This window comes from Pseudomonas sp. Irchel s3f7 (assembly GCF_900187615.1).
Classification (GTDB): Bacteria; Pseudomonadota; Gammaproteobacteria; order Pseudomonadales; family Pseudomonadaceae; genus Aquipseudomonas.
In genome coordinates this window covers 1-56,319 of sequence record NZ_FYDO01000021.1, presented here as the reverse complement: position 1 = coordinate 56,319, position 56,319 = coordinate 1, and the positions used below count along the sequence as shown (strand labels likewise).

General features: G+C 59.7%; 51 protein-coding genes and 5 pseudogenes (1 of these 56 only partly in view). 31 read left to right on the top strand and 25 right to left on the bottom strand.

Annotation, left to right across the window (positions count from 1 at the left end; all coding sequences use genetic code 11):
* The 10 genes and pseudogenes from CKW19_RS18685 to CKW19_RS29145 form a co-directional block, all read left to right on the top strand.
* Window positions 1–417, top strand: the final stretch of a protein-coding gene (locus CKW19_RS18685) for a phage tail sheath family protein (RefSeq protein ID WP_095059219.1). 747 nt of this gene lie to the left of the window's left edge; only the last 417 of its 1,164 coding nucleotides appear in the window; its start codon lies beyond the left edge, outside the window; it ends in the stop codon at window positions 415–417.
* 12 nt (window positions 418–429) lie between these two features.
* On the top strand, window positions 430–798 hold the full coding sequence (locus CKW19_RS18680) for a phage tail sheath C-terminal domain-containing protein (RefSeq protein ID WP_095059218.1): 369 nt from the start codon (window positions 430–432) through the stop codon (window positions 796–798).
* On the top strand, window positions 795–1,298 hold the full coding sequence (locus CKW19_RS18675) for a phage major tail tube protein (protein ID WP_095059216.1): 504 nt from the start codon (window positions 795–797) through the stop codon (window positions 1,296–1,298). Before CKW19_RS18680 ends, CKW19_RS18675 begins: the two co-directional genes overlap by 4 nt.
* An 11-nt stretch (window positions 1,299–1,309) precedes the next feature.
* On the top strand, window positions 1,310–1,618 hold the full coding sequence (locus CKW19_RS18670; protein ID WP_095059215.1) for a phage tail assembly protein: 309 nt from the start codon (window positions 1,310–1,312) through the stop codon (window positions 1,616–1,618).
* Window positions 1,619–1,760: 142 nt separating this feature from the next.
* A complete protein-coding gene (locus tag CKW19_RS18665) occupies window positions 1,761–4,109 on the top strand; it encodes a phage tail tape measure protein (protein WP_095059213.1) in 2,349 nt (782 codons plus the stop codon).
* 9 nt (window positions 4,110–4,118) lie between these two features.
* Window positions 4,119–4,976, top strand: a complete 858-nt coding sequence (locus CKW19_RS18660) for a phage tail protein (RefSeq protein WP_095059211.1) — start codon at window positions 4,119–4,121, stop codon at window positions 4,974–4,976.
* A complete protein-coding gene (locus tag CKW19_RS18655; protein WP_095059210.1) occupies window positions 4,951–5,157 on the top strand; it encodes a tail protein X in 207 nt (68 codons plus the stop codon). The genes CKW19_RS18660 and CKW19_RS18655 overlap by 26 nt, the downstream gene beginning before the upstream one ends.
* 52 nt (window positions 5,158–5,209) lie before the next feature.
* Complete coding sequence (locus CKW19_RS18650; protein WP_095059208.1) at window positions 5,210–6,244, top strand: phage late control D family protein; 1,035 nt, start codon at window positions 5,210–5,212, stop codon at window positions 6,242–6,244.
* Window positions 6,245–6,446: 202 nt separating this feature from the next.
* A complete protein-coding gene (locus CKW19_RS18645) occupies window positions 6,447–7,241 on the top strand; it encodes a DNA adenine methylase (RefSeq protein ID WP_095059206.1) in 795 nt (264 codons plus the stop codon).
* 57 nt (window positions 7,242–7,298) lie between these two features.
* Window positions 7,299–7,406, top strand: a pseudogene (locus tag CKW19_RS29145) (lysis protein); the annotation flags it as partial.
* 1 nt (window position 7,407) lies between these two features.
* On the opposite strand, the gene CKW19_RS18635 reads toward CKW19_RS29145, so the two are convergent.
* The 3 genes from CKW19_RS18635 to CKW19_RS18625 all read right to left on the bottom strand — a co-directional run bounded on the left by CKW19_RS18635 (window position 7,408) and on the right by CKW19_RS18625 (window position 8,917).
* Window positions 7,408–7,641, bottom strand: a complete 234-nt coding sequence (locus tag CKW19_RS18635) for a hypothetical protein (protein ID WP_095059204.1) — start codon at window positions 7,639–7,641, stop codon at window positions 7,408–7,410.
* A 423-nt stretch (window positions 7,642–8,064) separates the two neighbouring features.
* The gene (locus tag CKW19_RS18630) at window positions 8,065–8,553 is read right to left on the bottom strand and encodes an ImmA/IrrE family metallo-endopeptidase (protein WP_177408831.1); all 489 of its coding nucleotides are present in this window, start codon (window positions 8,551–8,553) and stop codon (window positions 8,065–8,067) included.
* Window positions 8,531–8,917, bottom strand: coding sequence for a helix-turn-helix domain-containing protein (locus tag CKW19_RS18625; protein WP_095059201.1), 387 nt, complete (start codon window positions 8,915–8,917; stop codon window positions 8,531–8,533). The genes CKW19_RS18630 and CKW19_RS18625 overlap by 23 nt, the downstream gene beginning before the upstream one ends.
* Before the next feature lie 324 nt (window positions 8,918–9,241).
* On the opposite strand from CKW19_RS18625, the pseudogene CKW19_RS28535 reads away from it, so the two are divergent.
* Window positions 9,242–9,322 (top strand): annotated as a pseudogene (locus CKW19_RS28535) (DNA adenine methylase); the annotation flags it as partial.
* Between the two features lie 43 nt (window positions 9,323–9,365).
* Here CKW19_RS28535 and xdhB read toward each other — a convergent pair.
* The 8 genes from xdhB to CKW19_RS18585 all read right to left on the bottom strand — a co-directional run bounded on the left by xdhB (window position 9,366) and on the right by CKW19_RS18585 (window position 18,038).
* Window positions 9,366–11,690: a xanthine dehydrogenase molybdopterin binding subunit gene (gene xdhB, locus CKW19_RS18620; RefSeq protein ID WP_095059199.1), complete on the bottom strand. Its 2,325-nt coding sequence runs from the start codon at window positions 11,688–11,690 to the stop codon at window positions 9,366–9,368.
* Entirely contained in the window at window positions 11,687–13,195 is a 1,509-nt protein-coding gene (gene xdhA, locus CKW19_RS18615) for a xanthine dehydrogenase small subunit (protein ID WP_095059197.1), read from the bottom strand. The genes xdhB and xdhA overlap by 4 nt, the downstream gene beginning before the upstream one ends.
* A gap of 162 nt (window positions 13,196–13,357) precedes the next feature.
* On the bottom strand, window positions 13,358–14,827 hold the full coding sequence (locus CKW19_RS18610) for a nucleobase:cation symporter-2 family protein (protein ID WP_095059196.1): 1,470 nt from the start codon (window positions 14,825–14,827) through the stop codon (window positions 13,358–13,360).
* Window positions 14,828–15,233: 406 nt separating this feature from the next.
* Window positions 15,234–15,443, bottom strand: a complete 210-nt coding sequence (locus CKW19_RS18605) for a hypothetical protein (RefSeq protein ID WP_095059194.1) — start codon at window positions 15,441–15,443, stop codon at window positions 15,234–15,236.
* A gap of 369 nt (window positions 15,444–15,812) precedes the next feature.
* Window positions 15,813–16,091, bottom strand: a complete 279-nt coding sequence (locus CKW19_RS18600; protein WP_095059192.1) for a hypothetical protein — start codon at window positions 16,089–16,091, stop codon at window positions 15,813–15,815.
* A 258-nt stretch (window positions 16,092–16,349) separates the two neighbouring features.
* Entirely contained in the window at window positions 16,350–16,907 is a 558-nt protein-coding gene (locus CKW19_RS18595; RefSeq protein ID WP_095059191.1) for a Smr/MutS family protein, read from the bottom strand.
* 88 nt (window positions 16,908–16,995) lie between these two features.
* A complete protein-coding gene (locus tag CKW19_RS18590) occupies window positions 16,996–17,316 on the bottom strand; it encodes a hypothetical protein (protein ID WP_095059189.1) in 321 nt (106 codons plus the stop codon).
* A 131-nt stretch (window positions 17,317–17,447) separates the two neighbouring features.
* Entirely contained in the window at window positions 17,448–18,038 is a 591-nt protein-coding gene (locus CKW19_RS18585; RefSeq protein ID WP_095059188.1) for a cysteine hydrolase family protein, read from the bottom strand.
* 239 nt (window positions 18,039–18,277) lie between these two features.
* On the opposite strand from CKW19_RS18585, the gene prmB reads away from it, so the two are divergent.
* The gene (gene prmB / locus CKW19_RS18580) at window positions 18,278–19,186 is read left to right on the top strand and encodes a 50S ribosomal protein L3 N(5)-glutamine methyltransferase (RefSeq protein ID WP_095059187.1); all 909 of its coding nucleotides are present in this window, start codon (window positions 18,278–18,280) and stop codon (window positions 19,184–19,186) included.
* A gap of 66 nt (window positions 19,187–19,252) precedes the next feature.
* Here prmB and CKW19_RS18575 read toward each other — a convergent pair whose 3' ends face one another.
* Complete coding sequence (locus CKW19_RS18575) at window positions 19,253–21,919, bottom strand: autotransporter outer membrane beta-barrel domain-containing protein (protein ID WP_095059185.1); 2,667 nt, start codon at window positions 21,917–21,919, stop codon at window positions 19,253–19,255.
* A gap of 728 nt (window positions 21,920–22,647) precedes the next feature.
* Between CKW19_RS18575 and CKW19_RS18570 the strand changes: the two genes are divergently transcribed.
* The 3 genes from CKW19_RS18570 (at window position 22,648) to CKW19_RS18560 (ending at window position 26,799) form a co-directional block, all read left to right on the top strand.
* The gene (locus CKW19_RS18570) at window positions 22,648–23,148 is read left to right on the top strand and encodes a sigma-70 family RNA polymerase sigma factor (RefSeq protein WP_095059184.1); all 501 of its coding nucleotides are present in this window, start codon (window positions 22,648–22,650) and stop codon (window positions 23,146–23,148) included.
* Between the two features lie 145 nt (window positions 23,149–23,293).
* Window positions 23,294–24,277, top strand: a complete 984-nt coding sequence (locus tag CKW19_RS18565; protein ID WP_095059182.1) for a FecR family protein — start codon at window positions 23,294–23,296, stop codon at window positions 24,275–24,277.
* 98 nt (window positions 24,278–24,375) lie between these two features.
* On the top strand, window positions 24,376–26,799 hold the full coding sequence (locus CKW19_RS18560; RefSeq protein ID WP_095059181.1) for a TonB-dependent receptor: 2,424 nt from the start codon (window positions 24,376–24,378) through the stop codon (window positions 26,797–26,799).
* Between the two features lie 199 nt (window positions 26,800–26,998).
* Here the strand turns inward: CKW19_RS18560 and CKW19_RS18555 are convergent, their stop codons facing one another.
* Window positions 26,999–28,150: an MFS transporter gene (locus CKW19_RS18555; protein WP_095059179.1), complete on the bottom strand. Its 1,152-nt coding sequence runs from the start codon at window positions 28,148–28,150 to the stop codon at window positions 26,999–27,001.
* 165 nt (window positions 28,151–28,315) lie between these two features.
* Here CKW19_RS18555 and CKW19_RS18550 point away from each other — a divergent pair, with 165 nt between their 5' ends.
* Window positions 28,316–29,302: a diaminopimelate epimerase gene (locus CKW19_RS18550; RefSeq protein WP_095059178.1), complete on the top strand. Its 987-nt coding sequence runs from the start codon at window positions 28,316–28,318 to the stop codon at window positions 29,300–29,302.
* 125 nt (window positions 29,303–29,427) lie between these two features.
* On the opposite strand, the gene codA is transcribed toward CKW19_RS18550, so the two are convergent.
* From codA to CKW19_RS18535, 3 genes are all read right to left on the bottom strand, one after another.
* Window positions 29,428–30,672, bottom strand: a complete 1,245-nt coding sequence (codA, locus tag CKW19_RS18545) for a cytosine deaminase (RefSeq protein WP_095059177.1) — start codon at window positions 30,670–30,672, stop codon at window positions 29,428–29,430.
* Between the two features lie 201 nt (window positions 30,673–30,873).
* Complete coding sequence (gene queD, locus CKW19_RS18540) at window positions 30,874–31,230, bottom strand: 6-carboxytetrahydropterin synthase QueD (RefSeq protein ID WP_095059175.1); 357 nt, start codon at window positions 31,228–31,230, stop codon at window positions 30,874–30,876.
* Window positions 31,231–31,305: 75 nt separating this feature from the next.
* Complete coding sequence (locus CKW19_RS18535; RefSeq protein WP_095059174.1) at window positions 31,306–32,385, bottom strand: patatin-like phospholipase family protein; 1,080 nt, start codon at window positions 32,383–32,385, stop codon at window positions 31,306–31,308.
* Window positions 32,386–32,596: 211 nt separating this feature from the next.
* Here CKW19_RS18535 and CKW19_RS18530 point away from each other — a divergent pair, with 211 nt between their 5' ends.
* Genes CKW19_RS18530 through CKW19_RS18515 form a run of 4 tightly spaced genes read left to right on the top strand, consistent with a single transcriptional unit; the run spans window position 32,597 to window position 35,207 of the window.
* Window positions 32,597–32,905 (top strand): PepSY domain-containing protein, encoded by a 309-nt coding sequence (locus CKW19_RS18530; RefSeq protein WP_095059173.1) that lies wholly within the window; start codon window positions 32,597–32,599, stop codon window positions 32,903–32,905.
* Window positions 32,905–33,225, top strand: a complete 321-nt coding sequence (locus CKW19_RS18525; RefSeq protein ID WP_095059172.1) for a PepSY domain-containing protein — start codon at window positions 32,905–32,907, stop codon at window positions 33,223–33,225. Before CKW19_RS18530 ends, CKW19_RS18525 begins: the two co-directional genes overlap by 1 nt.
* Window positions 33,226–33,228: 3 nt before the next feature.
* Window positions 33,229–33,897, top strand: a complete 669-nt coding sequence (locus CKW19_RS18520; protein ID WP_095059170.1) for a response regulator transcription factor — start codon at window positions 33,229–33,231, stop codon at window positions 33,895–33,897.
* The gene (locus CKW19_RS18515) at window positions 33,894–35,207 is read left to right on the top strand and encodes a sensor histidine kinase (protein ID WP_095059169.1); all 1,314 of its coding nucleotides are present in this window, start codon (window positions 33,894–33,896) and stop codon (window positions 35,205–35,207) included. The genes CKW19_RS18520 and CKW19_RS18515 overlap by 4 nt, the downstream gene beginning before the upstream one ends.
* 150 nt (window positions 35,208–35,357) lie before the next feature.
* Here CKW19_RS18515 and CKW19_RS18510 read toward each other — a convergent pair whose 3' ends face one another.
* The 3 genes and pseudogenes from CKW19_RS18510 to CKW19_RS29565 form a co-directional block, all read right to left on the bottom strand.
* Window positions 35,358–37,034: an MFS transporter gene (locus tag CKW19_RS18510; protein WP_095059167.1), complete on the bottom strand. Its 1,677-nt coding sequence runs from the start codon at window positions 37,032–37,034 to the stop codon at window positions 35,358–35,360.
* A 254-nt stretch (window positions 37,035–37,288) separates the two neighbouring features.
* Window positions 37,289–37,882 (bottom strand): annotated as a pseudogene (locus CKW19_RS29570) (methyl-accepting chemotaxis protein); the annotation flags it as partial.
* A 264-nt stretch (window positions 37,883–38,146) separates the two neighbouring features.
* Window positions 38,147–39,217: pseudogene (locus CKW19_RS29565) on the bottom strand (HAMP domain-containing protein); the annotation flags it as partial.
* 568 nt (window positions 39,218–39,785) lie between these two features.
* Between CKW19_RS29565 and CKW19_RS18500 the strand changes: the two are divergent.
* Window positions 39,786–41,102, top strand: a complete 1,317-nt coding sequence (locus CKW19_RS18500) for a Na+/H+ antiporter family protein (RefSeq protein ID WP_177408835.1) — start codon at window positions 39,786–39,788, stop codon at window positions 41,100–41,102.
* Window positions 41,103–41,214: 112 nt separating this feature from the next.
* Here CKW19_RS18500 and CKW19_RS18495 read toward each other — a convergent pair whose 3' ends face one another.
* Window positions 41,215–42,147: a LysR family transcriptional regulator gene (locus tag CKW19_RS18495; protein WP_095059160.1), complete on the bottom strand. Its 933-nt coding sequence runs from the start codon at window positions 42,145–42,147 to the stop codon at window positions 41,215–41,217.
* A gap of 112 nt (window positions 42,148–42,259) precedes the next feature.
* Here CKW19_RS18495 and CKW19_RS18490 point away from each other — a divergent pair, with 112 nt between their 5' ends.
* The 3 genes from CKW19_RS18490 to CKW19_RS18480 all read left to right on the top strand — a co-directional run bounded on the left by CKW19_RS18490 (window position 42,260) and on the right by CKW19_RS18480 (window position 43,456).
* Window positions 42,260–42,754, top strand: a complete 495-nt coding sequence (locus CKW19_RS18490) for a DMT family transporter (RefSeq protein WP_095059159.1) — start codon at window positions 42,260–42,262, stop codon at window positions 42,752–42,754.
* Window positions 42,754–43,209, top strand: coding sequence for a DMT family transporter (locus CKW19_RS18485; protein WP_095059157.1), 456 nt, complete (start codon window positions 42,754–42,756; stop codon window positions 43,207–43,209). The genes CKW19_RS18490 and CKW19_RS18485 overlap by 1 nt, the downstream gene beginning before the upstream one ends.
* An 88-nt stretch (window positions 43,210–43,297) precedes the next feature.
* Window positions 43,298–43,456: a metallothionein gene (locus CKW19_RS18480; RefSeq protein WP_082344443.1), complete on the top strand. Its 159-nt coding sequence runs from the start codon at window positions 43,298–43,300 to the stop codon at window positions 43,454–43,456.
* Window positions 43,457–43,512: 56 nt separating this feature from the next.
* Here CKW19_RS18480 and CKW19_RS18475 read toward each other — a convergent pair whose 3' ends face one another.
* A complete protein-coding gene (locus tag CKW19_RS18475) occupies window positions 43,513–43,740 on the bottom strand; it encodes a DUF6555 family protein (protein ID WP_095059155.1) in 228 nt (75 codons plus the stop codon).
* Between the two features lie 134 nt (window positions 43,741–43,874).
* Between CKW19_RS18475 and CKW19_RS18470 the strand changes: the two genes are divergently transcribed.
* The 4 genes from CKW19_RS18470 to mnmH all read left to right on the top strand — a co-directional run bounded on the left by CKW19_RS18470 (window position 43,875) and on the right by mnmH (window position 47,932).
* Window positions 43,875–44,654, top strand: coding sequence for a helix-turn-helix transcriptional regulator (locus CKW19_RS18470; protein WP_095059153.1), 780 nt, complete (start codon window positions 43,875–43,877; stop codon window positions 44,652–44,654).
* A gap of 93 nt (window positions 44,655–44,747) precedes the next feature.
* Window positions 44,748–45,704 (top strand): zinc-binding alcohol dehydrogenase family protein, encoded by a 957-nt coding sequence (locus CKW19_RS18465; protein WP_095059152.1) that lies wholly within the window; start codon window positions 44,748–44,750, stop codon window positions 45,702–45,704.
* 90 nt (window positions 45,705–45,794) lie between these two features.
* Window positions 45,795–46,829 (top strand): selenide, water dikinase SelD, encoded by a 1,035-nt coding sequence (selD, locus tag CKW19_RS18460; RefSeq protein ID WP_095059150.1) that lies wholly within the window; start codon window positions 45,795–45,797, stop codon window positions 46,827–46,829.
* Window positions 46,829–47,932, top strand: a complete 1,104-nt coding sequence (gene mnmH / locus CKW19_RS18455; RefSeq protein WP_095059149.1) for a tRNA 2-selenouridine(34) synthase MnmH — start codon at window positions 46,829–46,831, stop codon at window positions 47,930–47,932. The genes selD and mnmH overlap by 1 nt, the downstream gene beginning before the upstream one ends.
* 117 nt (window positions 47,933–48,049) lie before the next feature.
* On the opposite strand, the gene CKW19_RS18450 is transcribed toward mnmH, so the two are convergent.
* Complete coding sequence (locus CKW19_RS18450) at window positions 48,050–48,721, bottom strand: histidine phosphatase family protein (RefSeq protein WP_371856300.1); 672 nt, start codon at window positions 48,719–48,721, stop codon at window positions 48,050–48,052.
* A 370-nt stretch (window positions 48,722–49,091) separates the two neighbouring features.
* Between CKW19_RS18450 and CKW19_RS18445 the strand changes: the two genes are divergently transcribed.
* A complete protein-coding gene (locus CKW19_RS18445) occupies window positions 49,092–49,802 on the top strand; it encodes a glutathione binding-like protein (RefSeq protein ID WP_095059146.1) in 711 nt (236 codons plus the stop codon).
* Between the two features lie 115 nt (window positions 49,803–49,917).
* Here the strand turns inward: CKW19_RS18445 and CKW19_RS18440 are convergent, their stop codons facing one another.
* Both CKW19_RS18440 and CKW19_RS18435 read right to left on the bottom strand, forming a co-directional pair.
* A complete protein-coding gene (locus tag CKW19_RS18440) occupies window positions 49,918–51,453 on the bottom strand; it encodes an FAD-dependent monooxygenase (protein WP_095059145.1) in 1,536 nt (511 codons plus the stop codon).
* 211 nt (window positions 51,454–51,664) lie between these two features.
* Window positions 51,665–53,875, bottom strand: coding sequence for a TonB-dependent siderophore receptor (locus tag CKW19_RS18435; protein ID WP_095059143.1), 2,211 nt, complete (start codon window positions 53,873–53,875; stop codon window positions 51,665–51,667).
* Between the two features lie 208 nt (window positions 53,876–54,083).
* Here CKW19_RS18435 and CKW19_RS18430 point away from each other — a divergent pair, with 208 nt between their 5' ends.
* Entirely contained in the window at window positions 54,084–55,181 is a 1,098-nt protein-coding gene (locus CKW19_RS18430; protein WP_095059141.1) for a DUF1615 domain-containing protein, read from the top strand.
* Between the two features lie 31 nt (window positions 55,182–55,212).
* Here CKW19_RS18430 and CKW19_RS29140 read toward each other — a convergent pair.
* Window positions 55,213–55,338, bottom strand: a pseudogene (locus CKW19_RS29140) (phage infection protein); the annotation flags it as partial.
* Between the two features lie 134 nt (window positions 55,339–55,472).
* Between CKW19_RS29140 and CKW19_RS18420 the strand changes: the two are divergent.
* Window positions 55,473–56,096 carry a glutathione S-transferase gene (locus tag CKW19_RS18420; RefSeq protein ID WP_095059139.1) on the top strand — a complete coding sequence of 208 codons (624 nt, stop codon included), beginning with the start codon at window positions 55,473–55,475 and terminating at the stop codon, window positions 56,094–56,096.
* Window positions 56,097–56,319: the final 223 nt, after the last annotated feature.

The following is a 56,319-nucleotide window of genomic DNA, read 5'->3' as shown; positions in this document are numbered from 1 at the left end:
CTGAACAACGCCAACATCACCACGATCATTCGTGACGACGGTTATCGGCTGTGGGGCAACCGCACGCTGTCCAGCGATCCGAAATGGAAGTTCGTCACCCGCGTGCGCACGCTGGATATCGTCATGGATTCCATCCTCTATGCGCACAAGTGGGCGGTGGACCGCTCGATCACCGCGACCTACGTCAAGGACGTGACCGAAGGCCTGCAGGCGTTTATGCGTGACCTGAAAAATCAGGGTGCGATCGTCAACTTCGAGGTCTATGCCGACGAAGAGCTGAACACCTCCAGCGAACTCAGCGACGGCAAGGTGTACTGGAACATTCGATTCACCGATGTACCGCCGGCCGAAAACCCGAACTTCCGCGTGGAGGTGACCGATCAGTGGATCAAGGAAGTGCTGGACACCGCTGCCTAAGGAGGCCGCTTTATGATTCTGCCCAAAGTGACCCTCAAGACCGACGACTGCACCCAGGCGCGCCTGCTGGAGATCGTCAAGGACGCCATCCTCCATGCGCACAAATGGACGGTCGACCGCGCCATAACCGAAACCTACGTCAAGGACGTGACCGCAGGCCTGCAGGCGTTCACTTGCGACCTGAACAGCCAGGTCGCGAGCATCAATGTCGAGGTGTATGCCGACGAAGAATTGAACACCGCCTGTGCACTCCGCGATGGCAAGGCGTTCTGGAACATCCGTTTCACCGACCTGCTGTCGGACGAAGAGTCCATCTACCGCGTGGAGGTGATCAATCACTGGATCCCGGTAGTGCTATCACCTGAAGGGGCTGACCAATGATTCCTGAAGTGCTCTACAACACCAACCTGTTTGTGGACGGTATCAGCCTGCAAGGCGATGTGCCGAGCCTGACCCTGCCCAAGCTGACCCTCAAGACCGACGAGTACCGCGCCGGCGGCATGGACGCGGCCGTGGAACTCGACATGGGTATGGAAAAGCTGGAGGCCGGCTTCCTCACCAACGGCGTGCGTCGCGAGGTGCTGAAGTTCTTCGGTCAGTCCGACCTGACCGGGTTCAACGCCTCATTCCGCGGGGCCTTCAAGGGCCAGAAAGGTTTGGTCAAAGCGGTGATCGTCACCCTGCGCGGCAGCCTCAAGGAAGTCGATCCGGGCGACTGGAAACCAGGCGAAAAAGGCGAGTTCAAGTACGCCGTCGCGGTGACCTATTACAAGCTGGAAATCGACGGCAGCGTGATGTTTGAAATCGATCCTCTCAACTCGATCCGCGTCGTCGACGGCGTCGATCAACTGGCCGCCGTGCGCTCTGCACTGGGCATGTAAGGAGCCACACCATGAGCAATACAAAAGACAACGTCCTGCCCAAGTGGCTGCAACTGGGCGATGGCATTGCCACCGTCATCTTATCCAAAGCGAGCCAGGCCAACGGCATTCAGGTCGACAAGCTGACTCTGCGTGAACCGACGGTGCGTGAAATGCGCGCCGCCACTTTGCAGGGTGGGAGTAATGAAGAAGAGCAGGAGATGGTCTTATTCTGCAGCCTGGCGAGCATCGGTCGTGGCGATCTGGAGGGGCTGCTGATGCGTGATTACCGTCGTCTGCAGACCGCCTATTTTCGTCTGGGAGCAGACGACGGGGTTTAACCCCCGGCTGCAAAAGGCCCTGGCCAAACGCTTGGCTGCCGAGCTGAATTTTTCGGCGGCCGAGATTCAGGGCCTGTCGTTTTCCGAGATGGTCTGGTGGCTCACGGACTGAGCCTAATCCCCGCTCCCACAGGTAACCTCCATGGCGAACAAACTCTCGCTCGGGCTGGTGATTGGCGGTGCCGTCGACTCTTCGCTCGGTGCCGCCTTCAAGAACGTCAGCGGCGAAATGAAAAAGCTCGAGGCGCAAACCATGCGCGCCAAGGGTTTGCAGAAAGTCATCGGCGAGACCATGCGTCTGCGCGATGAGTGGAAAAAAGCCCACGACAGCGGGGCGGCCAATGCCGGCGCCTTGCTGAAGAAGCTGGAAGCCAATAACAGTAGCCTGAAAAAGCAGGGGGTTGAAGTCGGGCGCCTGCGTCAGGAGTACCTGGCGCTGGGCAAGGTGGTGCGCAGCGCCGAGTTCAAGGCCAAAGGCATGGGGCAGGTGCAGGACGGGAAGGAAAGCCTGCGCAGCGGATTCGGCACCGCGGTGGCCGGTACCACCCTGGCGGCCGTGCCGACCAAAATCAGTGCGGACTTTCAGGCGATCATTCGCGACATCGCGATCAAGTCCGGTACCGCCAATACCCAGCAGGAAGTGGACACCGCCCGCGACATCGTCCAGACCTCAAAAGACACCGGCATGGCCAACACCCAGGTGGCTGACCTGGTGAACCAGCTGGTCGGTGGCGGCATGGCGTTATCCGAGGCGCTGAAGTACGCACCGGTGGCCGCCAAGTTTGCGGTCGGGCAGGGCGCTTCGGGCACCGACACCGCGAGGATGATTCTGGCGATGCAGAACAACGCCAAGATCACCGATCCACAGAAGATGGAACAGGCCTTGGCGTCGGTCGCCTTGCTGGGCCAACAGGGCAGCTTCGAAGCCGCCGACATGGCCAAGTGGTTTCCGGAACTGTTGGCCCAAATGGCCAGCAGCGGCATCACCGGCCAGGACGCGGTGACACAACTCGGGGCCATGCTGCAGGTGCAGATAAAGAGCGCCGGCAGTGCGGATGAGGCGGCGAACAACCTGAAAAACTGGATCGCGAAAATCGGCTCGGAGGAAACCGTCAAAGGCTATGCCGATGCCGGGATTGATTATCAGGGCTCGATGAATGCCGCCATTGGCAAGGGCATGTCGACCTTCGAAGCCAGCTTCGAACTGGCACGCCGGTATGTGGAAAAGACCGATCCGAAAAAGGCCAAGCAGCTGGATCAGGGGCTGACCCAGATCGACCAGGAAACGGACCCGGCCAAGGCGCAGGCGATGGCCGATGCCTTAGCCGCCACGTTGCGTACCGGCGATCTGTTTGCCGACATGCAGGTCAAGACGGCCCTGATGGCGTACACCCAGAACAAAAAAATCTACGCAAACCTAAAAAAAAGCGCCTCGGACCCCAACGGCGAGCGCAAGGGCATTCTCGACAAGAACCTGAACGAACGTCGCGAGAGCTCGTCGCAACGCTGGGCCGAAACCGGTCAGGCGTTCAACGATTCGCTGCGGGCCATCGGGGATGCTCTGCGTCCGGCGACGGATGCGCTGGCCAGCGGGATTGGCGCAGCCGCGCGTGGCTTGACCGCCTTGTCCGAGGAAACACCCAAAGTCGTGCTGGGTCTGGCAGCAGTGAGTGCCGGCGCGTTACTGGCGGGCAAGGCCTGGGCCGCGCTGAAAATCGGCCGGGGCCTGGCCAACATCGCGCGCGGTTCGGCGGGCGGCAAGTCCAACATCGTGCAGCGGGTGTTCGTGACCAACGCGAATGACGGCGATGACGACGGGCTGGATCACCGCAAAGAAGGGAAGGGCGGAAAGGGCAAAGGCCCTGCCAATCGGATGTCCCGCGGCATGAAAGTGGGCGGGACGCTGGCGGTGGCCGATGCCGGCTTCCAGGTGGTGGACACTTACCTCAACGCCACCACCCGCGATGAAAAGGCCGAAGGCTACGGCGAGGCAGCGGGCGGGCTCGTGGGAGGCGTGCTCGGTGGCGCGGCAGTTGGTGCGGCTTTAGGCTCGATCGTTCCCGTGATCGGTACCGCCATTGGCGGGATTATCGGCGGCATGGTCGGGGCGTGGGGCGGTGGAAAGTTAGGCGCGACCATGGGCAAGGCGTTGTTTGGCGGGCCGGACACGCCTGCCAAAGCGCCGATCGGCATCTTGCCCATGCCCGCTGGCCAAGGTGTTGGCGCTGTCGTGCGCTCGATGGAAAACGCCCCCGCCGCGCCGGTGACGGCGGCGGCATTGATGGCAAGCTCGGCGGTAAAGGCGCCCGAATGGCCGAAGGTCGATCAGCAATTCACTTTCGCCCCGGCCCCGGTCATTACCGTGCAGGGCGATGTGAAAGACCCGGCGCAGTTGGCCCAAGCGTTGATGCCACACCTGCAGCGCCAGTTTGAAGACTTCGCCCGAGACGCGCGTGCCCGCCAATTGTTTGATGCGCCCCATGTGGGTTGAGGAAATACTATGTCGGATGAAAAATCCTACCTGGAGCACCTGCAGGGCGGACTGAAGTACATGGTCGATGCCGGCGAGGCCGGACGCACTGACCTGGAGTCGATGACGGGGCCCATGAATGGCGCGCTCAACGAAATCGGCGGTGCGGCGGATGCGTTGGAAGGTTTGCCCTTTATCAGCGAAGACCTCAGTGACAAGACCCGCCGCCTGCAGAGTGCGATCAACTCGGCGCAGGCCAAGATCGGCAAGGTCGCCAGTTTCTATAACCAGACTCAACGATCCCTGGCGCAGTTCGAGCAGCACTTTTCCGCGCTGACCGAACAGATCGCCCGCTTTGGCGCGGCGTTCAACAAGGTGGCCGGCAAGGCCAATGCCGCGTTGGGCAACATCTTCCCCACCGAATGGTTTGCCGGCGACATGACGCCGATCCCGGACGCGGTGAAGCCGTTTCCGCACCTGCTGATTCTCTATCCGCTGAAAGCCAATGAACGGCCGTATTACTTCAACCTGGACACGGCGGCGTTTGACGAGCTGCGGCGGCAGACCACGTTTCGCTGGGCGGCGCAGGAACGCCTGACCCGGCGGCCGGCGCAACAGGCGGTGGGTCTGGGCGAGGAGAAAATCACCATCAAGGGCGCGATCTACCCGAGCTACAAAGGCGGCTTGAAGCAACTGGATACGCTGCGCAGCATCGGCGCCAAGTTGCTGCCGCTGAACCTGACCACCGGGTACGGCGAGGTGCTGGGCAACTGGTGCCTGACCTCTATCGACGAGGAGCAAAGCGCCTTGCTGCCCGGGGCAATCCCGCGCAAACAGGGCTTTTCATTGGAGTTTGTCCGTTATGGCGATGACTTGCAGAACAGCTGACGGGGATCTGCTCGACACCCTCTGCCACCACTATTACGGCCACTTGAACCGCAGCGTCGAGGCGGTATTGGCCGCCAATCAGGGCTTGGCCGATGAGCCGCAACCGTTCCGGGCCGGCCTGCTGATCACGCTGCCGGAGCTGGTGATCGAAACCGACAGTGTGATTTCACTGTGGGACTGACCCCGTTACCCGGCCCGCCCAGTGCGGGCTTTTTCTTGTCTGGGATACCACTATGCAACCGCTTTTTCGTATCGCCGCCGACGGCGCCGACATCACCGCCTTGATCAATGATCGGCTGGTCTCGCTGCAACTGGCCGACCGGCCGGGCATGGAATCGGATACGTTCGAACTGCGCATTGATGACCGTGATGGGGCGGTGTCGCTGCCGGTCCGTGGCGCAAGCATCGAGGTCTATCTGGGGTATGCCGGCGCCGACCTGACGCGCATGGGCCGTTACACCGTGGACGAGGTCGCGGTCTCCGGTCCACCGGACACCCTGGTGATCAGCGGCAAGGCCAGCGACATGCGCGGCAGCGGCAAAACCACCCGCAGCGGCAGTTGGGAGGACGTCAGCCTGGCGCAAATCGTCGGTGACGTGGCGGCGCGCAATGGCTGGCAGCCATCGTGTCCGGTCGACACCCGCGTGCCGCGCATGGATCAGCTCAATGAGTCGGACTTCAACTTCATCACCCGCGTGGCCAAGAAGCATGACTGCACGGCCAAGGTGGCCGACGGCAAGCTGTTGGTGCTGCCGCGACAGGGCAGGCAAAGCGCCAGTGGCAAGGCCTTGGGTGTAATCACCTTGCAACGCAATGACGTGACCCGTTGGCAGTTTCGCTTGAGCGACCGCAGTGCGCATCAAGGGGTCAGCACCCAGTACCAGGACTCGGACAGCGGCGAATTGTTGGTCTCGCACCTGGACAATCCCAACGTGCCCGAGGGCCTGCCGCCGGTGCACACCGATCGCCATCTCTACCCGGACAAAAGCGCGGCCGACGAAGCGGCGAAGGCCCGCCTGGCGGCGTTCAATCGTTCGACTGCTTCGGTGCGCCTTGATCTGCCCGGACGAACTGACCTGTTTGCCGAAAGCATGATCGAGGCGCAGGGCTTCAAGCGTGGGCTCGATGGCGAGTACCTGGTGGAATCGGTGGATCACACCTACACCCCGTCCGGGTGGACGGTGTCGGTGGAGTGCAACGGCGGTAAGGAGGGCAAGGCCAAGGCGTCAGGGAAGCCTGAGAAAGTCGTGCTCGAACTGACCGATTGATTACCCGGGCGCGAGAGTCGTGCCCGGGCAAAGAAACTTTAATCTCAAAGTAAAAGGAGCGGCCAGTCTGGATGCGTCAACATCCCGCCTGGCCACCGTCCCCGCAGATTGTCCCTGCAAGTCCCGCCAAGGCTCCTGCTCTGTGCACAAAGCGGAGCGAGCCTAGCACCTGTTTATTTATACAGTAAAGGTCTTGCTAACTATGTCTACCCCTATCATCCCTTGGATGGGCGGCAAACGCCGCCTGGCCGATCGCCTTATTCCGCTGTTCCCTCCGCACGAATGCTACGTCGAAGTCTTTGCCGGCGGCGCCGCGCTGTACTTCATGCGGCCCCAGGCTGCGCCGGTGGAAGTGCTCAATGACATCAACGGCGACCTGGTGACGCTGTACCGCGTGGTGCAGAACCACCTGGAAGAGTTTGTGCGCCAGTTCAAGTGGGCGCTCAGCTCGCGCCAGGTGTTCGAGTGGCAGAAGATGACCCGCCCGGAAACCCTCACCGACATCCAGCGCGCCGCCCGCTTTTTCTACCTGCAGCACCATGCCTTTGCCGGCAAGGTCACCGGGCAGACCTTCGGTACCGCCACCACAGGTCCGGCCATCAACCTGCTGCGCATCGAAGAAAACCTCTCGGCCGCCTGGCAACGCCTGTCGGGCACCTACGTGGAAAATTTACCCTGGCTCGACTGTGCCGAACGCTATGACCGTGCCCACACCTTCCACTACATGGACCCGCCGTACTGGCAGACCGCCGGGTATGGGGTGGATTTTCCGTTTGAAAACTACGAGCGAATGGCCGACTTCATGCGCCGCTGCAAGGGCAGGGTGATGGTCAGCATCAATGACCACCCGGACATCCGCCGGGTATTTGAGGGCTTTCACTTTGAGAGGCTGGATATCCGCTACACCACGACTAACCAGCGGCAGGGCAAGGCCGAGGTGAGTGGCGAGCTGATAATCATGAACTGGGAGCCGGCGGCATTGGGTGGCCTCTTTTGAAGGAGAGGCATTTGATTGTGGGTTCAACCTTGGTGGCACAGAACCATAGGTTCCCAAATTGACCCAGCGCATGCTCAACGAATTGTCGCCATCACCAGCACCGGTGACGAAGGATTGATCGCACTGGCGGTATGTCGGGCTTATGTGCGGGTGATAGCGCGCTGATCTACTTTTTCCTACGGCGAGAGAGCTTGAAAACGGCAGGCTTGCCTTTGCTGCTGATCGTTGCACCGATAACGTATTTGCTGATTGCTGCCATTCCCACCTCGGTTAATACGTTGTACCCGCCTCGAGTTTTTAGAAGGTCACCGTTAGCAACGAGGGCGTCTAAGTCTGGGTATGGAGGGAAGTTATCAATGGTCTCCCTAATCTGCCTGTATAGCTCTGGATCGATCTGCATCTCTGAACCTCCTTGGAATGACAATAAGCTGTCTAAACTGGATCAAGCTATTTTGAGTTTCTACTGATGCAAAATGAAAAGCCCCAACCATCGCTGGTCAGGGCTAAAGCCTACATCAGTCTTTGATGTAGATTTTGAAGGGCTTGCCTACCGCGCGCTGGATAAGACCGTTTTTTAGGCGGCGACTCCAACGCAGGATGAACGTGCCCCGTTCGTCGGTATAAGTCATGAGACTCACCTCTTTATGGGGTGGCCACTACTCACCTTCTGTGGACAGATCCGAAGAACGAAGCTAGGATACGCAGCTGTTGAAGGCACGAATCTGCTAGCTGTCTGCGGTTGCGGAAAGCGAGTGGAGAACTTCCCTGGTAGATTTGCGGTCTACCACCAGCTTCTGGCTAATCACGTTTGCGGCGTGATTAGTTAGAAGTTTTTAAATTCAAGCTGTCTGCCCTGCCTAGGTAACTTCAGCCGATCGATTACACAGTCAGCGAAGGTATCTGCCTGCCACTCTGAGTCTTCTATCTGTAAAGCGATTTTGTCTGAGAAGTGCAATAGCGGCCTGTGACACAGAAAAATATGGCCCAGTTCATGCAAAAATATTCTCAGCGCTTCAGGTTCTGACCTGTTCAAATTTTTATATAGGCTGTAAGGCATATATATAAAACCTGTAGACGGGTCGACCGTTGCTCTCGCTACGTCAATCCACTCTTCGTCATCAACGATGTCAATATTGATACCGTTTTCCTCTAGGCTGTTTAAGAACATGCCTATTTTTGAGGGGGAAAATGAGTGTTTCGTAGCTTTCAAAATTTTGCAGATTCGACCGGAAATGTAGTCTATTTCAGTTCGGTCAATTGCGGGCACTCGGTGCCCGCGCAGTGTAAATTCAGCTAGGTTTCCGCTCGTCATTATCTGCATCCCCGTGGATTTCGCTTAGCAAGCGCCCCAGCTTCGCAAGCTGTTCTTGGTTTAAATCGGAATTAGCAAATCCTGCAATCAACATTCTGTGGTGTGCGGGAAGACCTACTAGAGACACGCTTTCGTTGTCCTCGCATGCACTAGCTTTGAGCTTGGAACGGTTGACGTGAAGTCCGGCCGCTTCGAAGTAGCTTGAGATTTTGTCGACCCACTCCATCGGTATTTTGCTTCGGCCCGTCTCCATAGCGCTCAGAAAAGCCGGCGATGTATCTAAAGCTGCCGCCATTGAGCTGAGCGTAAGCTGCAGAGAGCGCCGGAACTCCCTCACTGCGACTCCGAATTTTGAAAGTGACATTGCCCTCTCCCTATCCTGTTGAAACTTGACCCCATTAAGCCTGACGGGTCCGGCTCCGTCAAGCATTCAACTAGAATACTTGAATGCTTGAAATCAAGCGTTGGGATTGATGACCTTTTTTGGGTGATCCTGCTGCCAATTGAGTGGTGTCTTGGTGTGGTTGAGTTGCCGATAGGGATCGTGTTCGGTCGACAGAACGCCGTAGATGGCTGGGCCAATTTTTCGGGGGGGGTATGGGGCAGGGCGGGGAATCGCTGGGATTCAGCCCTTGATTTCAAAGGCTGATCCCCCGTGCATCCCCGTGTTGACGTCATACAGTAAGGTCTTGCCGGGCAGACCTTCGGTACCGCGACCACCACCCCGTCGATCAACCTGCTGCGGATTGAGGAAAACCTCTCGGCCGCGTTGGATTGCAGATCGACGGGTTTTCGATTGCAGGTCGTTACAGCTATTTGCCTCGAATTGCGGTGATCGCCTGCAGGATTCGCTCGCTGGTCGCAGGGCCGTTCAATGGCGGGTTCAGTTTGTACTGCGCCACACTGGCAATCGCGTCGCGAAGCGCAAAGAACACCGAGAAAGCCAGTAGCATAGGCGGCTCGCCTACAGCCTTCGAGCGGAAAATGGTGTCCTCGGCGTTGCAGTTGTTGAATAGGTTGACGCGAAAGTCATCAGGGCAATCATTGACCGCCGGGATCTTGTAGGTCGAAGGCGCATGGGTCATTAGTTTCCCGGCTTTGTTCCACCACAGTTCCTCCATCGTGAGCCAGCCCATGGCCTGGATGAAGGCACCTTCCACCTGGCCAATATCGAGCGCCGGATTGATGGATTTGCCAGCGTCATGCAGCAGGTCTACGCGCAGTAACTTCCACTCACCGGTCAGGCTGTCGATTTGCACCTCGGAGACGGCAGCGCCATAGCTGAAGTAGAAGAACGGTCTGCCTTTTAGTGTCTCTCGGTCCCAGTTCAATTTAGGGGTGGCGTAGAAACCATCGGACCAGAGCTGTACGCGACTCTCATACGCCGTTCTCACCAGGTCAGGCCAACTGAGCCGATGCTCATTCAAGCTCGCCTGATTGTTGGAATAGCCCACGTCATCGAGCGTGCCGCCGAATCGATCCACCAACATCTGTGACAAGCGGACTTTGATTTGGCGCGCAGCATCCTGGGCGGCCTTGCCATTCAGGTCAGTGCCGCTTGAGGCTGCAGTGGCTGAGGTGTTGGGCACCTTGCTGGTGTCCGTTGCGGTGGAGCGCACCCAACTCAGATCGATACCCAACTCATTGGCGACAATCTGGGCGATCTTGGTATTGAGGCCTTGCCCCATCTCTGTGCCGCCATGATTCACAAGCACCGAGCCGTCCGTGTAGATATGAACCAGAGCTCCGGCCTGATTGAAGTGGACGACGTTGAAAGAGATGCCGAATTTGAGCGGCGTCAGGGCAAGGCCTTTTTTGAGAACTTCATTGTCTCGATTGAAGGCCAGGACAGCCTCGCGCCGAGCCCGGTAGTCACTTGTTTGCTCCAACTCAGCCACCAACTCGTGGATGACGTTGTCTTCCACCGTCATGCCGTAGGGGGTAACGTTGCGCTCGAGCTTGCCATAGAAGTTGCGCTTGCGAACGTCCAGCGGGTCTAAACCCAGTTCACGAGCGATGTCATCGATGATGTACTCGATGGCAATTGCACCCTGCGGACCGCCAAACCCCCGAAAGGCGGTGTTGGACTGAGTGTTGGTTTTGCCTGCCATGGATCGAATGTCCACGTCACTGAGGAAGTAGGCATTGTCAAAGTGGCACAAGGCGCGGGTCGCCACTGGGCCGGACAAGTCAGTCGAAAAACCTCCCCGCGAGCACATCTCTACAGTCACACCTCGAATCAAACCGTCGGACTCGAAACCTGCCTCGTATTCGTAGTTGAAACAGTGACGCTTACCGGTGATCAACATGTCGTCGTCACGGTCCAAGCGCACCTTGACCGGGCGCTTCAGCCGCGCGGCGGCCAAAGCAGCCACGCAGGCAAAAAGACCGGATTGCGACTCCTTGCCGCCGAATGCCCCGCCCATGCGACGAATCTCCACTTTAACCTGATGTTTTGGCAGATTCAGGCAGTGGGAAATCAGGTTTTGCATCTCCGTCGGGTGCTGAGTGGAGCACAGCACATGCATGCCGTTGTCTTCTTTGGGCATGGCATAGGATATTTGCCCCTCCAGGTAAAACTGCTCTTGGCCACCGATGGAGAATTCGCCCTTGAGTGTGTGCCTTGCACCTCCTATCGCTTGTTCGGCTTCGCCACGGCGCAGGTGCAGCGGCGGGAACAGGAAGGCGCCCTGTTGCTTCGCTTCCTCAGGGGTCAGTATTGCGGGTAACGCCTCGTACTCTATCTTGCCCAGTCGAGCCGCACGGCGTGCGGCGTGATAGGTATCGGCGATGACGGTAAAGATTGGCTGGCCGATGTACTGCACCAGACCATCGGCAAGTATTGGATCGTCGTGGACGATGGGGCCGCAGTCGTTGGCTCCCGGGATATCATCTGCAGTCAAGACGGCGATCACACCCGGCGCTGCAAGCACATCACTCAAATCCATCGACAAAATTCGTGCATGGGCCTGCTGGCTCAAGCCCAGTGCTGCATACAGTGTGCCCTGCAACTCTGGGATGTCGTCGATGTAAGTCGCTTCGCCGGTGACATGCAGATGAGCTGACTCATGAGTAAAGGAGCGTCCGGCGGCGCCTTGTTTCAATTGTTCATTAGGTAGGCTGGCAGGCTTGTTCATGGTTGCTCCTGGGGCACATCAAAGACCCGAATACTTTCCGTGGGCAATGGCTGATGCAGGCGGGTTTCAAGATAGAAGCGATAGAGCAGGTTCTTCGCGCACTGCTGCCGGTATTGTGCGCTGGCACGCATATCAGTGAGAGGCTGGTAATCCTCATCAAGCGTGACTTGGGCTTGTTCCAGCGTATCCTCGGTCCAGGGCTTACCGATCAGATGTTTCTCACAATGGCTGGCTCTTTTGACCGTTGCTGCCATACCGCCGTATGCCACACGACAATCAACGACATGCCCTGCGTCGAGACGAACGGAAAATGCCGCACAGACAGCCGAAATGTCCGAGTCAAAACGCTTGGACAATTTGTAAGTACGCATCTGCCAGCCCGCTTCGGGCAGTGGAATCAAGAGTGCTTCAACAAGTTCGTCGGCGTGCATGTCTTTCTGCATATAGCCAGTGTACAAATCCTCAAGTGCAATGGTCCGACTTCCGGCAGTGCTATGCATAACCACTCTGGCTCCCAACGCAACCAGCGCCGGCATCGAATCGCCGATGGGCGAGCCATTGGCGACGTTGCCGCCCAAGGTGCCAGCATTGCGGATAGGCTTGGAAGCGAAACGTTCCCAGAGCTCCTTGAGTTGCGGATAGAGCGCGACGATTGCGCCAAAGCTGTCGGTCAGCGATACACCGGAACCAATGCGTAAAAACTGCTGGTCGCGCTCGATTCGCTTCAGCTCTGTCACCTTGCCGATGAAAATGATGTCACCGATATCGCGAAACTGCTTGGTCGTCCACAAGCCAATATCGGTACACCCCGCCAACAGGAGCGCGCCGGGGTATTCGGCACGAAGCCTGACCAATTCTTGCAAATTGCACGGAGCAAAAAAACGTCGGCCCTGATGTTCGTAAACGAGCGTCTCGTTGCGCTTCAGCGCCTCCAGCTTCGATTGCAAGGCCTCGCGTTCGAACTTTACAGGCACCAAGTCGAACATTTGCTCACCGGCATCCAGGATCGGTCGGTAACCGGTGCAACGGCACAGGTTACCGGTCAACGTCGAACGTATACTCTCTCGCCCCGGACGCTCGCCACATTGCTCATGTTCAAGATAAAGACTCCACAGGGACATGACGAACCCGGGCGTACAAAACCCACACTGCGATCCATGACAATCGACCATTGCTTGCTGCACTGGGTGTAACGTCTCTGCATCCTGGCGCAGGTGCTCAACGGTAAACACTGCCTTGCCGTCCAGTGTGGGCATGAACTGGATGCAGGCGTTTACTGTGCGCATCTGCAGTTCACCGTCCAACAATTCACCCACTACGACCGTGCAGGCGCCACAGTCTCCTTCGGCACAACCTTCTTTGGTGCCGGTGAGGCAGCGATCTTCACGCAAGTGATTGAGCAGGCTGCGAGTGGTGTCGACATGCTCAAGCGATTCCACTTCACCGTTGAGCACGAATTGGATAACCCCCTGCCTGGGGGAGTTATCATATTGGGTGTTTTGCATGAAGGTTTCCTCAAGGTCAAACGCTAGCAAATAAGTCTGCATTGATAATCAGGGTTAACTGGTCTTCGGGGCGTTGCCGTGCGGCGCTGAGAGTCAGCGGCACGATGATGCATGCCGAATACATCACCAGCGTGCTGTGCGTCCAAGCCAGACTTGGCCAGATTAGTGTTCCAACTCGACTACCGGAATTTCCTTGCCGTCGCGGCCATGCAGCTTGCCATCGCTAAAGTAATCGCCTTCGCGCAACGCCGTCAGATCCTTATAGCGCAGCACCCGCTCGGTACCTGCCGCAAATACTGACTGATCCTCGGAGTTACCGGCCGTGAGGTGGTTGAAGGTCAGGTTCAACGCGATGGCCATGATCGCCGACGAGCTGATGCCCGAGTGGAAAATCGTCGCGAACCAGCTTGGGAATTGGTCGTAGAAGTTCGGTGCGGCGATAGGGATCATGCCGAAACCGATGGAGGTGGCGACGATGATCAGGTTGACGTTGTTGCGGTAGTCAACCTTGGACAGCGTACGAATGCCACTGGCCGCTACGGTGCCGAACAGCACAATACCGGCGCCGCCGAGGACAGACGTCGGTACCGCCGCGATGACCCGGCCCATGAAGGGCAGCAAGCCGAGGATCACCAGAAACAAACCGCCCGTGGCGACCACAAAGCGGCTCTTAATTCCGGTCACCGCCACCAGCCCGACGTTCTGGGCGAAGGCGCTTTGGGTGAACGAGCCGAAGATCGGCGCAATCATGCTCGACAGCATGTCGGCGCGCAGGCCGTTGCCCAGCCGTTTGGAGTCGACTTTGGTGCCGATGATTTCACCGACGGCGAGGATGTCCGCCGAGGTTTCCACCAGCGTCACCATGACCACGATGCACATCGACAGGATGGCGGCGAAGTGGAAGGTCGGCATACCGAAATGGAACGGCGTCGGGAAGCCGAACATCGGACCTTGAGTGACAGACGAGAAGTCCGCCATGCCAAGGAACACCGCGATGATCGTGCCGATGACCATTGCCAGCAGAATCGATAATCGGGAGATGCTCGCGCTGCCTATCTTGCTCAGCAGCAGCACCAGCATCAGCGTCACAGCCGCCAAGCCAATGTTCTGCATACTGCCGAAGTCTGGAGCGTGGCTATTGCCGCCCATGGCCCAGCGTGCAGCCACGGGCATCAGAGTCAGGCCGATGGTGGTGATCACAATGCCCGTGACCAGCGGCGGGAAGAACTTGGTAATGCGCGAGAACACTGGCGTGATCAACAAGCCAATCAACGATGCGGCAATCACCGCCCCGAGAATCGACTGAAATCCGCCTTCCCCGCCACTGCTGACAATCGCCACCATGGTCGCGACGCCGGAGAACGACACGCCCTGTACCAGCGGCAACTGACAACCGAAAAACGGTAAACCAAGGGTCTGGAGTAACGTCGCCAGCCCCCCTGCAAACAATGAAGCAGCAATCAACAAACCGATGTCCGCCGGCGATAGCCCGGCTGCCTGACCAATGATCAATGGCACCGCGACGATGCCGCCATACATGGTCAGAACATGTTGCAGGCCATAAGCCATATTCGCGCCGATCCCAAGGTTTTTATCCTCGGGACGTTGGTGGGAAACATGGGGCGTTTTCATGAGTGGGGGGCTCCCTGATTTTTGTTATGTCCACACTGTATGCAGGGTGTTTGGTAATTGTCTATAAAAATGTATACAAAAAGACACAATTTAATGGCGTGGTCGGTCATTTGGTTGTACTCAGGGGCCGCCGAAAACTACTGTCAGTCGACCAAAATGGCTTGTCCCGCGCTTGTTCTGCTCTTGCATGATTTTTGGGCGTGTGTGCGACTAGTGCTGGGATGAATAGGCATATTTTTAGTGGAAAGGGACCTTGCCTGGTGTTCGATCACACTTCATAGGCCGCTAGATAGAGGCTGGAAAAGTGATTGGCGAAGGGCTTCGGGCGAAGAGGGGAGATGCGCCTGAGTCGAACAGCACGCGGTGCGTATTTTGCTGGTCCGCAGCACGCCTGATGCTTACGGGCTCACTCCGGCGCCATGAGTACAGCGAGGCTCATTTTGATAAATTCTTCGTTCTTGTCGATCGTTTGCAGGGCGCCGCGAACGTTGTCGGCTACCTCCGCTGATCCTCTTTGCTCAACCCAAAGCGTCAGCTCCATGATCGCGGCTTCGAGCGCAAGTTGGTTTTCGTTGATCTTGAACAGCAGGGAAGGGAGCAGGTCTGAATTTGGCATAGCAACTCCTCCGTGGAGGCGTGAGCGTAGCATCTGGAAAAGTGGTGCACGAAGGGATTGTGTTCGGTCGGCAGGACGCCGAGGGACGGCAGGACTATCAGCGTGAAAGCCTGTAGGGACTTTTGCGGGGAAAGGTGAAACCAAGCTGAACCACGTAGAGCGTCGATTGCAGTGGGCGCTCACGTAAAGTGCTGTTCTTAAAAGCTTTTTAGCGCCACGGCAAGCATGGGGTGCTAGGGGAGGAAGTTCGCTTTGATAGTAGTCATTCGCTCGTCATTGAGCGACTGACGATAGGAGCTTGACCTAGCGAAGGATGTCCCGTATCCGGCAATTCAATATGTGCCCAGAAACGCCCCCAACTGCGAATACTTAAGACTTCAGGTCGAACAGATAACCGGCGATATCCTCACCACGTTGCGCGAACTCTTCGATATCGCTTTCGAATGCCCCTACGTCCCCTGGGCGGTGATCTTTCAAGCATGCGGCGATTGCTTTCCGAAAGTCGTCCGAGCTTATTTGTACGCCAAGGTCATCAAATGCCGCTTTCAACGCACGGTGGAAACGCTGGTCGTCCATCGGATGACCAGTATGCCAAGTGTCCACACGTAACCAAGGTTTTAGCAGGAGCGACAGCTTTTCAATATCCATATTTGCCTCAACGTTAAATCACCCGATGGCGATCGGAAGTCCGTACCAATTTTTGTACCACTGACCGTGTAAAGTAGGTTAAAACCGGGTATTCCAAAGTAAGGAAGTGCCCGGTTTCATTGGCCCTTAGTACTTTGCCTTACCCCTTTAGAATCGCCGTGTAATTCTGTTCCAGGGACATGAAACTACCTGTGGGATTTTACGCAAAGGGCAAGGGTACGGTGGCGGACACGGCGCTGCAAGCGTGGCGCATCAGGTTTACTCGTCGCGACCTTCCATCATGGTTCGTTTGAGCATCACATAAACCGCACCGGCACCGCCATGTTTAGCCTGGCACGAGGTGAAACCGAGCACCTGCGGATGCTGACGCAGCCACGTGTTGACGTGGCTTTTGATCATCGGGCGCTTGCCGTCCAGACGCACGGCTTTACCGTGGGTGACGCGCACGCAGCGAATTTCGAATTTGGTGGCTTCGGCGAGGAACGCCCAGAGGGTTTCCCGGGCCTTTTCCACGTTCATGCCGTGCAAGTCGAGGCTGCCTTCGAACGGAATCTGTCCGATCTTGAGCTTGCGCATCTGGCTTTCCTGCACGCCGTCACGTGCCCACATCAGCTCGTCTTCAGGGCCGACGTCGATGACAAACTGATCGGACAGCCCGTCAACGGTGGTGGCATCGGTGCGCACGGTGGCCGCCTGGCGTAGCTTGGCGATCTGCGCACGGTCAGCTTTGGGTTTACCGGTTTCGGCGCGATCGTGCTTGATCGGCTTGACGCCTTGGATCGCGCTTTTGAACAGGGAAAAATCGTCGTCTTGCATGTCAGCCTCCGCGAAGGGCGGCCAGTTTACCCAACTCGGAGCGAGTCGGGCGCGACAAAACGCGTGATGTTCGACTGCGACCCAGGTTTCAGTCGTGTTTTTTCATCAGGTGCGGAGACATGTTCAAGCCCAGCGACTGTCGCGCGCGGCGACGGCAACGGCGCCACAGCCAGACGCCGATGTACAGGACAACCAGGCCGATCGCCAGAACTGCCGCCGCACCGGCACGGTTGCTGTTCAGCTCGCCCAGGCCTGGAACCTGGCCCAACAGGCTGGCAATGCCGGCCATAGTGAGCAGCACACCGCACATCGCCAGCAACGCCGCGAACGTCGCAGCGATTCGAAAACGCCAGTTTCTTTGGCCTTTGGGCCGTAAGCGGCGAGCGTCAAAACCATCGGATAACTTCATTCCGACCTTCCTCAATGGGTATCGGCCCTTCGACCGGGAGATGACCGGGATGTTCCTGAGGCTATGACAATTACGGCGAATGAGAGGTTTTTGCAGATGAGCGGTGGTGTAGACCGCTCATTGAGCGGTGTTCAGATCAACTCGCAGGTCGGTGCGAGGGTGGCGAAGTTGTCCGCCATGATCGCCATCTCAGTCTGGTGAACGTGCTCGGCACTCAGGATGCCGCCCTTGTAAGGCAGGTCGCGAGTGGCGCAGGCGTCTTCCACCAGGGTGCAGCGGAAACCCAGGTTTTTCGCCGCACGCACCGTCGTGCTGACACTCGAATGGCTCATGAAACCGCAGACGATCAGGTCAAGGGCACCCAGGTCTTCCAGGCGCTTGGCCAGTTCGGTGCCATGGAACGCGCTCGGCAGCAGTTTGCCGATGACGGTTTCATCGCCCTCAGGCTCCAGGCCTGCAATGAACTCACCGCCGACGCCTTGCGGGTTGAACATGCCGCCGAGCGTGCCGAGGTGGCGTATGTGCACGATGGGACGGCCGGCAGCGCGGGCTGCGGTGAGCAATTGCTTGATGTTCGCAACCGCTTCATCCATACCGCTCAGGGCCAGGGGGCCGCTCAGGTATTCTTTCTGGGCATCGATGATGAGGAGGGTAGCGTGGCTCAGGTTGGCTGCTGCGTAACCGCGGCCGCTGAGTTGAAACATCGTTTTTGGAACAGACATTCTGGGGCTCCTTCGAGTGGGGCTTTTGCGACATTCTCCTCTGGCTGAGCGCTTCTGTGAATCGCTACCATCGTAAGCACCGTCGTTATTGGCGTGCAGCCTTGTCAAGTGCTGCGTTTTGTTCAATACCAACCTGAAAAAAGAGATTAGTCCTACATTCGCACCGGCGTTTCTCGTGCGTCGTCGTGGCGACGATTGGCTGATAGAATCGTCCGTCGATTTTTCTGGAGTTTACCGTCGTGATCACTTCCCGCCTTCGTACCCTGCGTGACCATATCCGTTGGGCCGTCAGCCGCTTCCATGGGGAGGATCTGTTTTTCGGCCATGGGACCGACAATGCCTGGGACGAAGCCCGCCAACTGGTGTTGGGTGCATTGCACTTGCCGTGGGAAATCGCCGACAGCTATCTCGACTGCAACCTGGAAGAAGACGAACGGGTTCACCTGCAACAATTGCTCAAGCGCCGCATCGAAGAGCGCGTGCCGACCGCTTACCTGTTGGGTGAGGCCTGGTTCTGCGGCATGTCGTTCATTGTCGATGAGCGCGTGCTGATCCCGCGTTCGCCGATTGGCGAACTGATCGAAAACCGCTTTACACCGTGGCTGGGTACCGAGCCTGCGCGGATTCTCGACCTGTGCACGGGCTCCGGCTGCATTGGCATTGCCTGCGCCTACGAGTTCCAGAAGGCTGAAGTGGTGCTCGCCGACCTGTCGTTCGAAGCACTGGAAGTGGCCAACCAGAACATCGAGCGCCATGGCGTCGATGAGCGCGTGTACACCGTACAGGGCGATGGCTTCGACGGTTTGCCGGGCCAGCGTTTCGACCTGATCGTGTCGAACCCGCCTTATGTGGATGCCGAAGATTTTGCCGACATGCCGGATGAATACCAGCACGAGCCGGAACTGGGACTGGCCTGCGGTGATGACGGCTTGAACCTGGTGCGACGCATGCTCGCCGAAGCAGCGGATCATCTGACCGAGAAGGGTTTGTTGATTGTCGAAGTGGGCAACAGCCAGGTACACGTCGAATCGTTGTACCCGGAAGTCGATTTCGCCTGGCTCGAGTTCGAGCGCGGTGGGCATGGCGTGTTTATGTTGAGCGCGGAGCAGTGCCGCGATCATCAGGCGTTGTTCGCTTCACGCGTTTAACCGCTAAGCGGGCGCACCGAATAGCCCGGTGGGAGCGAGCAGACTCGCTCCCACCGGTTTTTCACCTTACCAACTCATGCGCAGACCCACGGTGCCCGTCGTACCGCTCAGGTCATTGCTGTCCAGATTGAAGCTGTATCCGACGTTGCCATAGACGCTGATATCCGACGTCAGTTTGGCTGCAATCCCCGCATCGATGTCAGCGGATGAAGACTTGTGTTCGGTCTTGATCCGGTCCACATCGTCGTAGGTGACGGTGTCGTAACCACCGAACGTACGCCAGAGGTTGGCCCTCACATACGGTTCCAGCGGGATGTTGTCGGCCTGGTAACGCCCCTTGAAACGGGTACCGAGGCGGCCCGTCCAGTAGTCCTGCGAGTCGAAGGACACGTCGGAAATACCGTCGTTCTGATCATCCAGATCGATCTGCTGGTTGATCACCTGTACCTGGGGTTCCGCAACCCAGTTTTCCGAGATGCGAATGGGGTAACCCGCTTCAGCCGACAGGGTCACGGCATCGCCCTTGGTGTCCATTTTTACCCCGCGCTCGGAACTGTTGTCGCCATCCAGGCGTGACCACATCGCCACGGTATCCACATACCAGCCGGTGGGATCTATCAGGGTCCAGTAGGCCCCGAAGTGATCGCCATCGAGTTTCACCCGGCCCGAGCGGCGGTCCTGAAAGCCTTCGGCAAAACCATCGACATCCCCTTGCAGATGGGTGTGGCCGACGAACAGCCCAGCGCGCTGCAATTGCCCGCCGCTGGTCTGTGAGCCGTACAGGTCATGACCGATCTGGAAGCCCTGAAGTGAGCCATCGAAGCTTGGCGACACGGTGCCGGTCCAGTTTTTCTGCAGGTTGCTGCCATAGGCCCGGCCCCAGCCTGCGGGAACGCTGCCGGTTTCGCCCAGCAGGCTTTGTTCACCCTGGCGTTCATGGAAGGTGCCCAGCGCTTGCAAAACCATCAGTTGCGCAGCGGGAACAACCACGGAATACACCGGCACCTCCACGCGATACAGCGGAATCGGGTCTGCGCCTGCTACTGCCTTAGGGATTGGCGGTGTGGTGGCGGCGGGCGTTGGCGACGTCACTGCGGAGATCTGCGTAGGGGGCGGTTCGGTCGGCTCGGTGGGGACAACTGGGCGTGCGGTCGGTGGTTCGACCGGTGGCTCATCCGGATCCACCACCGGCGCCGGTTGCTCAATGGGTGGCGGGGCAGGCGGTACGGGCGGCGGTGGTGTCACTGCGGGCGGCACCGTGGGAGGTGGCACGGCCACCACCGAGGATCGCAGGTACCAGTTGTTCTCCGAGCCGGCCGTGACGCCACCCTTGAACAGGTAGTACTCGTAGGCCCCCGCCGATAGCGACCCTTTCAAGGCAAAGGCATCGCTGCTGCTGGTGGCGCCATTTTGCGCCTGTACCACTTCGATGCCGTTTTGCCGGGTCAGCCCGCCAAGTCCGCCCAGGTTGGTAATGCCCAATTGGGTATGGCCGCTGATGGTGCCCTGGGATACCCGAAGTTTGTCGCTGGCCGAACTGTCGTCGCCGAGCACCGTTTGCAGCCGTAATTGCCCGCCGTTGCCGACATAGTTGCCATGAACCGTCAGCGAGTCGCTCGCACTGTTGCTGCCGGTGGTCATGTCGATCGTGCCCGCGTTGTTCAGAGTTGCCCATTGACCCGCGGTAAAGGGACGCAGGTTGCCTTGGGTCACGGCCAGGGTGCTGCTGCCATCAATCGAAAACACGCCGGTTGCGGTCGCGCTGTCACCGAGGAAAAAATCCCCGGCCAGGTCGAAGCGTGAGTTGTTAGTGAGGCTCACGCTTTCCCAACCGATGTATCGGGACGGCGTGGCCGAGGTGGTGTTGGCGAAGGTCAACTGATCGTTACCCAGGCCGCCGTCGATGGACGGTGTCGGTGCCAGCAGGGTTTCATTCAGGCCACCGATCAGCGCGGTGTCGTCACCATCGCCCATGAGTACCGCTGAGTTGATCCGGCCGCCGTTCGTCCACGTGAACTGGTCATTGCCGACGCTGGTGCGGATCTCACCATTGATCACACCCCCCGAGACGGTGATGTTGTCGTCGCCGCCGCTGGTGCTGATGTTGCCGCCAATGGTGCCGCCCGAGACGATAATGGTGTCCTTGTCGAACCCTGTGACCAGGTTGCCGTCAATCGTACCGCCAGACATGTCGAAAATATTGGTGTACAGCTTCATGTCGACGCGACCGATTCTACCGGCGGTCATCTTCGCGATATCGCCGTCGACAAACGAGTCGACGATTCTGCCCCCTGTCATCAGGAAGGTATCGCGTCCACCCCCTTGGGCCAGGGACTGGATCTGCCCGCCGGTCATGACGAAATCATCGGTACCTTCATCTTGTATCACCGCGCCGTTGATCTGCCCGGCGGATATTTGAAACGAGTCCGCACCATTACGTTGATCTAGCCTGCCGGTGATGAGGCCGGAGTCCATCACTACGCGGTCAATGCCATCGCCGAAGATGACATTGCCGTCGACGGTGCCGGTTCCATTGGCCGGGAAGGTCAATGTGTTGTTGCCGTCGGTGTCGGTGAGTGAACCACTGGTGCCGCTGTCACAGGTGTAGGAAGTGTCACCGACCCCGCTCACCAAGTTACATGCGGCCTGTGCTTGTTGTAATGCCAAGCTTAATATTGACAATGCTCCTGCCTGGAGCACCCCGATTTTCCTTAATCGAATGGCAAGGTTCATAAGATCTCTTGGTTCTGAAGTTATTATTGATTGTGGGGGAACTGACTTCGAGTTTATGTGTAGCTCATGGATATTAAATCCACAAGTTATTGGGTTTTTTTGGGGCGCGCGTGAACAAACTCGTGTTTGGGGGGGGCAATGTTTCAAACAATCGATGCCCGCTGCACACTCTCGATCCGCGACAAAATCGTATATCAACAGCCTTGTACAAATCTGAGCTGATGTATCGATAAATGCCGGTCCATTTGCGCGGCGTAATTGCAGAGATCAGCGCTACCCGCAAGGCGCGATGGGCCTTGCTGGGGTAATACTCGACTCTGCCGTGATGTGTTAATACTGGCCAGCTCAAGCCAAACTTTTCGCGCCAAAAACTTATTTCTTGTTCAATATCAAATCAAACAAGAACCGACACCTGAATATTTCGGGTTTAATTTCATGCTCAGATAAGGGGCGAATCAGATCGGTATGCAGTCCGTTTGGACCCTGTGCAATATCGGATATTATTCTTTGAACTTTAGATAGTGTCTCAGAGCCATCATCGCATATACATCCAAAGTTCGAAAAAAGCTCTTTCCCGCCTTCATCAGCGTGGCGCAAGAGGATCTGCTCGCGTTGATCGAACGTTTGCTGGCCGGTTATCCGCTTCCTGCCGTGAGTGCTGCGCAGGGCATTGCTTCTGGTTAATAGGAAGCATTACTATTCGCGCTCTATCTTCACAGCACACCGCAATGACCCCCAAGCTGCCCCGCAGACACGGCTTTTTCGAGCATTACGAAGAGTTGGTTGGCACCTGGACCCGTCGCCTGAGAAATCGTCAGCAGGCCGAGGACCTGGCCCACGACACTTTCGTGCGGGTGCTCGAGTCGGATTCGGCGAAGGTGGAGCAACCACGGGCCTATCTGCACCAGACCGCACGCAATATTGCGGTGGACGGTTATCGGCGTGAGGACCGGCGGAGCGCCATGGAAACCGAGGCGATTGATCTCAGTGAGTCGCCCACCGGCGACCCGGAGCATTTCATGCAGGCTGTCCAGCTGGCCGACTCCATCGAACGGGCGCTCACCGAGTTACCGGTCAACTGCCGCAAGGTGTTTGTCTGGCAGAAGATCGAAGGCCTGACCCAAGCCGAAATCGCCGAACGCCTGGGACTGTCCAAGAACATGGTGGAAAAGTATATGATCCGCACGCTGCGGCATCTGCGCGACCGACTGGACGGGTTGCAGTCATGATGTGCAGTTGCTTGTGTAGGAGCTGGCGAAGCCTGCGATCTTTTGGCGGCTTTGAGGCCTCTGAAGATCAAAGGATCGCAGCCTTCGGCAGCTCCTGCGCCAGAGTTCGGCGTGAATTCCCATCCCCAGCCAAACAGGAACTTCCATGATGGATACTCGTGATTGCGCGTGTGGGCAAACAGCGGTTCGCGATGATGCGGCGCAGTGGTTTGTGCGGTTGCAGGAACCGGTCGTCGATGTCGAGGTGCGTCGCCAGTTCCAGGTCTGGCTGGATGAACATCCTCAACACCGAAAAGAACTCGATGTGCTCCAGGGGTTGTGGACGGCCGCCGACCTGGTGCCGGCCGCGCGATTGCGGGCTTTGTGTGAAGCGCCACCGGAGCGCCACCCGCGCCGTCCGGTGTTGCGTTACGCGGTGGCGGCCAGTGTGTTGTCCGTGGCCCTCGGGCTGGGTTTGTTCAGTGGGTTGAATCACCCGGCACCGTATACCGCCGCGTTTTCCACAGCCCTGGGTGAGCGACGTCATGTGGCATTGCCCGATGGCTCGGTGGTCGACCTGGACAGCCGCAGCCGGATTCAGGTGCGCTTTGAAAACAATCTTCGCAGCGTCGAGCTGACCGAGGGCGAGGCGATGTTCAGCGTCGAACACGACACCCGTCGGCCCTTTGTGGTCGAGGCCGGCAGCGGCAAGGTCACGGTCACCGGCACCCGCTTCGATGTGCGCCGAGGCAGCCGCGATACCCGGGTGGTGGTGGAGCAGGGCACCGTCAAGGTTCAGGGGCGCGAAGCCGCCGATAGTGAATTCATCAACCTCACCGCTGGCCTTGGCACTCATGTCGACGCCCAAGGCAAGGTCGCTGACGCGTATGCGGTCAACCCGGCCGAGATGACGGCCTGGCGCAACGGCAAACTGGTGTTCAACAACGCCAGCCTGGCCGACGTTGCCGAGCAGGTCTCGCGCTACCGCGAGAAGCCACTGAAAGTTGGCAGCGCAGCGGTGGGCAATCTGCGCCTGACCAGCGTGTTCAAATCCGACAACACCGATGCGCTGCTCAAGGCCTTGCCGAACATCCTGCCGGTGGCCGTGCGCACCCTCGATGACGGCAGCCAGGAAATAATTTCAAAATAAAATTCAGGTTTTTTTCGAGTTCGTCGTCTTCCTGTTCAACTGCAACTGGTTTGCATTAACAGGCGCACACTCTTGCGATCCACAGGACTACGTTCGACGTGAAGAAATCCACCGCTAAAAATAACAAATCCACCTGGTTGCCCCTGGTCCTTGCGCTGGCCGTCAACGTTGCGCTGCCTCAGGCCCACGCGGGCGAAGCGATCCACATTCCGGCGCAACCCCTGGGACAGGCCTTGAGCCAGTTGGGCCAGCAGACTTCGCTTCAGGTGTTCTTCAGCCCCGATCTGGTGGCCGGCAAGCAGGCACCCGCGGTGGACGGCAATATCTCCCCGGAAGAAGCGCTGCGTCAGTTGCTGCAAGGCAGCGGCTTGCAATATCAGATCGATGAAGGTTCGGTGACCTTGATGTCAGCACCGTCCTCGGCGGCCAACGGTCCGCTGGAACTGGGCGTGACCGACATCAAGGTGGTCGGCAACTGGCTCGGCGATGCGGATGCCGCCGTGGTGCAAAACCATCCGGGCGCGCGGACCGTGATTCGCCGCGAAGCCATGGTCGAACAGGGCGCGATGAACGTCGGTGATGTGCTCAAACGCGTCCCCGGCGTGCAAGTACAGGACGCCAACGGCACCGGTGGCAGCGACATTTCCCTGAACGTCGGCGTGCGCGGCCTGACGTCGCGCCTGTCGCCACGCTCCACTGTGCTGATTGACGGCGTGCCCGCCGCGTTCGCGCCTTACGGTCAGCCGCAGCTGTCCATGGCACCGATTTCCTCGGGCAACCTCGACAGCATCGACGTGGTACGCGGTGCCGGCTCCGTGCGTTACGGGCCACAGAACGTCGGTGGTGTGATCAACTTCGTGACCCGAGCGATTCCGGAGAAAGCCTCCGCTGAAATCGGCACCACCCTGGAAACCTCCCAGCACGGTGGCTGGAAGCACATCGACACGGCCTTCATGGGCGGCACCGCCGACAACGGCATGGGCGTGGCGCTGTTGTATTCCGGTGTGAACGGTAACGGCTACCGTGAAAGCAACAACGGCAACGACATCGACGACGTGATCCTCAAGACCCATTGGGCACCGACCGATTACGACGACTTCAGCCTCAATTTTCACTACTACGACGCCAATGCCGATATGCCCGGCGGCCTGACCCAGGCGCAATACGACGCCGATCCGTTCCAGTCCGTGCGCGACTACGACAGCTTCAGCGGCCGCCGCAAGGATGTGTCGTTCAAGTGGATCCGGCAGATCGACGATCGCACCCAGGCTGAAGTGCTGACGTACTACACCGACAGTTTTCGCGGCAGCACCATCGCCTCCCGTGACATGAAGACCCTCAGTTCCTATCCGCGCACCTATTACACATTCGGCATCGAACCGCGGGTGTCGCATATTTTCGATGTGGGCCCGACCACCCAGGAAGTCAGCGTCGGTTATCGCTATCTGAAAGAGGCCATGCACGAGGAGGCCAGCCGTGTGGCGCTGGTCAACAATGAGCCCGTCGTGCGTCCGGGAGCGGACGGCCATGTCTATCAGGACCGAACCGGGGGCACCGAGGCCAATTCGGTCTACATCGACAACAAGATCGACGTGGGCAACTGGACGGTCACCCCAGGCATTCGCTTCGAGCACATCAGCACCGATTGGCATGAACGCCCGGTACTCGACACCGCCGGTAAACCGGTGCAGGAAAAAAAGCGCAGCATCGAAAGCAACGAGCCGCTGCCGGCCCTGAGCGTGATGTACCACATGTCCGATGCCTGGAAACTGTTCGCCAACTACGAAACCTCGTTTGGCGCCCTGCAGTATTTCCAGCTGGGGCAGGGCGGTATTGGCGACAACACGGCCAACGGCCTGGAGCCGGAAAAGGCCAAGACCTACGAAATCGGTACGCGCTACAACGATGACGTCTGGGGCGGTGAAGTGACGCTGTTCTACATCGACTTCGATGACGAACTGCAATACATCAGCAACGACGTGGGCTGGACCAACCTCGGCGCGACCAAGCACCAGGGTATCGAAGCGTCCGTGCACTACGACATGGCCGCGCTGAACCCGATGCTGGACGGCCTGACCGCCAATGCCGGGTTCACCTATACCCGCGCCACTTACGAAGGCGATATCCCGGGCTTCAAGGGGCGTGACTTGCCGTTTTACTCCCGGCAGGTGGCCACCGCAGGGCTGCGCTACGACATCAATCGCTGGACCTACAACCTTGATGCGTTCGCCCAGTCCAAGCAGCGCTCGCCGGGCACCGGTGTGAACGCCGACGGCAGCTTCAACGGCAACTACATCACCGAAGGCACGGCTGACGGTCAATACGGCGACATCCCGGGATACGTACTCTGGAACGCGCGCGCCGGCTATGACTTCGGTCCGCAGGTGTCCAACCTGAAACTCGGCGCGGGTGTGAAAAACATCTTCGACAAGCAGTACTTCACCCGCTCCAGCGACAACAACTCGGGGATGTACGTTGGCGCACCGCGCACGTTTTTTGTGCAGGCCAGTGTCGGATTCTAAAAGCCTTCGCCAGCTCCCTCAGGTGTACACAGTTCCCTGTGGGAGTGGGCTTGCCCGCGAAGACGGCTTAACAGTCGACGAAGATGTTGCCTGATATACCGCTTTCGCTGGCAAGCCAGCTCCAGGGGGCTTCGGTGAATGCGCTGTTTGTCTTCGTCATCGATCATCAATGTAGGAGCTGGCTTGCCGGCGAAGCTTTTCAGACTTTCAACACCTTCCCGCCGACGGCCACCGCCACCAGCAACACCGCCATCAAGGCAAAGGCAAAACTCAAGCTGCTGCCATGGGCGATAAAACCGATCAATGCCGGGCCCGCCAGAATCCCTGCATAACCCAGCGTAGTAATGGCCGGAACCGCAATGCTCTCGGGCATCACAGTCTGTTTGCCCACGGCCGTATACAGCACCGGCACAATGTTCGAGCAACCGGCGCCGAGCAACGCATAACCCACCAGCGCAGCTTCCCAACTCGGCGTGAAGGTGGCCAGCAGCAATCCCGCCGCCGCCACCAAACCGCCGAATACCATCACCCGCGTTGCGCCCAGGCGTCGCACGATCTTGTCACCGGTCAAGCGGCCCGCCGTCATGGTCAGGGCAAACGCCGCGTAACCCAGCCCTGCATACGCTGTGTCGATACCGCGCTCCTGCGCCAGGAACACCGCACTCCAGTCCAGCGCCGCGCCTTCGGCGAGAAACACGATGAAGCACATCCCGCCGATAAACAGCACGATGCCGTGGGGAACGGCAAACGCCGGCCCCGAACTTTCGCTGCCGTAGGGCAGCATGTGCGGCACGGCTTTGGCCAGTGCGATCAGCAGCACCACGTTCACCACCAGTGTTGCATTCAGCGGTGAAAGGCCAAGGCCGAGCAGTGCACTGACACCCGCCGCCCCGGCGATCCCGCCGAGGCTGAACAAGCCATGGAACCCCGACATCATGTTCTTGCCGCTGGCGCGTTCGATGATCACCGCTTGCAGATTGACCGTCGAATCCAGCGTGCCGAGGCCTGCGCCAAACATGAACAGCGCCGCGATCAATGCCGGAATCGACGACACCGTCGCCAACAGCGGCAGGGCGGAGCAGATCAGCAATGTCCCGGCGGTCGCGATCCGTCGACAACCGAAGCGCGTCGCCAGGATGCCGGCCAGCGGCATCGCCAGCATCGAGCCCACGCCAAGGCATAACAACAAAAGCCCCAGGGTGCCTTCATCCAGTGCGGCCCGGGCCTTGGCATAAGGCACCAGCGGCGCCCACGCGGCGATGCCGAACCCGGCGATGAAAAATGCGATGCGCGTGGACATTTGTTCCAGGCGTCCGGGAACGAATGTGGTCTGGGAGTTGAGGCTGGTCATATCAATCCTTGGCAAAAAAACGTCGCGTTTCCAAGGGACAGGGATTAAACGCTGAGGTTCGCTCCGTGTCCGGTTGGTTGCGCGGTGATGCAGGGCGACATCGTTGCACAGCCGCTGCCAGTTTCGCGATATGTTGGGCCCATCCAATGACACGCGGAGGACACCATGGCGCAACGTTACGATGCACGGGGCAATATCTACATCGTGGTGGCGCCTGATGCGTTGCGCCGCCAGGGAATCGATCTGCCCGAACACGCCAGCGACGCTGCGCAACATCGCGAGACCTGGGCGCTGGCAGCCATCGAGATGTTTTGTAGCTGGCCCCCCGGTACGCAACCGCCCGGCGCCAAGGACCATCGCAGTGACGGTTTGCTGGTCGGGCCTTTTCAGACCGCGTCACCCTTCGATCTGCTGATCGTCAACACCGACGGCACCTTTGCCGAGCGCAGTGGCAACGGGCTGACGATTTTTTCCCAGGCCCTCAGCGATCAAGGGTTGTTGGACGAAAGCTGTGAACTAAGGGTTCATCACGACAAGGCGGATACGCCTTCACCCGGCCAGACGTCGGTGAAAGCCGCAGTGGTCGATGGCGTGAAGGGTTTCTGGCTCGATCTGGGTCGACCGGGATTCGGGCCGACGGCGGTCAGCGCTCACGGGGTTGAAACAGTGATGTTGAACGGTCGCGAGCTCAGCCACGTCAGTCAATTGTCGGCATTGAACGACGCCTGGTCGCGCAGTCAGTTCGCGCGGGTCGGCAATCCCCATTGCGTCACCCTCGTGGACAGCGCCGTGGCATTGCCGAGCAATGAGCTGATGCGAGAAGCGGCGTTGGGCGAAGGGTTGACCCGTATCGCCTACGCCATGCCGTCCGGAGCGGGTAAGCCGTGTCCGGCGGGCATCAATCTGCAATGGGCGATGCGGCTGTCCGAGGGGCATATCGAGGCGCGGGTGTTCGAGCGCGGCGAAGGGCCGACCGCTTCTTCGGGCACCAGCGCCACCGCGGTGGCGTGTGCGGCCTGGCGGGTGGGCTGGGTCAGCGCCGGTGAGGTCAAGGTGACGATGCCGGGCGGTACGGCGCCGATTTTGCTGGAAGAGGAAGGGGGAGAGTTGAGTCGGGTGAGCTTGTTTGGTACGGCTCGAATGAGTGATTGATCTTTAGATCCCTATCGCGAGCAAGCTTGCTCCTACAGGTTTGCGAACGACACAAATCCACTGTAGGAGCGAGCTTGCTCGCGATGGGGCCAACCCAGTCAATGCAAAGCTCAGCTCAGCTCAGCTCAGCTCAGACCACTGAACTCCACCACCGGCATCGTCCGCTTCATCAACACCTTGCCGTCGCGCACTGAATACAGCGGCAACCCCTGGCTGCGGATCACTTCATAGTCGCTGTCCGCCGACAAAATCAGCAGGTTCGCCGGTCGCCCGCGCTCCAACCCGTAGCGGTCACCCAGGGCCATGGCCTTGGCGCTGTTGTCGGTGATCAGGTCCAGCGCGCTTTGCAGGTTGCGGTACCCAAGCATGTGGCAGATGTGCAACCCCGCCTCGAGCACCCGCAGAATGTTGCCGTTGCCCAGCGGATACCACGGATCGACGATCGAGTCCTGGCCGAAACACACGTTCATGCCTGCTTCCAGCAACTCGTTGACCCGCGTCACGCCCCGGCGTTTCGGGAAGTTATCAAAGCGACCTTGCAGGTGAATGCTTTCGGTGGGGCAGGAGACAAAACTGATCCCCGAATGCCCAAGCAGGCGAAACAGCTTGGCGCAGTAGGCGTTGTCGTAAGAGCCCATGGCCGTGGTGTGACTGGCGGTGACCCGCGAACCCATGTCGCGGCTGCGGGCTTCTTCGGCCAGCACTTCGAGAAACCGTGAATGCGGGTCGTCGGTTTCGTCGCAATGCACATCCACCAGGCAACCAGTGCGCTCGGCCAGGTCCATGAGGAACTTCACCGAACTGACGCCCTGATCGCGGGTGTACTCGAAGTGCGGAATGCCACCCACCACGTCCGCGCCCATGCGGATCGCTTCCTCCATCAGTTCACGGCCATTGCGGTACGACTCGATGCCTTCCTGGGGGAACGCGACGATTTGCATGTCCACCAGGTGACGGCTTTCCTCGCGCACTTCGAGCATGGCTTTGAGGGCCGTCAGTTGCGGGTCGGTCACGTCGACGTGGGTGCGAATATGCTGGATGCCGTGGGCGGCGAGGCTCTGGATGGTTTTCCGGGCGCGGGTCTTGGTGTCTTCCTCGGTGATCGTCACCTTGCGCTCGCCCCAGCACTCGATGCCTTCGAACAACGTACCGCTCATGTTCCAGCGCGGCTCGCCGGCGGTCAGGGTCGCATCGAGGTGAATGTGCGGCTCGACAAACGGCGGCACCACGAGATTGCCGCCGGCGTCCAGATCGTCCGGCCCCAGGGTCGGGGCCTCGGTCTGGCGGGCGATGTTGCTGATCAGTCCGTTCTCGAGGTGCAACTCATGCAGGCCTTCCTGGTTGCGCAGACGGGCGTTGATGATGTGCATGAGGTGAGTCCTTTTGGAGATCGTGTAGTCGATACGTTAGCCCGACTGCGGCATTCCCCGCCAGTGACATTGATCAGCGTAAAACGACTGTGGGAGCGAGCCGGTTCGCGATAGCCGTTTGTCTGTCACATTGATGTTGAATGTGCCGACGCTATCGCGAGCAGGCTCGCTCCCACAGGGATTTACATTTGTTTTGCCGTGTTACTCGCCGCGATAGATGCAACCGCTGGTGCATGTCTCGTGGATACGGATCGCGCTGAGTTCCGGCAACAACGGCTTGAGTTCGGTCCAGATGAATTTGGCCAGCACTTCGCTGGTCGGGTTTTCCAGGCCGGGGATGTCGTTCAGGTAGTTATGGTCCAGACGCTCGTACAGCGGCTTGAAGATCGCCTTGATCTCCGAGAAGTCGCGAATCCAGCCGGTGTGCGGATCAAGATCGCCGCTCAGGTGAATCGCCACTTTGAACGAGTGACCGTGCAGGCGCCCGCACTTGTGGCCGTCCGGTACGTGGGGCAGGCGGTGGGCGGATTCGAAGGTAAACTCTTTGAAAATTTCCACGATGTTTTTCAGCTCTGTTCAGGTGGCGTCGCCGCAGCGATTCGGGCAGGCGGCGAGTTTACCAGTTTGTCCTGACTAAAGGGTCAGCAAGCGTTCGCCAAGGCGACCGTTGGCGGCCAGTTCAAGGAACTCGTCACCCAGGCGACGGCTTTCATCCATCGTCGCACGCCAGTATTTCTGCCGGCCCGGCGCATCGCCCATGAAGCGTTTGAAGTCATTACGGTCCGGTAACTTGCCGTAGGGCAGGCGCGCCAGGTATTCCTTCGACGGTGCCAGCAACAGCACATTCTGCAGGCGTTCCGGGCAGGCGCGGCGCCATGGCAGGGTTTTGTCGAACCAGCCGGGGATCACCCGGTCGGTGAAGTGCGGATAGAGCACGATGTCATTGCCGCTGTAGGGCAGGTCGAGGTGATAGTCCAGCAGACCGCCGTCACGGAAAGTGCCAACGCCGGCACCCGGCAGGTCGCGCACGCCTTCCATCACCATCGGGATCGAGCCTGAGGCCAGCAAGGCCTGGCGCAGGTTGCCGGTGTTGAGGGCGACGAAGCGTGAGGGGAAATCGTTCAAGGCATCGACCGGCGGTGCCCATCGCGGGTCATGGATGATCAGGCGTTCGAAGTGACGCGCCAGGCGTGCGCGACCGCGCAGGTTGTCAGCGATCACCGAGGACAGTCCCAGACCCAGCCGCCCGCGATGATCGTCCGCGAGCCAACCGTGGCTTTTGACCACCATGATGTTCAAGCGGTAATAGGTGTTGTCGAGGATCGAGGCATCGCGGCCGTCAAGCAGGTCATCGAGCATGCGCTGCGAGCTCTGGCTGATCTGCGCCATGGTCACGCCTTTGGCGAAGTTCTGCTCGGTGTACAACTGCCCGAGGCGCCGGATGCCTTCGGCGGCGTCCGGCAGGCAGGCACTGGCGAAGCGCCAGGAACCCACCGAGGCGCCGATCAGCGACCGCTCCCGGGGCGCCGACGGCAACCACTCGCCGAACAGTGCCAGGTCCAGACCTTGAATCCCCAGCGCCTTCGGCCCGCCCGCCGCGCCGGGCAGGGTGCCGACGTCGGCGGCGTTCAGGCCGTTTTCACGGATACGCGCCAAAGCACGCGGTCCGGCCTTGATCGTCAGTGAAGGAAACTTGATGTGGATGGCGGTCATACCGGTCTCTGTGTCTGTGTAGGTGCTGCCGAAGGCTGCGATCTTTGGAAGTTTTTGCTGACGACTCAAGTGAAATCGAGAAAAAGATCGCAGCCTGCGGCAGCTCCTACAGGGGGTTGGATGTGGCCAATGATGGCCATTCAGTTTCAATTAAGTTCATCCAGTTAACGTGGCTCGCGTACGCAACACCGAAAAGAATACGGAGACACCCATGAAAACCCTGACTGCCCTGTTCACCGCGTCCATCATCGGCTTGGCCGCCAGTGTTACCCACGCCCGTGACCTTGGCCCTGATGAAGCCCTGAGACTGCGTGACGCTGGTACCATTGTGTCTTTCGAGAAACTCAACGCCACCGCACTGGCCAGACATCCCGGCTCGACCGTGACGGAAACCGAACTGGAAGAATCGTACGGCAAGTACATCTACCAGGTGGAACTGCGCGATCCGCAGGGCATTCACTGGGATCTGGAATTAGACGCGGTCAGCGGGCAGATACTCAAGGATCATCAGGATTCGTAATGAAGGTGTTTTTTTCAAACCGATGTTCCGGCGCTCGAATCGCCCTGGTGCTTCTGGCATTTTGCTCGGTGGTGATGGCCCGCGACCTGGATCAGGACGAAGCCCTGCGCCTGCGTCAACAGGGTGTGATCATGCCGCTGGAGCAATTGCTGCAGCAGGCACTGGACCGCTACCCCGACGCGAAACTGCTGGAAGCCGAGCTTGAACAGAAGCACGACGTCTACATTTATGAAGTCGAGTTGCTGACCGCCGAAGGCGTGGTCCGCGAACTGGACTTCAGCGCCACCACCGGCCAACTGATCAAAGACAAGGAAGATTGACCGATGCGTTTGCTCCTGGTGGAAGACCACGTCCCCCTCGCGGACGAACTGTTGGCCGGCCTCAACCGTCAGGGCTATGCCGTGGACTGGTTGGCCGACGGGCGCGATGCGGTGCATCAGGGCAGCACCGAGCCGTATGACCTGATCATCCTCGACCTCGGTTTGCCGGGGATGCCGGGGCTGGACGTACTGGCGCAATGGCGAGCGGGCGGCCTGGCGACCCCGGTGCTGATTTTGACCGCACGCGGTTCCTGGGCTGAACGCATCGAAGGGCTCAAGGCCGGTGCCGACGATTACCTGACCAAACCGTTCCATCCCGAAGAGCTGCATTTGCGCATTCAGGCGCTGTTGCGCCGCTCCCACGGGCAGGTCAATCAACCGACCCTCCAGGCTGCCGGGCTGCATCTGGACGAAGGTCGTCAATGCGTAGTCCGCGACGGCGCCGACATTCAACTGACAGCTGCGGAATTTCGCTTGCTGCGTTATTTCATGCTGCACCCCGAGCAGATCCTCTCCAAAAGCCATCTCGCCGAGCACCTTTACGACGGCGAAACCGAGCGCGATTCCAATGTGCTGGAAGTCCACGTTAACCACTTGCGGCGCAAACTCGGCAAAAGCGTGATCGAAACCCGTCGTGGCCAGGGTTATCTGTTCGGTGGGCAAGCCCGGTGAGGTCGATCCAGCGCCGCTTGAGTCTGGGTTTGATCAGCGTGATGGTGATCGTCGGCCTGGTGCTGGCGCAATCAAGTTTGTGGCTGTTCGAAATGGGTTTGCAGCGCTACCTCGAAGCCGGGCTGCGCAACGACAGCGAGAGCCTGCTGCTGGCGCTGGTGCGAGGCCCGCAAGGCTTGCAGCTGGACGAGCGGCACCTGTCGCCGGCCTATCAGCGGCCATTCTCCGGGCATTATTTCCGCATCGACTTTGCCGACAACCATTGGCGCTCTCGTTCGTTGTGGGACCAGGAACTGCCGCAACTCGATCAGCCGGGCCTGCACAGCAATCTGCAACTGGGGCCCGAAGGGCAGCAACTGTTGGTGTTGCGCACGGACTATCGGCGCCTCGGTCAATCGATTTCCATCAGCGTCGCGCAGGATTACACGCCCGTGCGCGAGAGCTTCCGGCGTATGCAGCAACTGGGTCTGGCGCTCGGACTGGCGGGCTTGCTGCTGATTTTGCTGCTGCAGCGCATCACCGTGCGCCGCGCCTTGCGACCGCTGGAAAAGGCCCGCGAGCAAATCGCGCAGTTGCAGCAGGGCCAGCGTTCGCAACTCGATGATCAAGTGCCGGTGGAGCTGGAACCGCTGGTGGCGCAGATCAACCATTTGCTGGCGCACACCGAAGACAGTCTCAAGCGCTCGCGCAATGCCTTGGGCAATCTCGGTCATGCCCTGAAGACGCCGCTGGCGGTGTTGTTGAGCCTGGCCTCAAGCGAACAACTCGATGCGCACCCGCAACTGCGTAAAGTCCTCAAGCAGCAACTGGAGCAAGTCCAGCAGCGGCTCAATCGCGAGCTCAATCGGGCGCGGCTGTCCGGCGATGCGCTGCCGGGGGCGCTGTTTGATTGCGACGCTGAACTGCCGGGATTGCTCGCAACCTTGAACATGATCCACGGCGAACATCTGGCGTTGAGTTATCGCGCACCGGCCGGTTTGCAGTTGCCGTGGGATCGCGAAGACTTGCTGGAACTGCTGGGCAACTTGCTGGACAACGCTTGCAAATGGGCGGATGCCGAAGTGCGGCTGAGCGTTGTCGAGACGGCCGAGGCGTTCGAACTCAGCGTTGAAGACGATGGCCCGGGCATTCCCGAAAATCGCCGCGATCAGGTGTTCAGTCGCGGCACGCGGCTGGACGAGCAAACCGACGGGCATGGGTTGGGGTTGGGCATCGTGCGCGACATCGTTGACACCTGGGGCGGCCGGTTGTCGCTGCTGGAGAGCGAGTGGGGCGGGTTGAAAGTGCTGATCGAATTGCCGAAGCGCTAAATTCGACAGCTACCTGAATCACCATCATAAAAACACCTTGTGGCGAGGGAGCTTGCTCCCGCTGGACTGCGTAGCAGTCCCTTTTTTGGGGCCGCTTCGCACCCCAGCGGGAGCAAGCTCCCTCGCCACAGGATTTTTTCACGCCCTGTCTCAGGTGTGATGAATCTCCCGATCCTTGGTTTCGGGCATGAAGAAAATCCCCAGCACGGCCGTCATCACCGCGATGACGATCGGGTACCACAGCCCGTAGTAGATATCCCCCGTGGCCGCCACCATGGCGAATGCCACTGTCGGCAGGAACCCACCGAACCAGCCGTTACCGATGTGATAAGGCAGAGACATCGAGGTGTAGCGGATGCGCGCCGGAAACAGTTCCACCAGCCACGCGGCAATCGGCCCGTAGACCATGGTCACGTAGATCACCAGGATGGTCAGGAGCAGCAGCACCATCGGATAGTTGGTCTTGGCCGGGTCGGCCTTCTCTGGGTAACCGGCGTCCTTTAGGGCCTTGGCGAGGTTCGCGGTGAAGGCATCGTTCTGGGCCTTGAAGTCGGCGGCCGGCATGCCGGTGCCCTCGAAGCTCTGGATCACGTTCTCGCCAATGCGCACTTGTGCCACGGTGCCCGGCTCGGCCTTCACGTTCTTGTAGGGGATGGCCCGTTTGGCCAACACGGTCTTGGCCAGGTCGCAGGAACTGGTGAATTTGGCCTTGCCCACCGGGTCGAACTGGAACGAGCACTGATCGGGATTGGCGACCACCGTGACCGGGTTCTTCTCCTGCGCGATGAACACGTCGGGGTTACCGTACTGAGTCAACGCATGGAAGATCGGGAAGTAGGTCAGGGCCGCGATGATGCACCCGGCCATGATGATGCCCTTGCGCCCGATGCGGTCGGACAGGCTGCCGAAGATGACGAAGAACGGCGTGCCGATCAGCAGCGAGCCGGCAATCAGCAAGTTCGCGGTCTGCGGGTCGATCTTCAGCGTCTGCAACAGGAAGAACAGCGCATAGAACTGCCCGGTGTACCAGACAACGGCCTGGCCGGCGGTGCCGCCGAGCAGGGCCATGATCACGATCTTCAGGTTATCCCAGCGCGCGAAGGATTCGGTCAGCGGTGCCTTCGACGATTTGCCTTCGGCCTTCATTTTCAGGAACACCGGCGATTCGTTGAGCTGCAAGCGGATGTACACCGAGACAATCAGCAGCAGGATCGACAGCAGGAAAGGGATGCGCCAGCCCCAGGCTTCGAAGGCTTCAGTGCCCAACACGGTGCGGCAGGTGAGGATCACCAATAGGGACAAAAACAGGCCGAGGGTCGCAGTGGTCTGAATCCATGAGGTGAAAAAACCCCGTTTGCCTTTGGGCGCATGTTCGGCCACGTAGGTCGCCGCGCCGCCGTACTCACCGCCCAACGCCAGACCTTGCAGCAAGCGCAGGGTAATCAGTATGACCGGTGCCGCCACGCCAATGGTCGCGTAGCCCGGCAGCAAGCCCACCACAGCCGTGGAAACACCCATGATCACGATTGTGATGAGGAAGGTGTGTTTGCGCCCGATCATGTCGCCCAGTCGCCCGAACACAATTGCCCCGAAAGGCCGGACGGCAAAGCCTGCGGCGAAGGCGAGCAATGCAAAGATGAAGGAAGTGGTCTCGTTGACGCCGGCGAAGAAGTGCTTGGCGATGATCGCGGCGAGGGAGCCGTACAGGTAAAAGTCGTACCACTCGAACACGGTGCCCAACGACGAGGCGAAGATGACCTTGCGCTCCTCCTTGGTGATCCCGCGATTGGGTGTGCTGCCCGTGGTTGTATTGTCGATTGCCGCCATGAGTGTTCTCCGTAGTGCTTGTTTTAGGCCGGAGTACCTCTCAATTGTTGCCGCACCCTGGCCCTGGGGCTGATGTCATCGGATTACGGATTGCGCGAAGCCTGCATGCAGGTGGACGCCTGGCATCGCTGCAAGGTTCCTTGAAGCTTAATCAGGTTTTGGTAGATATCCACTCGCCATCATTGAGTGCGGACACAAAACCTGTAGGAGCGAGCAAGCTCGCTCCTACAGTAGTTAACGTTGCAGTAGCAGGCTTAAACGCGGAACTGATCCATCAAGCTCTGCTGCTGATTGGCCAGGCTGTTGAGTGACTGGCTGACCCGTGCCGATTCGTTGGCCTGGCCCGACAGCGACTCGGTCACGTCACGAATGGTCGCGACGTTATTGTTGATCTCCTCGGCCACAGCGCTCTGTTCTTCGGCGGCGCTGGCGATCTGCATGTTCATGTCGTTGATCACCGTGACCGCGTCGCCGATCTGGCGCAGTGCCGTCACGGCCTGACCGACTTGCTCGACGCTGCCCTGGGCCTGGCGATGGCTGTTGCTCATCGAACCCACCACCTCTTGGGTGCCGGTTTGCAGTTGTTCGATCACCACGCGGGTTTCTTCTACGGATTCCTGGGTTCGCCGCGCCAGATTGCGTACTTCGTCGGCCACCACGGCGAATCCGCGTCCAGCTTCACCGGCCCGGGCCGCCTCGATCGCGGCGTTGAGCGCCAGCAGGTTGGTCTGTTCGGCGATGGCGCGGATCACTTCCAGCACTGAACCGATTTTTTCGCTGTTGGCCGCCAGGCCTTCGACTTGAACCATTGCCGCGCTCATGTCGGCGGCGAGGTTGTCGATGCTGGCGGTGGTGCGGTCGATCACGGTCAACCCCTGGCGGGTCGCCTGATCGGCATCGCGGGCGGCGTGGGCCGCTTGCGCGGCGCTGCGGGCGACGTCCTGGGCGGTGGCGCTCATTTCGTGGGACGCGGTGGCCACCTGATCCACCTGACGGTATTGCTGCTCCATGCCGGCGCTGGTCTGGGCGGCGATGGCGGAGGACTGGTCAGCGGTGCTGCGGGCGTCCTGCACCGAGCGTTTGACGTCGGCAATGATCGGTTGCAGCTTGTCGAGGAAACGGTTGAACCAGCCGGCCAACTGGCCCAGTTCATCTTTTTTGTCATAGGCCAGGCGCCGGGTCAGGTCACCTTCGCCGCTGGCAATGTCTTCGAGCATGTGCGCCACGCCGAGAATCGGTTTGGTCACGCTGCGGGCCATCAACCACACCAGCAACAAGCCGATCAGCGCCGCGAGCGCGCCAAGGCCGAGTTCCATCAGGGTGCCGGCGGCGTTGCTTTCATCCAGTTGTTTTTTCAGCGCTTCGGCGGGTCCGACCAGGACCTTCTCCGGTACATCGAGCAGTACACCCCAGGACTTTCCGCCCGGAATCGGCTGGAACGGCGCCAGCACTTTCAGTTGTTGATTGCTGTGCAGGCTGGTGGTCGCGCTGCTGGTGGCGAGCAGGTGCAGCAACTCGGTACCGCTGGTCTTGTCGACGGCATCCAGACGCTGGCTGAGTTTGCTGGCGTCTGGGCTGTAACCGGCCAGCAAACCGGCCGGGCTGATGATGCTGACGTTGGTCTGGCCGTCGTAGAGTTTTTTGCTCGCGCCCTGACTGAGGGTTTGCAGGCTGTTGAGGTTGATGTCCACCGACAGCGAGGCAATCACCTTGCCGTTGACCATCAGCGGGAAAACGATACTGGTCATCAGCACGTTCTGGCCGTCGATCTCATAGAAGTACGGTTCGATCACGCACGGCTTGAGCGTTGTGCGAGGGCACGTGAACCAGGCGTTGGCCGGTTCACCGCTGGGGCCGGTGCGGGTGTCGGCCATGTCTGATTCCGGCAGGGCCATGGAGGTCACTTTGCCTGGCGTCGGTTGCGACCAGTACAGGGCAAAACGGCCCTTGTCGTTGCTGCCCAGATCCGCCTGACCGCTGAACAACTCGTCCTTGCCGTCCAGCCCATTGGGTTCGAACACCAGCGACAGGCCGAGCAGTTCCGGGTTGGCTTGCAGGGCCGACTTGACCTGACGGGTCAGGTCTTCGCGCAGGTCGAAGGCATCGAGAAAACGCTTCTCGGCCTGGTCGCGCAGAAACAGCACCTGGCGTGAAAAACCATGCCCGTACTGATACGCGTCCATGAACTGCTGGCGAATGCCCAGCGCCTGATTTTCGCCCTGGGACTCGATCCGCGCCTGAGCCGATACGTTCAACATCTCCATGCTCGAGGCTTTCACCAGCGCGGAGCTGTGCTCCATGCGATACAGCGAAAGACCCACCAGCAGGGTCACGACACCGGCCAGGCAGAGCCCGGCCAGCAGGGTGATTTTCCATTGAATGGAAAGTTGTCTGAGTGACATGGAGGAGTCCTTTATTCGATAAATATCTGAGACTTTGCACTGTAACGGCCGTCATTCGGCTTTCTTTATCCAACCGTTCAAATAAGCCTTGTTACAGATATTGTGGCGAGGGAGCTTGCTCCCGCTGGGGCGCGAAGCGGCCCTTCCTGCGCCTGAATTACGACTGTTGCACAGCCGAGCGGGAGCAAGCTCCCTCGCCACAGGGTAATCAGTCTGAGCTCTACTGCTTTGACACCGGAGCCGCTGTGCGGCAAAGTGCGCGCCCTCTAATAAAACCCATATTTCAATCTGCTGGCGGCTTACACAGACTGCCGGCCGGACTCTTTTCGCTTGCTCAGAGGTAACGATGATTAATGCAGTAATTGCCGCGGTTGGCGTCATGCTGGTCCTCAGCCTGTCCCGCGTGCATGTGGTGATCGCGCTGATCGTCGGCGCGCTGGTGGGTGGTCTGACCGGCGGCCTGGGCATCGAGGCGACGCTCAAGGCGTTCAACAGCGGCCTGGGCGGCGGCGCGACGGTTGCGTTGTCCTACGCCTTGCTCGGTGCGTTCGCCGTGGCGATTGCCAAGTCTGGCCTGGCCCACGCTTTGGCGGACAAAGCCCTGGCGATGGTTGACCGTCAGCACGCGACCGGCGGCGGTCAGGTCAAGTGGCTGTTGATCGGTTTGCTCTGGGTGGTGGCCATTGCCTCGCAGAACATCCTGCCGATACATATCGCCTTTATCCCGTTGCTGGTACCGCCACTTTTATATGTGCTGACCAAGCTGCAACTGGATCGTCGACTGATCGCCTGCGTCATGACGTTCGGTCTGATCACGCCGTACATGTTCCTGCCGGTGGGCTTCGGCAACATCTTCCTCAATGAAATCCTGCTGGCCAACGTTGCCCGCAGCGGCGTGGACATCAGTGGGGTCAACGTAACCCACGCCATGGGCATTCCGGCCCTGGGCATGGTGGCGGGCCTGTTGATCGCGTTCATCAGCTACCGCAAGAAGCGCGTCTATGACCTGGCGAAAATCGAGCAAGTCGAGCAGGTCGCGGTGCAATACAACCCGTTGAGCCTGATTGTCGCCGGCGTGGCCATCGCCGCGGCGTTCATCATTCAGTTGCTGCTGGACTCGATGATCATCGGCGCGCTGGCCGGGTTCCTGATTTTCTCGGCTTCGGGCATCGTCAAATGGCGTGACACCGACGATCTGTTCACCGAAGGCATGAAGATGATGGCGATGATCGGTTTCATCATGATCGCCGCCTCGGGGTTTGCCGAAGTGATGAAAGCCACCGGCGAGGTGCAAACGCTGGTCGAGTCGTCGGCGTCGTACATCGATCACAGCAAAGGCATCGGTGCATTGTTGATGTTGCTGGTCGGTTTGCTGGTGACCATGGGCATCGGCTCGTCATTCTCCACCGTGCCGATTCTGGCGGCGATCTTTGTGCCGCTGTGCGTGCAACTGGGCTTCAGTCCGTTGGCGATTGTCTGCATCGTTGGAACCGCCGGCGCGTTGGGTGATGCCGGTTCGCCTGCTTCGGACTCGACCCTCGGCCCGACTTCCGGCCTGAACATCGACGGTCAGCACCATCACATCTGGGACACCGTGGTCCCGACGTTCCTGCACTACAACCTGCCATTGCTGGTGTTCGGCTGGGTGGCCGCGATGGTCCTGTAACCCGGTTCCCCCTTGTTGGAGCGAGCTTGCTCGCGATGGCGGTGAAACCGTCAGCATCTAATTCGCTGACAGACCGCCATCGCGAGCAAGCTCGCTCCTACAGGTATAGCCGTCAGGGTCTGTCCCAATACGGCACGTCACCAAAACACTCCACAAAGAAATCGATCACCGTCCTGACCTTCACCGACAAACGCCGGCTGCCCGGCCAAAGCACGGCGATCTGTTGCGGCTCCAGACTGTTGGACACCTGATAATCCTCCAGCACCGGTACCAACGTGCCGTCGCGTACCGCCTCGCCGATCAACCATGACGGAAACATCACCAGCCCCAGGCCTTGCTCGGCGGCTTGGGTCAGTGTGTCGGCGTGGTTACCGGTGATCGGGCCTTTTACCGAATAAGCGGTCCACTCCTGAGCCTGGCGGAAAAACCAGCGCTGCTGACCGGTCGCGCCTTTGTACGCCAGGCAGTGGTGAGCGACGAGTTCGGCGGGATGTTGTGGCGTGCCATGCCGTTTGAGGTACGCGGGACTCGCCGCCACCTGAAAGCGATGAGGGGCCAGAATCCGCGCCTGCATGCTTGAGTCGTGCAACGGACCGATGCGAAACAGCAGGTCAGCGCCTTCCTGCAACGGGTCGACATAGTGATCGGTCTGCTGGATATCCAGCTGCAGTTTCGGGTAGCGCTCGCACAACCGCCCCAGCCACGGGCTCAGGTGCCGTTGACCGAACACCACTGGCGCATTGATGCGCACCAGTCCACTGGGTTCGCTTTGCTGTTCCTGCAACGCCTGTTCGGCTTCCTCCAATTGCACCAGCACCAGGCGCGCATGCTGACCGAGCACGCGCCCCGCTTCGGTGGGTGTGACGGCGCGGGTGTGACGGTAGAGCAATTGCTGGTTCAGGGCCTGCTCCATCAACTGGATTTGCCGGGAGATCGAAGAGGGCGCCAGGCCCTCGCGGCGAGCCACTTCGGAAAAACTGCCATGATCGAGCACCGCGACGAACAGCCGAAGTGCCTTGAATCCCAGTTCATTGAGGCCGCGCATAAGAAGTCCTGCTGTGCGAGTTGCGCAAAAGTGTTGTCAGGATGCTCCCATTTATCGCACAGCTTCGCCAATCGATAATGCGCGCCATTGTTCACTTTCACAGGAATTTTCCATGCAGTCTTCTTCAACCCTGGAGGTGGGTGCGATGCCGGCAACGGCCGTCAGCCCCGGTCTGCGCTTGCTGCTGTTGCCACTGGTGATCCTTGCCGGAATGGGTTTGTCCGTAGAAGCCGGGTTGCTCGGACCATTGGGTGGGCAGGTCGGGCATCTGTGGGCAACGTTGAGCATTTTCGGTGTCGGTTCGGCGATTCTGTTTTTGCTGTTGTTGTTCAGCGGTCCACAACGCGGTCCTGCCTTCAGTCAGTTGCCGCGCTGGCAATTGATCGGCGGATTCCTCGGGCCGATGTACGTGGTGGTGCTGACCCTGGCCACGCCGCATATCGGCATTGCAATGACCATGATCGCCATCCTGTCCGGGCAGGTCGGCAAGAGTGTGTTGATCGACCACTTCGGCTGGTTCGGTGCCACCCGGAAGAAGATCAACGCTGAGCGTTGGTTGGCCTTGCTGCTGATCGTCGCGGCACTTGTCTTGATCGCACGGGGCTGATGATGAATCTGATAATTCTGTTGTCCGTGGTGGTTGCGGCCGGTGCGGTGTTGAGTGTGCAGGCGGCGATCAATGGTCGTCTCGGTGAAACCGTGGGCGTCTTGCGCAGCAGTTTGCTGACCTTTGTGGTGGGCGCCGTGAGCACCGGGTTGCTGGTTCTGTTTTTTGAACCGGCCCATGCGGTAAGCCTGTTGGATGTACCGAAATGGCAACTCGGCGGGGCGCTGTTCGGCGTGGTTTACATGGTGGTGATGGTCGCAGCTGTCCCGCGAGTGGGGGCCGCGGTGGCGACCGTCGCGGTGATCGTCGGGCAGTTGGGGATGGGCATGCTGATCGACCAGTTTGGCTGGCTGGGCAATCCGGCGATCGAGTTATCCAGTAGCCGGCTGCTTGCGATGGTCTGTCTGGGCCTGGCCCTGGTGTTCATGTATCGCAGCAGTGTGCGCCAGGGGTGACTTAGCGCCTTTGCGTCCGACTTCTACACTGGTATTACGGGTCGCATTGTCGAGACCCCGACGACCACCACCCAGAGGAGTCGACTCCATGACTGATGACCGCACCTGCGATTGTCCGAAATGCAACTGCAAGCTCGGCGAGCATCCGATTGTGCGACACGGCAAGCACTATTGCTGTGAAGCCTGCGCCAAGCACCACGAGCACGGTGAAGAATGTGTCCATCAAGGATGCAAGTGTGCCCACTGACCGCCTGAATGAAAGTGGAGCCTGTTCAGGCTCCATTTCCCGATGGTTGCCGGGCGCTAGTTCGCCGAACGCCACTTGACGTTCTCTACCCCGAATTTCTCCGCCATCGGTTTGCTGGTCTTTTGCACCTTCTCACGGCCAAAACGAGGGATTCGCCCCACCCCCGCATCACAACTCGCCCAATGCCAGGCATCCGCGTTGTCCAGTTTATCCAGACGGATAATGAACGACTTGGGTGCGCCATGGAGGGTGTATTCAATGACGAAAAGTTTTGCGCTGTTCATAAAGCCTCTGCTCCTCCCTGTTGTACATAGAAGGATCGTTTGCCACCCGGAAAATTCCTTCGGATTGCCGGGCGGTGGCGGCCGGTTCGTCGCCTCGCTACCATGGAGCCTCCTCCAATCCCTGATCATTGACCATGGCCCTCGCAACGCCACCCGACCTGAGTGACACCGCTGTGCCCGTGCAACCGCTGGCGCGCACCTACCCGCGCGGGTTGTTCATCGAGCCCCATGAGCATGTCTGGGGGCAGCTGCTGTATGCGATGAGCGGCGTGATGTGGGTCGAGACGCCGCACGAGGCATTGGTGGTCCCGCCACAACGGGCCGTCTGGTTGCCGCCCGGCGTTCCCCACGGGATTCGCGTGGTGTCGGACCTGCAAATGCGCAACATCTACCTGCGCCCGTCCCTGGCGGCGACGCTGGATGACAGTGTGCAGGTCATCGAAGTCGGCGGGTTGCTGCGCGAGCTGATCGTCGGCCTGGTGGAGCAGGGCGACGACGGTGCGCCGGAGTATTACGAGGCATTGGTGGGCCTGGCGTTGCTGGAACTCAAGCGAGCGAAACGCTCACAGCTGAAAATCCCGCTGCCGGACGGTTCCGACCGACGGCTGATGAATCTGTGTCAGGCGGTCATGGCCGCGCCTTCGCTGGACATTCCCTTCGAGCAGCACGCAGAAAACGCCGGGGCCAGCGTGCGCACCCTGGCGCGGTTGTTCAAGGACGGTCTGGGCATGGGCTTCGCCGAGTGGCGGCGTCAGGTGCAACTGGTGACGGCGGTGGCCGAGCTGATTCAGGGCGTGCCGGTCAGTGCGATTGCCCGGGCGTTGGGCTATTCGCCGAGCAGCTTCAGCGACATGTTCCGCCGGGAACTGGGGGGCACGCCTTCGCAGTTTGCCTTGGCGCAATGCCACGGCTGAAACGATGCTTTGGCCGATATTCAGAAGCACTTGGCCGATGCTCGCCGACACTGATCTCTAGAATCGGTACATCCCTGTTCGATGGATGTACCCATGAAAGCATTGCAGTTCGATAAAACCGGCGACCTCTCGGCCCTGCGCTACGTTGACGTGGCCACGCCCGTTCCTGGCGCCGATGAAGTGCTGGTCGAGATCAAGGCCGCGGGCCTCAACCCCAGCGATGTGAAGAATGTGCTGGGGCGCTTTCCCTACACCACGCTGCCGCGCATCCCGGGACGTGACTTTGCCGGCGTGGTGGTGGCAGGCCCGCAGGCGTTGATCGGTCAGGAGGTTTGGGGCACCGGGCGGCAGCTGGGCTTTTTTGCCGACGGCACCCATGCGCAGTTCGTCAAATTGCCGGCCAATGGCGTGGCGCTCAAGCCTGTTCACCTGAGTTTCGCCCAGGCCGCCAGCCTCGGCGTGCCTTACACCACGGCATGGGATGCGCTGGAGCGCAGCCTGGTAACGGCCGGGACAACGTTGCTGGTGATCGGTGGCGGGGCGGTCGGCAGTGCCGCGCTGGCGCTGGCCAAGGTGCGGGGCGCCCGGGTGCTGGCAGCGGCGCGACGACCGGAACAGGTCAAGGACTTGCAGGCTCAGGGTTATCAGACGATTCAGTTGGACAAGCCTGAAGACCTCGGCGCGCAGGTCAACGCCGTGTATGCCGGTGGCGCCGAAGTGATTTTCGACACCACCGGTTTCTGGCTGCCTGCATCGGTTGCGGCCCTGGCAACCTTCGGCCGTATTGCGATCATTGCCGCGCCGGTGGACGGTCATGTGCAATTGCCAGCCCTGGGTTTGTATCGCAAGGGCGGCTCGGTGGTCGGGATCAATTCGTTGTTGTATGGCGTGCAGGCCTGCGCGGCGATGCTCGATCAGTTCGGCAAGTTCTTCGATGAGGATTTGTTGCCATTGCCACAAGGGTTGCTGGAGTCGCCATTGGCCGAAGGGCTGGAGCGTTATGCCGAGGTGAATCAGGGACGTGGCGATAAAGTGATCCTGCTGCCCTGACCCGCTCCCACAGGGTCCGTGGTTGCGTAACGCCTTGCGTATGCCTCGCTCTGTTAGAATCGGCCTCATTGACCCCATGAGGCTCCCCTGATGAGCGAACCAATTCGCCTGACCCAATACAGCCACGGCGCTGGATGCGGTTGCAAGATCTCCCCTCAAGTACTGGAAGTGATTCTGGCCGGTAGCGGGGCGCAGAACCTTGATCCGAAGCTCTGGGTCGGCAATGCCTCGCGTGATGACGCGGCGGTGTACGCCATCGATGAAGAACGCGGTGTGGTTTCGACCACCGACTTTTTCATGCCAATCGTCGATGATCCATTCGATTTCGGGCGTATTGCCGCCACCAATGCCATCAGCGACATCTACGCCATGGGCGGCGATCCGTTGATGGCGATTGCGATTCTGGGCTGGCCGGTCAACGTGCTGGCGCCAGAGATTGCCCGGGAAGTAATTCGCGGCGGGCGTTCGGTGTGCGACGCGGCGGGCATTCCGTTGGCGGGTGGGCACTCCATCGACGCGCCGGAGCCGATCTTTGGCCTCGCCGTGACCGGTCTGGTAGAAAAACGCCACATGAAACGCAACGACACGGCCACCGCCGGTTGCTTGCTCTACCTCACCAAACCCTTGGGCATCGGCATCCTCACCACGGCCGAAAAGAAGGGCAAATTGCGCAACAGCGACATTGGCCTGGCCCGTGACTGGATGTGCACCCTGAACAAACCCGGTAGCCGTTTTGGCAAGCTCGACGGCGTGACCGCGATGACCGATGTCACCGGTTTCGGCCTGCTCGGCCACCTGGTGGAAATGGCGGACGGCAGTCAGCTCACCGCGCGTATTGAATATGACCGTGTGCCGCGCCTGCCGGGGGTCGAATACTACCTCGAACAAGGCTGTGTGCCGGGCGGGACACTGCGCAACTTCGACAGCTATGCGAGCAAGCTCGGCCGTCTTCAGGAACTGCACAAACGCGTGCTTTGCGACCCGCAGACCAGCGGTGGCTTGCTGATTGCCGTAACGCCCGAGGGCAACGAGCAATTCCTCGCCGTGGCTGCCGAACTGGGTCTGAACCTGGAACCCATCGGTGAACTGGTCGAGCGACAGAGCAACGCGGTCGAGGTGTTTTGATGTTTGCCGACTGCACCGATTACCGCGACATCTTTCTCAACGACCGGCCGATGATGGACGCCCGTGCGTCGGTCGAATTTTCCAAGGGTTCGTTTCCCGGGGTGGTCAACCTGCCGCTGATGAACGATCACGAGCGGCAACGCATCGGCACCTGCTACAAGCAACACGGTCAGCAGGCGGCCATCGTGCTGGGACATCAGTTGGTGTCTGGCGCCATCAAGGCCGAACGCATCCAGGCCTGGGCCGATTTTGCCCGGGCGCACCCTGACGGCTATTTGTATTGTTTCCGTGGTGGGCTGCGCTCACAGATTGTCCAGCAGTGGCTCAAGGACGAGGCGGGCATCGAGTACCCGCGTGTCGGCGGCGGCTACAAGGCCATGCGCACCTTCCTGCTCGATACGCTGGATCAAGCGATTGCCCAGTGTGATTTCGTCCTGCTGGGCGGCATGACCGGCACCGGCAAGACCGAAGTGCTGACGCAACTGCGCAACGGGCTGGACCTTGAAGGCCACGCCAATCACCGTGGCTCCAGCTTCGGCAAGCGCGCCACCGGGCAACCCTCCAACATCGACTTTGAAAACCGCCTCGCCGTGGACGTGCTGAAAAAACGTGCCCAAGGCATCGAGCAATTCGTGCTGGAAGACGAGAGCCGCGCCGTCGGCAGCTGCGCGCTGCCATTGCCGCTGTTTCAGGGCATGCAGCAGTTTCCGATGGTCTGGCTGGAAGACAGCCTGGAAGGGCGGGTCGAGCGGATCCTGCGCGATTACGTGGTGGACTTGTGCGCGGAGTTCATCGACGTGCATGGCGATCAAGGTTTTGCGCTGTTCGCCGAGCGCTTGCTCGAGAGCCTGAACAATGTGCAGAAACGCCTGGGCGGCGAACGTCACCGGCGGATGCTGATCTTGATGGAAGACGCATTGGCCGAGCAGGGGCGCAGCGGTGCGGTGGATTTGCACCGGGGCTGGATCGAAGGGTTGCTGCGCGAGTACTACGACCCGATGTATGCCTTTCAGCGGGAGAAGAAAGGGTCGCGGATCGAGTTTGCCGGGGAGCGCGGGGCGGTGCTTGAGTATTTGCGGGAGCGGGTCAGCCAGAAAAGTTGAGGGTGTTTTTTCCCGCCTCATCCGAGCAAGCTCGCTCCTACAGGGGTTCTTCGTTCACTGAAGATCCCTGTAGGAGCGAGCTTGCTCGCGATGACGCCCGGTCAAACAACGCAAAACTCAGGTCGGGCAAGTCTCCTGCCCATTGTTCAGCCCCTGCTGATAGGTATGGCTCTGCAAACTGGCCTTGCCGTTGTGCCAGGTCAGGGTGAGCACATACAGCGAGTCATAGTCGCTGGATTTCCAGTCATCGGTGATTTTCACTTTCTTGCCGATGGCTTCCCCGGCGACCTTGTTGATCAGTTCCGGCAGATAACCGTGGGACCAAGCGGTGTAAATGACCGAGTTGTGATACTTGTCGTGGAGCAATTCATCGGCCAGATCACTGGTGTCATTGGCCGAGAAGTTGATGTTCACCGGCAAGCCCAGCTTGATGGCGCTGGGGCTGATGGTCATCAGGGGGCGGATGTAGCTGTAGGAGTTGTCCAGCTCACCTTCCTCGACGTTGCGCGTCGGGTTCGCGGCGAACACGTAATCGGCCTTGCCGAACTTTTCCGGGAGCAGGGTGGCCAGGTCGATGGCGCGGTTCAGGCCCTGGCAATTGAGCTGGCCGAGACCACCGGCGGGTTTTTCACCGTGACGCAAGAACACCAGCGTCTGCGTGCCATCCATCGGATGGGCGCGGGTATAGCTGGATTCCAGTACCAGAAACAACGCACTGACCGCCACCAAGGCGGGCAGCAGAATGTAGGCGCGATGTTTAAGACGTTTGGCGAATTTCAGCGGGTTCATCATCGAATAAGGTTCTTCAGCGCAAATCGGTTAAGGCTGACAAACCTTTACACCACACGTTTCCTGCGTTGGGTGTTTTCCATGTCGTTGAACCGGTCCGTTTTCCAAAGGGGTGGTGCTCAGAGTCCTCTGACACCCATTTGGTTCGATACCGGCCAAGAGCGCAGCAATTTACCGGTAACCAGCAACGGGTTGCAGTGTAGGTTATCGACAGGATGTTGCGGATTTATGGACACCGTACAGCGACGGGTGTGAAAAGCATGTGATCTCTGTTGATCTTCACTATCAGGGATCTTCATGGCGCCAGGCGTCGCAACCCGCTTTTTCTCCCTTATGATCGGCATTCTCAATTTTCTCGTGGATCCTTCCCATGACCGATTTGTCTGCGTTCCCCATCACTCGAAAATGGCCGGCCCAGTCCCCGGAGTGGATTCAGCTGTACTCCTTGCCGACCCCCAACGGCGTCAAGGTCTCGATCATGCTCGAAGAAATCGGCCTGCCCTATGAGGCGCATCGCGTCAGTTTCGACACCCATGACCAGATGTCCCCCGAGTTCCTGTCGCTGAACCCCAACAACAAAATCCCGGCCATCCTCGATCCCCATGGCCCGGATGACCGGCCTTTGGCGCTGTTCGAATCCGGGGCGATTCTGATTTACCTGGCGGACAAGAGCGGGCAGTTGCTGGCTCAGGAAACGGCTGCCCGGTACGAAACCATCCAGTGGTTGATGTTCCAGATGGGCGGCATTGGCCCGATGTTCGGCCAGCTCGGTTTCTTCAACAAATTCGCCGGCAAGGCCTATGAAGACAAGCGTCCCCGCGACCGCTATGTCGAAGAAAGCAAACGCCTGCTCGGTGTGCTCAACGGACGTCTCGAAGGTCGCGACTGGATCATGGGCGAGCGCTACACCATTGCCGACATCGCCACCTTCCCTTGGGTGCGCAACCTGATCGGTTTCTATGAAGCCGGCGATCTGGTGGGCATTCAGAACTTCCCCAACGTCACACGGGTACTGGAGCGCTTCCTGGCGCGGCCGGCGGTGGTGCGCGGGTTACAGATTCCAAGTCCCGTTTCCAGTTAAACACCTTTCCTGTAGGAACAAGCTTGCTCGCGATGGCGTCGGATCAGTCAATCGTGATGTTGGATGTTCCGGCCTCATCGCAGGCAAGCCAGCTCCTACAGGGGGGCGCGGTGATTCAGGGAGGGCCGAAAAACGGCCGGATCCCGTGATCATGGAAATACCGCTCGATCACCTTTGGGTCAGAACACGTCTCGGCAATCGCCACGTAAGTGTCCGGCCGCAACAGATAAAACCCGCTACGCCCAAGGCCTGCGGTTTCAAACGCCGGGCGCCAGCCGAACACATGCAGTGGCAAATGGTGTTCGTGACACCAGTCAATCATCGCGTCGCTGGTGTCTCCGTAGACATGCACCTGCCAGACCGGGCACTTCAGCGATTCAAAATTATCCCCCTCGCCATCGTGAGCCCAGGGCAAGCGGTCGCCGCCATGCACATGCCCGGCGACGCCACTGCTTAGCGACATGCCGCGATAGTTCAGGGTGATTTGCGACACCGTGCGAAACAGGAATTCGCGGGAGGTCTCGAACGAGGCCATTTTCGGAATCAGGAAGGGCGCCAGACGGGTGCGCAGCAAGTCGGCCATGCGCCCTTCGGCTGTGACGAAAGTGAACACCCGGTCGGTGGTGGCCACCAGTTTGCGGGCGAACGCGATGCGTTCGGGTTCGTAGGTGTCGAGCAGTCTGGCCTCGGCGCCGCCGCTCAGCACAGCGGCGAGTTTCCATGCCAGGTTGATGGCGTCGCCGATCCCGGTGTTCATGCCCTGGCCGCCCGCGGGGCTGTGCACGTGGGCGGCATCACCGAGCAAAAAGGCGCGTCCAGTGCGAAAGTGATCCGCCACCCGATGATGCACGCGGTACGTCGAGAACCAGTTCAGTTGCTCGATCCTGACCTTCATGTGCTCGATGGCCCGGCTGCTGACGTCTTCGAAACGCAGGGTCTCGGCGTGTTCGGCACGTTCATCGCGCACAGTACCGATCAGGCGCGCACGGCCCGAACCCGCCAGCGGGAACACGGCGAGAAAGTCCGCTTCGTCCAGATCCACGTGCAATTCGCCATTGAACGTCGGGCCGCTGGCCTGCACGTCGGCGACATAGAAAATCTGCTGATAGGTGCCACCGGGAAAGCCAGTGTCCAGCGTCTTGCGCACAATCGAGCGGGCACCATCGCAACCAGCCAGGTAGCAGGCCTGGCAGGTTTCTTGCTGACCGTCGGGCAGGCGCAAGGTGGCGGTGATGCCGTCGGCGGTTTCCTCGAAACCCAGCAACTCGGTGTTGCGCTCAACCGTGATGCCGAAGGTTTCGAGGCGGTCGATCAGCAGCCGTTCGTGTTCGTCTTGCGGGAAGATTTCGAGAAAGGCGTAGGGCGTCAAGCCTTCGCCAATACGGCTTAGCGGCAAGCGCGCGATGGGCTCACCCTTGACCCAGAAATTGGCGGCCGCCACGCGATGGCCGTGCTGCACGATGGCGTCGGCCAGGCCGAGTTGGCGATACAACTCCAGCGTCCGCGCTTGCACCGCCAACGCCCGGGACGTGGTGCCGGGCGCCGAGGCCTTGTCGATAATCCGCACGCGCACGCCGAGGTTGCTTAGCCACAACGCCAGCACCAACCCGGTGGGGCCGGCACCGGTAATCAACACGTCGCTACGTTGCATGGGCCTGTCCTCCTTGCTCGTGAGACAAGTATGGCCCAGTGGAAAACCCCAGCGCAGTTGTGCGCCCAACGGAAAACATATGTAGGAGCGAGCCTGCTCGCGATGGACGCTAACGATGACGCGCACTTTCTGGATGTACGCGGTGTGCTTGAGTCCATCGCGAGCAAGCTCGCTCCTACAGGGATCTTTGCTGCTCGCCGGGGATTGGCGGTTAGAAATCGATGGTGCCCGACAGCTTCGCCGAGCGTGGTTCGCCTTGGGTCAGGTAGCCACCCTGGGCCGATTCCCAGTAACTCTTGTTGGCGACGTTTTCCACGCCGAAGCGCACGGTCACGTCTTTTTCCTGGACCTTGAACGCGTAACGGGCACCGGCATCGAAGCGGTTCCAGGTCGGCAGGCTGAGGTTGTTGGCGGCGTCGGCGTACTGGCCGCCGGTGCGCAGCATCCGTCCGCTCAGGGTCACGCCTTGCAGGCCGGGCACGTCCCAATCGACGTTGGCATTGAACTGGAAGCTCGGCACGCCGATGGCCTGATTGCCGTCGTTGAGGCCGTCCTGTGTCTGCTTCAGCTCAGTGTCCATCACGGTCACGCCACTGATTACCCGCAGACCGTCGAGGGGTTCGCCGAACACGTTGAGCTCCACGCCTTTGTTGACCTGTTCACCGTCCTGAACGAACACCGCAGTGGTGTCGTCGATGATCTGGGTATAACCGTCAGCCGGTTGTTCGATGCGGTACACACCGAGCGTTGCGCCGTAGGTGCCCATGTCGACCTTGACGCCGGCTTCGATCTGTTTGGAACGTGTCGGGGCAAAGACTTCGTTGGCGTTGACCACGACCCGCGAGCCTGAAGTGGTCGGTGCCGTCGGACCCTGGGCCAGCCCTTCGATACGGTTGGCGTAGAACGACACGTGGTCCCACGGCTTGAACACGATGCCGTACACCGGGGTCGTGATCGATTCGTCGTAGTTGGACGTGCGGCTACCGGTGTCGTAGTCGTAGCCCTGGACGACCAACTGTTGGCGGCGTGCGCCGAGTGTGATCAGCAGGCGATCATCGATAAAGCCCAGTGTGTCGGACACGGCGACGCTGCGCATGAAGGTTTTGCCGGTAATGCCCGGATCACCCAGGTCGCCGCCTGAGAAACCGCCGCCTGGCGCCGGAACGTCGATCGGGTGATAGATGTTATTCGAGTAATCATTCTGGTCGAAATCGTAGGCGTTGCGCTGTTGGGTCCAGATCCCAGCCAGGCCGAAGTTGAGTTTATGGGTGACCGGCCCGGTGGCGAATTTGCCATTGAGGCCGGTCATGGCACTGCTGTTGTCTTCATTGTGCGGAATGTACGAGCCGCTGGTCACCGAGCTGCCATCGTTGCCCACCAGCGTGGTGGAGTCGAAGTTGCCGACTTCACGGGTATGCTTGGCACCGGCAGCAGCGTAGGCGGTCCAGCTGTCGTTCAGGTCATATTCGGCGCGCAACATGCCGAAGGTGTCTTCGATCTCACTGAAGCCCCACTTTTGCGCATAGTTGGTATCGGCCGACGGTGCATCGGGGATGTGCGTGGTGTCGCCAAGGTTTACCGAGCTGCGGCCACCGTTGATGCGTTCTTTCGAATAGATGAAGTCACCGGAAACACGCAGGGCATCGCCACGGTAGTCGAGGCCGAGGGCCAACAGTTTGGAGCGCTGGTTTTCATCGTCGATGGCGGTATCGCCTTCGCGTTGCGACAGGTTGAGGCGTACGCCGAATTGGTTGTCCTCGCCGAAGCGCTGACCAATATCCAGGTGTTCGCCGATGCGTCCGTCATCACTGATGTCAGTGCTGAAACGACGCAACGGTTCATCACCGGCGCGCTTGGGTTGCACGTTGACGCCACCGCCGATACCGGAACCGGTCGGGGTTACACCGTTGATGAAGGCGTTCGGGCCTTTGAACACTTCGACACGTTCCAGGGCATCGGTGGAAACGATCTGTCGCGGCAGGATGCCGTACAGGCCATTAAAGGAAATGTCGTCGCCATTGAGGGGCAGGCCACGAATCATAAAGGTCTGGGCCTGGTTGGAATATCCGGAAGCCTGACGCACCGATGAATCATTGAGCAGCACGTCGCCGATGGTTTCGGATTGCTGGTCGCGGATCAATTCTTCGGTGTAGGCCGTCATGTTGAACGGCACGTCCATGATGTCCTGATTGCCCAGCACGCCCAGTTGGCCGCCGCGTGCAACCTGACCACCGGCGTACACCGGGGGCAGGTCGGACGCTGTCGGTGCCTGGGCGTTGACATTGACGTCACCGAGCATCAGCGGCTTGCCCTGGGTTTCGGGCGCTTCAGGCGTTTCGGCATGCGCCGTCACGGACAGGGAGCAAAAAAGCGCGAGTAGCGTCGCACGAAAGGGCACGCGGAGTCGGGCTGGAGTGGTCATGTTTCGATCCTGAGGCGGCGCGCGGCCGATTGGAAAAAGGGGCGGCGCGAATCTCCTTGCGCAAATGCGACTCCAGACGCAAATGGTAGGTGTTCTCAGTAACGTTGTGCTATGCGCTTTCTGCGAGGTACACAGGAAATTTCTGCCTGTGCACAAATCGGCCATTGGTCGTATGGTGACGGCGGCTTAACGGATTTGATGGAGCTACATGCAAGCCAATCGATTGATTACAAGCGTTGCCGCGTTGTTGGTACTGGCCGGTTGCGCCGGTCAGCGGAGCCAGGAACCTGCACCGCGCAAGCCCGCCGAGGTGCGCGCCGAGATCGTGCGTTTACTGCCGGCCAAGACCGTCGACCGCCAGGGCTGGGCCACGGATATCTATGCGGCATTTGCCGCGCAAGACATTTACCCGAGCACTCAGAACCTGTGTTCGGTACTGGCCGTGACTGAGCAGGAATCGACCTTTCAGGTCGACCCGTCTGTACCGGGCCTGGGCAAGATCGCCCGTGAGGAAATCGACCGTCGTGCCGCCACGGCACACATCCCGGGGTTACTGGTCAGCGGTGCGTTGCGGCTCAATTCACCCACCGGCAAAACCTACAACGATCGCCTCAATGCGGCGCGCAGTGAAAAGCAGTTGAGCGCGATTTTCGATGACTTCATCGGCATGGTGCCCATGGGCAAGACCCTGTTCGGCGGCTTTAACCCGGTGCACACCGGTGGGCCAATGCAGGTCAGCATCGATTTTGCCGAGCAACACGCCAAGGGTTATCCCTACCCGGTGGATGGCTCGATCCGCCATGAAGTGTTCACCCGGCGTGGCGGCATGTATTTCGGCATCGCCCATCTGCTCGGTTACCCGGTCAGCTATCAACAGCCGTTGTATCGCTTCGCCGATTTCAACGCCGGTTGGTACGCCAGTCGCAATGCTGCTTTTCAGAACGCGGTGAGCCGTGCTTCGGGAATTACGCTGGCGCTGGATGGTGATCTGGTTCGCCACGATTCGATCATGCCCGGCACCACGGAGCTGGCCGTGCGCAGCCTCGGCAAGCGCCTGGACATGCGTAATCCGACGATTCGCGATCAACTGGAGAAGGGCAATAGCCTGGCGTTCGAAGACACCACGCTGTATCAGCGGGTTTTCGAACTGGCCGAACAGGCAGAGGGGCGGACGTTACCGCGTGCGGTGTTGCCGGGGATTGTGCTGAAAAGCCCGAAAATCACCCGCAAACTCACCACGGCGTGGTTCGCCAAACGGGTCGATGAGCGTTATCAACGTTGCATGACGCGGGCCGGAAAATTGTAGGAGCGGTCGAGGCTATCGGTACATCCAGTCAGGCAGCGCGGTTTTCAATCAGACGATCCGAGCCGCCTTCAGCGACAACCGGGTGAGTAGACGTTGCAGCGAAAGCGTTAACTGCACAAACCGAGAAAGCGATGCCGAGAAGGGTTTGGCGTTTCATGGCAATGATGGGCGCTGCGCGATACCTCCGGTGAGCGTGATGGTGCGGTCGTCGGATGGTCACGGCGGTGACGGCGACGGCTTCTACACTGGATAGCTGGCGTCCAGGCTCACCCGGTCCGCAAGGAGATGTTTATGTACCAGCTCTACGGCCATCAGAATTCCGGTGCGGCGGCGATTGAGGCTGCACTGGAGCTTTGCGAGATTCCTTATCGATTCATTGACGTTGAGGTATCGCCAGAAGCGGCCCACGCGCTTGAGAAGCTCAACCCGCTCAAGCAGATCCCGACGCTGCAACGGCCCGACGGCGGCGTCCTGACCGAGAGCGCGGCGATTCTGATTCACCTCGGCCTGACGTTTCCCTCGTCGGGGCTGTTGCCGGAAGACCCGGCCGAGCGTGACCAGGCCATTCGGGGCATGACGTACATCGTCACCAATTGCTATGCCGCCATCGGCATCATCGATTACCCCGAGCGCTGGCTGGCGGTGGCCGATGAATCGTCGAGGCAGAATCTCATGGCCGGTGCCCGACAGCGCTTGCACTGGAGCTGGGAGGTGTTTGCCGATCAGTTTTCGGGGGATCTTTATCTGGGCAGTGAGACGCCCCGGGCGCTGGATGTGCTGGCGGCGGTGATATCGCGGTGGGCGGGCAGCCGCGAGCATTTGCGCAATGCCCGCCCCGGTTTTTTTGCCTGGCTGGAACGGATTGACCGGCACCCGGTGCTGGCGCCGGTGTTTGAGCGGCATTGGCCCGCCTGAGAACTCCGTCGATCCCCTGTAGGAGCTGGCTTGCCAGCGAAAGCGGTGTATCAGTCAACTTCAATGTTGAATGATCCATAGCAATCGCTGGCAAGCCAGCTCCTTGTATCTCGACTATCGCTCCATCAGGAGCGATAGTTCTCGACTGATCATCGAGGGAGGGTTCTGGAAGCCGTGCAGCTCCTTAGGCTTTATGCCTGTGACGTAGATTGTGCTCCAGCCC

Bases quoted from the DNA above. Each gene is read 5' to 3' on its own strand.
- CKW19_RS18645 (WP_095059206.1), top strand. From the start codon at position 6,447: ATGTCTACCCCTATCATCCCTTGGATGGGCGGCAAACGCCGCCTGGCC.
- CKW19_RS18600 (WP_095059192.1), bottom strand. From the start codon at position 16,091: ATGGATATTGAAAAGCTGTCGCTCCTGCTAAAACCTTGGTTACGTGTG.
- CKW19_RS18605 (WP_095059194.1), bottom strand. From the start codon at position 15,443: ATGCCAAATTCAGACCTGCTCCCTTCCCTGCTGTTCAAGATCAACGAA.
- codA (WP_095059177.1), bottom strand. From the start codon at position 30,672: ATGCACATCATCAACGCCCGTCTGCGCAACCAGGAAGGCCTGCATGAG.
- CKW19_RS18420 (WP_095059139.1), top strand. From the start codon at position 55,473: ATGTACCAGCTCTACGGCCATCAGAATTCCGGTGCGGCGGCGATTGAG.
- CKW19_RS18565 (WP_095059182.1), top strand. From the start codon at position 23,294: ATGATGGATACTCGTGATTGCGCGTGTGGGCAAACAGCGGTTCGCGAT.
- CKW19_RS18625 (WP_095059201.1), bottom strand. From the start codon at position 8,917: ATGTCACTTTCAAAATTCGGAGTCGCAGTGAGGGAGTTCCGGCGCTCT.
- CKW19_RS18555 (WP_095059179.1), bottom strand. From the start codon at position 28,150: ATGACCAGCCTCAACTCCCAGACCACATTCGTTCCCGGACGCCTGGAA.
- CKW19_RS18570 (WP_095059184.1), top strand. From the start codon at position 22,648: ATGACCCCCAAGCTGCCCCGCAGACACGGCTTTTTCGAGCATTACGAA.
- CKW19_RS18595 (WP_095059191.1), bottom strand. From the start codon at position 16,907: ATGCAAGACGACGATTTTTCCCTGTTCAAAAGCGCGATCCAAGGCGTC.
- CKW19_RS18520 (WP_095059170.1), top strand. From the start codon at position 33,229: ATGCGTTTGCTCCTGGTGGAAGACCACGTCCCCCTCGCGGACGAACTG.
- CKW19_RS18445 (WP_095059146.1), top strand. From the start codon at position 49,092: ATGACCGATTTGTCTGCGTTCCCCATCACTCGAAAATGGCCGGCCCAG.
- CKW19_RS18630 (WP_177408831.1), bottom strand. From the start codon at position 8,553: ATGACGAGCGGAAACCTAGCTGAATTTACACTGCGCGGGCACCGAGTG.
- CKW19_RS18485 (WP_095059157.1), top strand. From the start codon at position 42,754: ATGATGAATCTGATAATTCTGTTGTCCGTGGTGGTTGCGGCCGGTGCG.
- CKW19_RS18435 (WP_095059143.1), bottom strand. From the start codon at position 53,875: ATGACCACTCCAGCCCGACTCCGCGTGCCCTTTCGTGCGACGCTACTC.
- CKW19_RS18590 (WP_095059189.1), bottom strand. From the start codon at position 17,316: ATGAAGTTATCCGATGGTTTTGACGCTCGCCGCTTACGGCCCAAAGGC.
- CKW19_RS18450 (WP_371856300.1), bottom strand. From the start codon at position 48,721: ATGAACCCGCTGAAATTCGCCAAACGTCTTAAACATCGCGCCTACATT.
- CKW19_RS18665 (WP_095059213.1), top strand. From the start codon at position 1,761: ATGGCGAACAAACTCTCGCTCGGGCTGGTGATTGGCGGTGCCGTCGAC.
- CKW19_RS18465 (WP_095059152.1), top strand. From the start codon at position 44,748: ATGAAAGCATTGCAGTTCGATAAAACCGGCGACCTCTCGGCCCTGCGC.
- selD (WP_095059150.1), top strand. From the start codon at position 45,795: ATGAGCGAACCAATTCGCCTGACCCAATACAGCCACGGCGCTGGATGC.
- xdhB (WP_095059199.1), bottom strand. From the start codon at position 11,690: ATGAACAAGCCTGCCAGCCTACCTAATGAACAATTGAAACAAGGCGCC.
- CKW19_RS18550 (WP_095059178.1), top strand. From the start codon at position 28,316: ATGGCGCAACGTTACGATGCACGGGGCAATATCTACATCGTGGTGGCG.
- CKW19_RS18430 (WP_095059141.1), top strand. From the start codon at position 54,084: ATGCAAGCCAATCGATTGATTACAAGCGTTGCCGCGTTGTTGGTACTG.
- CKW19_RS18510 (WP_095059167.1), bottom strand. From the start codon at position 37,034: ATGGCGGCAATCGACAATACAACCACGGGCAGCACACCCAATCGCGGG.
- CKW19_RS18660 (WP_095059211.1), top strand. From the start codon at position 4,119: ATGTCGGATGAAAAATCCTACCTGGAGCACCTGCAGGGCGGACTGAAG.
- CKW19_RS18495 (WP_095059160.1), bottom strand. From the start codon at position 42,147: ATGCGCGGCCTCAATGAACTGGGATTCAAGGCACTTCGGCTGTTCGTC.
- CKW19_RS18440 (WP_095059145.1), bottom strand. From the start codon at position 51,453: ATGCAACGTAGCGACGTGTTGATTACCGGTGCCGGCCCCACCGGGTTG.
- mnmH (WP_095059149.1), top strand. From the start codon at position 46,829: ATGTTTGCCGACTGCACCGATTACCGCGACATCTTTCTCAACGACCGG.
- CKW19_RS18650 (WP_095059208.1), top strand. From the start codon at position 5,210: ATGCAACCGCTTTTTCGTATCGCCGCCGACGGCGCCGACATCACCGCC.
- CKW19_RS18675 (WP_095059216.1), top strand. From the start codon at position 795: ATGATTCCTGAAGTGCTCTACAACACCAACCTGTTTGTGGACGGTATC.
- CKW19_RS18480 (WP_082344443.1), top strand. From the start codon at position 43,298: ATGACTGATGACCGCACCTGCGATTGTCCGAAATGCAACTGCAAGCTC.
- CKW19_RS18470 (WP_095059153.1), top strand. From the start codon at position 43,875: ATGGCCCTCGCAACGCCACCCGACCTGAGTGACACCGCTGTGCCCGTG.
- CKW19_RS18635 (WP_095059204.1), bottom strand. From the start codon at position 7,641: ATGCAGATCGATCCAGAGCTATACAGGCAGATTAGGGAGACCATTGAT.
- xdhA (WP_095059197.1), bottom strand. From the start codon at position 13,195: ATGCAAAACACCCAATATGATAACTCCCCCAGGCAGGGGGTTATCCAA.
- CKW19_RS18490 (WP_095059159.1), top strand. From the start codon at position 42,260: ATGCAGTCTTCTTCAACCCTGGAGGTGGGTGCGATGCCGGCAACGGCC.
- CKW19_RS18530 (WP_095059173.1), top strand. From the start codon at position 32,597: ATGAAAACCCTGACTGCCCTGTTCACCGCGTCCATCATCGGCTTGGCC.
- CKW19_RS18585 (WP_095059188.1), bottom strand. From the start codon at position 18,038: ATGTCTGTTCCAAAAACGATGTTTCAACTCAGCGGCCGCGGTTACGCA.
- CKW19_RS18670 (WP_095059215.1), top strand. From the start codon at position 1,310: ATGAGCAATACAAAAGACAACGTCCTGCCCAAGTGGCTGCAACTGGGC.
- CKW19_RS18575 (WP_095059185.1), bottom strand. From the start codon at position 21,919: ATGAACCTTGCCATTCGATTAAGGAAAATCGGGGTGCTCCAGGCAGGA.
- CKW19_RS18680 (WP_095059218.1), top strand. From the start codon at position 430: ATGATTCTGCCCAAAGTGACCCTCAAGACCGACGACTGCACCCAGGCG.
- CKW19_RS18655 (WP_095059210.1), top strand. From the start codon at position 4,951: ATGGCGATGACTTGCAGAACAGCTGACGGGGATCTGCTCGACACCCTC.
- CKW19_RS18475 (WP_095059155.1), bottom strand. From the start codon at position 43,740: ATGAACAGCGCAAAACTTTTCGTCATTGAATACACCCTCCATGGCGCA.
- CKW19_RS18610 (WP_095059196.1), bottom strand. From the start codon at position 14,827: ATGAAAACGCCCCATGTTTCCCACCAACGTCCCGAGGATAAAAACCTT.
- CKW19_RS18525 (WP_095059172.1), top strand. From the start codon at position 32,905: ATGAAGGTGTTTTTTTCAAACCGATGTTCCGGCGCTCGAATCGCCCTG.
- CKW19_RS18535 (WP_095059174.1), bottom strand. From the start codon at position 32,385: ATGACCGCCATCCACATCAAGTTTCCTTCACTGACGATCAAGGCCGGA.